This is a genomic window from Clostridium pasteurianum (assembly GCF_001705235.1).
Taxonomy (GTDB): Bacteria; Bacillota; Clostridia; order Clostridiales; family Clostridiaceae; genus Clostridium_S; species Clostridium_S pasteurianum_A.
This window is the reverse complement of sequence record NZ_MCGV01000001.1, coordinates 3,517,960-3,575,630: the sequence shown is the minus strand read 5'-3', so window position 1 is coordinate 3,575,630 and position 57,671 is coordinate 3,517,960. Positions and strand designations below refer to the sequence as shown.

The 57,671-nt window shown below is 29.1% G+C and carries 29 protein-coding genes and 3 tRNA genes (2 of these 32 only partly in view); 4 read left to right on the top strand and 28 right to left on the bottom strand.

Annotated features, from left to right (window positions below; translation table 11 throughout):
- The 9 genes from BEE63_RS16005 to pyrB form a co-directional block, all read right to left on the bottom strand.
- On the bottom strand, nucleotides 1-263 hold the 5' end (the start) of the coding sequence (locus BEE63_RS16005) for a DUF975 family protein (protein ID WP_066022327.1). 574 nt of this gene lie to the left of the window's left edge; only the first 263 of its 837 coding nucleotides appear in the window; it begins with the start codon at nucleotides 261-263; its stop codon lies beyond the left edge, outside the window.
- 89 nt (nucleotides 264-352) lie between these two features.
- On the bottom strand, nucleotides 353-1,126 hold the full coding sequence (locus BEE63_RS16000; RefSeq protein ID WP_066022326.1) for a DUF975 family protein: 774 nt from the start codon (nucleotides 1,124-1,126) through the stop codon (nucleotides 353-355).
- Between the two features lie 226 nt (nucleotides 1,127-1,352).
- Nucleotides 1,353-2,237: a DUF975 family protein gene (locus tag BEE63_RS15995; protein WP_066022325.1), complete on the bottom strand. Its 885-nt coding sequence runs from the start codon at nucleotides 2,235-2,237 to the stop codon at nucleotides 1,353-1,355.
- Between the two features lie 352 nt (nucleotides 2,238-2,589).
- On the bottom strand, nucleotides 2,590-3,303 hold the full coding sequence (locus tag BEE63_RS15990) for a DUF975 family protein (RefSeq protein ID WP_066022324.1): 714 nt from the start codon (nucleotides 3,301-3,303) through the stop codon (nucleotides 2,590-2,592).
- A 547-nt stretch (nucleotides 3,304-3,850) separates the two neighbouring features.
- Nucleotides 3,851-4,747: a dihydroorotate dehydrogenase gene (locus BEE63_RS15985; RefSeq protein ID WP_066022323.1), complete on the bottom strand. Its 897-nt coding sequence runs from the start codon at nucleotides 4,745-4,747 to the stop codon at nucleotides 3,851-3,853.
- Nucleotides 4,740-5,480, bottom strand: coding sequence for a dihydroorotate dehydrogenase electron transfer subunit (locus tag BEE63_RS15980; protein ID WP_066022322.1), 741 nt, complete (start codon nucleotides 5,478-5,480; stop codon nucleotides 4,740-4,742). The genes BEE63_RS15985 and BEE63_RS15980 overlap by 8 nt, the downstream gene beginning before the upstream one ends.
- Entirely contained in the window at nucleotides 5,480-6,340 is an 861-nt protein-coding gene (gene pyrF, locus BEE63_RS15975) for an orotidine-5'-phosphate decarboxylase (RefSeq protein ID WP_066022321.1), read from the bottom strand. Before pyrF ends, BEE63_RS15980 begins: the two co-directional genes overlap by 1 nt.
- A gap of 31 nt (nucleotides 6,341-6,371) precedes the next feature.
- Nucleotides 6,372-6,803 carry an aspartate carbamoyltransferase regulatory subunit gene (locus BEE63_RS15970; protein ID WP_066022320.1) on the bottom strand — a complete coding sequence of 144 codons (432 nt, stop codon included), beginning with the start codon at nucleotides 6,801-6,803 and terminating at the stop codon, nucleotides 6,372-6,374.
- A 1-nt stretch (nucleotide 6,804) separates the two neighbouring features.
- Nucleotides 6,805-7,728 carry an aspartate carbamoyltransferase gene (gene pyrB, locus BEE63_RS15965; protein ID WP_066022319.1) on the bottom strand — a complete coding sequence of 308 codons (924 nt, stop codon included), beginning with the start codon at nucleotides 7,726-7,728 and terminating at the stop codon, nucleotides 6,805-6,807.
- Between the two features lie 798 nt (nucleotides 7,729-8,526).
- Here pyrB and BEE63_RS15960 point away from each other — a divergent pair.
- Nucleotides 8,527-9,153 carry a DedA family protein gene (locus tag BEE63_RS15960; RefSeq protein WP_066022318.1) on the top strand — a complete coding sequence of 209 codons (627 nt, stop codon included), beginning with the start codon at nucleotides 8,527-8,529 and terminating at the stop codon, nucleotides 9,151-9,153.
- 95 nt (nucleotides 9,154-9,248) lie between these two features.
- Here BEE63_RS15960 and BEE63_RS15955 read toward each other — a convergent pair whose 3' ends face one another.
- From BEE63_RS15955 to BEE63_RS15910, 10 genes are all read right to left on the bottom strand, one after another.
- Nucleotides 9,249-9,914: a pyridoxamine 5'-phosphate oxidase family protein gene (locus tag BEE63_RS15955; RefSeq protein WP_242874810.1), complete on the bottom strand. Its 666-nt coding sequence runs from the start codon at nucleotides 9,912-9,914 to the stop codon at nucleotides 9,249-9,251.
- A 179-nt stretch (nucleotides 9,915-10,093) separates the two neighbouring features.
- Nucleotides 10,094-10,858: an EFR1 family ferrodoxin gene (locus BEE63_RS15950; protein ID WP_066022316.1), complete on the bottom strand. Its 765-nt coding sequence runs from the start codon at nucleotides 10,856-10,858 to the stop codon at nucleotides 10,094-10,096.
- A 152-nt stretch (nucleotides 10,859-11,010) separates the two neighbouring features.
- A complete protein-coding gene (locus BEE63_RS15945) occupies nucleotides 11,011-13,101 on the bottom strand; it encodes a glutamine synthetase III (protein ID WP_066022315.1) in 2,091 nt (696 codons plus the stop codon).
- Nucleotides 13,102-13,427: 326 nt separating this feature from the next.
- Nucleotides 13,428-14,981: an ammonium transporter gene (locus BEE63_RS15940; RefSeq protein WP_081312579.1), complete on the bottom strand. Its 1,554-nt coding sequence runs from the start codon at nucleotides 14,979-14,981 to the stop codon at nucleotides 13,428-13,430.
- 307 nt (nucleotides 14,982-15,288) lie between these two features.
- A complete protein-coding gene (locus BEE63_RS15935; protein ID WP_066022314.1) occupies nucleotides 15,289-15,480 on the bottom strand; it encodes a PspC domain-containing protein in 192 nt (63 codons plus the stop codon).
- A 161-nt stretch (nucleotides 15,481-15,641) separates the two neighbouring features.
- The gene (locus tag BEE63_RS15930) at nucleotides 15,642-19,073 is read right to left on the bottom strand and encodes a pyruvate carboxylase (RefSeq protein WP_175400895.1); all 3,432 of its coding nucleotides are present in this window, start codon (nucleotides 19,071-19,073) and stop codon (nucleotides 15,642-15,644) included.
- A gap of 337 nt (nucleotides 19,074-19,410) precedes the next feature.
- The gene (locus BEE63_RS15925; protein ID WP_066022312.1) at nucleotides 19,411-20,388 is read right to left on the bottom strand and encodes an ABC transporter permease; all 978 of its coding nucleotides are present in this window, start codon (nucleotides 20,386-20,388) and stop codon (nucleotides 19,411-19,413) included.
- 13 nt (nucleotides 20,389-20,401) lie between these two features.
- Complete coding sequence (locus BEE63_RS15920) at nucleotides 20,402-21,139, bottom strand: ABC transporter permease (protein WP_066022311.1); 738 nt, start codon at nucleotides 21,137-21,139, stop codon at nucleotides 20,402-20,404.
- A gap of 11 nt (nucleotides 21,140-21,150) precedes the next feature.
- A complete protein-coding gene (locus BEE63_RS15915) occupies nucleotides 21,151-22,083 on the bottom strand; it encodes an ABC transporter ATP-binding protein (protein ID WP_066022310.1) in 933 nt (310 codons plus the stop codon).
- 29 nt (nucleotides 22,084-22,112) lie between these two features.
- On the bottom strand, nucleotides 22,113-23,042 hold the full coding sequence (locus BEE63_RS15910) for an ACP S-malonyltransferase (protein WP_066022309.1): 930 nt from the start codon (nucleotides 23,040-23,042) through the stop codon (nucleotides 22,113-22,115).
- Between the two features lie 492 nt (nucleotides 23,043-23,534).
- Here BEE63_RS15910 and BEE63_RS15905 point away from each other — a divergent pair, with 492 nt between their 5' ends.
- On the top strand, nucleotides 23,535-24,242 hold the full coding sequence (locus BEE63_RS15905) for an ABC transporter ATP-binding protein (protein WP_066022308.1): 708 nt from the start codon (nucleotides 23,535-23,537) through the stop codon (nucleotides 24,240-24,242).
- Nucleotides 24,242-26,581 (top strand): ABC transporter permease, encoded by a 2,340-nt coding sequence (locus BEE63_RS15900; protein ID WP_066022307.1) that lies wholly within the window; start codon nucleotides 24,242-24,244, stop codon nucleotides 26,579-26,581. The genes BEE63_RS15905 and BEE63_RS15900 overlap by 1 nt, the downstream gene beginning before the upstream one ends.
- 1,068 nt (nucleotides 26,582-27,649) lie before the next feature.
- Here BEE63_RS15900 and BEE63_RS15895 read toward each other — a convergent pair.
- From BEE63_RS15895 to BEE63_RS15870, 6 genes are all read right to left on the bottom strand, one after another.
- Nucleotides 27,650-45,853, bottom strand: coding sequence for a hybrid non-ribosomal peptide synthetase/type I polyketide synthase (locus BEE63_RS15895; protein ID WP_066022306.1), 18,204 nt, complete (start codon nucleotides 45,851-45,853; stop codon nucleotides 27,650-27,652).
- 16 nt (nucleotides 45,854-45,869) lie between these two features.
- Nucleotides 45,870-51,680 carry a type I polyketide synthase gene (locus BEE63_RS15890; protein WP_066022305.1) on the bottom strand — a complete coding sequence of 1,937 codons (5,811 nt, stop codon included), beginning with the start codon at nucleotides 51,678-51,680 and terminating at the stop codon, nucleotides 45,870-45,872.
- Nucleotides 51,681-51,702: 22 nt separating this feature from the next.
- Nucleotides 51,703-52,743, bottom strand: a complete 1,041-nt coding sequence (locus tag BEE63_RS15885; protein ID WP_066022304.1) for an HAD-IIIC family phosphatase — start codon at nucleotides 52,741-52,743, stop codon at nucleotides 51,703-51,705.
- A 23-nt stretch (nucleotides 52,744-52,766) separates the two neighbouring features.
- Nucleotides 52,767-53,903, bottom strand: coding sequence for an acyl-CoA dehydrogenase family protein (locus BEE63_RS15880; RefSeq protein WP_242874808.1), 1,137 nt, complete (start codon nucleotides 53,901-53,903; stop codon nucleotides 52,767-52,769).
- Nucleotides 53,904-53,978: 75 nt separating this feature from the next.
- The gene (locus BEE63_RS15875) at nucleotides 53,979-54,224 is read right to left on the bottom strand and encodes an acyl carrier protein (protein ID WP_066022302.1); all 246 of its coding nucleotides are present in this window, start codon (nucleotides 54,222-54,224) and stop codon (nucleotides 53,979-53,981) included.
- A 70-nt stretch (nucleotides 54,225-54,294) separates the two neighbouring features.
- Nucleotides 54,295-55,152, bottom strand: a complete 858-nt coding sequence (locus BEE63_RS15870) for a 3-hydroxyacyl-CoA dehydrogenase family protein (RefSeq protein ID WP_066022301.1) — start codon at nucleotides 55,150-55,152, stop codon at nucleotides 54,295-54,297.
- A 459-nt stretch (nucleotides 55,153-55,611) separates the two neighbouring features.
- Between BEE63_RS15870 and BEE63_RS15865 the strand changes: the two genes are divergently transcribed.
- Entirely contained in the window at nucleotides 55,612-56,910 is a 1,299-nt protein-coding gene (locus BEE63_RS15865) for a phenylacetate--CoA ligase family protein (RefSeq protein WP_066022300.1), read from the top strand.
- A gap of 515 nt (nucleotides 56,911-57,425) precedes the next feature.
- Here the strand turns inward: BEE63_RS15865 and BEE63_RS15860 are convergent.
- The 3 genes from BEE63_RS15860 to BEE63_RS15850 form a co-directional block, all read right to left on the bottom strand.
- A tRNA-Arg gene (locus BEE63_RS15860) sits at nucleotides 57,426-57,502 on the bottom strand.
- A gap of 22 nt (nucleotides 57,503-57,524) precedes the next feature.
- Nucleotides 57,525-57,598, bottom strand: a tRNA-Gly gene (locus BEE63_RS15855).
- A 10-nt stretch (nucleotides 57,599-57,608) separates the two neighbouring features.
- Nucleotides 57,609-57,671 (bottom strand) — tRNA-Pro (locus BEE63_RS15850); it runs 13 nt beyond the window's last position.

Here is a 57,671-nt window from a genome sequence, read left to right as displayed (position 1 = left end):
AAATTTTTAAATCCACTAAAAATATTTTCAATCTTATTTTTTTCTCCCCTTGCTATTTTAAGAAAGCATGAATTGAATCCAAGTATTAATGCTCCTGATACTGCAAAATATATTATTAAACCTACACGCGGTATTGCACATGATGCTACAATAGCTTCATATACAAAAACAAGTAAAATTGCTAAGCCCCAGTTTCCCTTAAGCTGTTGTCTTGCCATTCTTCTAAGTTCAGCACTACTTTTAATCTGTTCTTTTTGTTCCATAAAATCCTCCTAAATAGTAATTATTATATATTATGTTATCACATAAAATTTCACAGTACTTTTGCCATTATAGCTTTAAGTTCCCACAATTATTGTAAAGCTTCTTTTGATGCCTGTATACTTTTTAAATTTTCATAAAAATTTGCTTTAGCAGTTTCAATATATGGAATTATCCATAAGAATCCAATTCCATATGTAATAATACTTAAAGCAATCCAACCTATAAAACTTAGATTCAAATAAAACAACTTCCATTTGTACCCCTTCATCATTTTCTTACTTTTCTTTATAGCCTCATAAGCCCCAATACTTTGGCAATCGCTTAATATATAATACGACATGGAATATCTATACAGAGCTATTATTGCTGATGTTAAAATAAGATAAAATTCAACAACAATACTAGCCATACTACCAAAAACAATAAAAACAGTATAAATAATAGAATAAAAGCCATCACCCTGTGGAATTTCATTAATATGTGTGCCTAATACTATTAATGATATCACCCCAAAAGGAATCATAGCTATAAAAGACCATAAAAGCGTAAATATTATAATAAGTAACTGAAGTAAAAATGCTGAGCGAAAATTTTTAAATCCGCTAAAAATATTTTCTATCTTAATTTTTTCTCCACGTGCTATTTTAAGAAAGCATGAATTGAGTCCAAGTGCTAATACTCCAACTATTACAAAATCTATTATTAATCCTATATATGATAATACCAATAATATTGCACTCAATGCTAAAATAACTCCACCTACTAAAATAAGTAAAATTGCTAAACCCCATTTTCCCTTAAGCTGCTGTCTTGCCATTTTTCTGATTTCTACACTACTTTTAATCTGTCCTATTTGTTCCATGAAGCCTCCCAATAGTAATTGTTATATATTGTGTTATTATCCATTTTTTATATGTTTTCATAATCTTTTTTGCATTTCTAATAAAATTCTTACAAAATACAATTACAGAGGGCACCAAACCCTCTGTAATTAGTTGCATTTCTAATAAAATAATTTAAATAAATGTACCGTGAAATCACATAAAGCTACACAATACTTTAAGTATTATAACTTTAAATTTTTCCTATTATTCTAAGCCTTTTTCTGATGCTAAGTCTTCTTCTGATATTGAGACTTCTTCTGATACTGAGCCTTCTTCTGATGGCTGCATACTTTTTAAATTCTCATAAAAATTTGCTTTAGCAGTTTCAATATATGGTGTAAGAAACAATGAACTTGCCAAAGCTATTATAACGAATATTCCTATAAGTACCATCATTAAAACTTGTTCAGTAATACTATCCCTATATATTGCAAAAAGTATTACGCCAACAAAAATAGGTAATCTCCTTAAAATCTCCCATCCTATAAATGTTAAACGCAGCCAAAATAATCTCCATTTATTTCCTTTCATCATTTTTTTGCTTCTAACTATAGCTTCATAAGAACCAACATCCGGATTATCATTTAATATATAATAAGCCATAGCATATCTGTATTGGGCTATTATTGAAGGTATTACACATACAAAAGTTAGAATTCCTAAAAAAACAAGTTTACCTTTTAAACCTGGATCATATGCGACTCCCTCAATACCTGTACGAGATACCATTACAATAATTATAACTACTGGTATTATAGCTAGTAACGACCATAAAAACACAAATATTCCATTTAATAATTGAAGTAATAGTGCTGAGCCAAAATTGTGAAACCCACTAAATAAAGTTTCAAGTTCAAATTTTGACCTTCTTGCAATTTTAATAAAGCAAGCTTTAAAGCCAAGTGTTAATGCACCACCTACTATAAAACGTATTATTCCGCCAATACCCTTAAATGGTATTGCAAATGTCATTGATACAATTCCAAATACAAAAATAATTAAAGCTGCTGAACCCCACTTCCCTTTAAGCTGCTCTCTAGCCATTTTTCTAAGTTCTTTACTGCTTTTAATCTGTTGTGTTTGTTCCATAAAATCCTCCTAAGTAATATAATAATATATTTCACAATGTTTAATGTAATATATTATTATATTATATAATATATCTTAATATAATTCCACATATTTCTTTAATTCCTTTTATTTCTTTTTTTCGACATCTTTTATACTGTTTATTTTATAAATGTAAACAGTATAAATATGCCTTTTAGAAATTTATAGTATCACAGAATCCTTTCCAACTTGTAATAAGTCATAAGTTGATGGCTTGATTAAAGCCTATAAGTGTATACCAACGGCAGTGTTACTGGCTCTCTAAAAAAACACCAATTAAAAAAAAGCTGTGAAATTATATGAAAATTTCACAGCTTTAAAATAAATATTACTATTCTAATTGCATATTAGATTCTTGTATATTTTTTAATTCTTCATAAAAGTTAGCATTAGCAGTTTGATAATAAGGTGCAATCCATAAAAAGCCAATACCAATACTTATAATGCCAAGAATAAACCATCCTATAAAGCTCAAATGCAAACAAAATAATTTCCACTTGTAACCCTTCATCATCTGTTTACTTTGTACTATAGACTCATAAGAGCCAACATCAGGGTGATCATTCAATATATAATATGCCATAGAGTATCTATACCCTGCTATTATTGCAGGTATGCTTAAAATTATACAAGCAATAGCAGTAACAGCTCCAACAGCAGTACCAATACCACCATCATTTTTAATTGATACTATTATAAGAACAACAAAAGGAATTATAGCTAAAAGTCCCCATAAAAAAATAAATATTCCGATAAGTAATTGAACTAATATTGATGAACCTAAATTCTTAAATCCACTAAACAAATTTTCAAGTTCAAATTCTTCTCCTCTTACAATTTTAACAAAACAAGATTTCAAGCCAAGTAATAATGCTCCACCTATTATTAAGTGTACAAATGCACCTACATAAGGTACTGCTGAAGTCATCGATATTATCCAGAATACAAAAACCAGTAACACTACTGCTCCCCATTTTCCGCTAAGCTGCTGCTTAGAAATTCTTTTTAATTCACTACTGCGTTTAAACGACTGTGTTTGTTCCATTAGAAACCTCCCAATAATTAATATAAAATGTATATCTTATATTATATACTATGCAAATATATTACTCCACATTTTTTAATTTTTAACCAAATACAAGGCTTGAACAAAGCAATATAATCCCTCCCAAACCTTTTAGTTAGTATTTTGGAAACAATTTAAATAAAACTCAATAAGCCTTGTTACAAATTATAAAAAGACTTATTAATTTTAATTTGTTTAAGCTTCTTTTCAGCGAGTTATTAAAATTTCTTAGTATTTTCATTATTTTGTAGTAGCCCTATTTTATATGAGTTTTTAATTCAGATTTTCTGCAGCGGAGCGGAAGAAAATCTTCCTTGCTTTTACCTCTATGCGAAGTAACAGTATTTTGGAAACTGTTTAAATAAAATTCAATAAGACTTTGCTTCAAATTATAAAAAGACTTAGATGTTTCAATTTGTCTGAGCTTCTTTTCAGCGAGTTATTGAAACTTCTTAGTCTTTTTATAATTTGAGGCTTAGTCTTATGAGTTTTATTTAATGTTTCAAAATACTGTTACTTCGCAATTTTATATAATGCCACGTATTTCGCTAATATCTTTTATGCCTTCTTTTTGAATAAATCCTTCTATACCATCAATTATGTCTACACAAATATCTGGTTTTATAAAATTAGCCGTACCAACCTGAATTGCTGATGCACCTGCCATAATAAATTCAATTGCATCCTCAGCAGTATATATGCCTCCCATTCCTACTACAGGAACATTAACAGCCCTGCAAGTTTCATACACCATTCTAAGTGCTATGGGCTTTATAGCCTTTCCCGAAAGTCCTGCTGTAACATTGTCAAAAACAGGCTTTCTCCTCTTTATATCAACTGCCATACCCTTAAAAGTATTTACAAGTGATATTGCATCTGCACCTGCTTCTTCACATTTTACAGCCATAGCTACAATATCCTCAGCATTAGGTGATAGTTTTACCATAAGAGGTTTTCTGCATACCTTTCTAACCTCAGAAACTACTCTATATGCTACATCAGATTTTATGCCGAATGCCATGCCACCATGTTTTACATTAGGACATGATATATTAAGTTCTATCATATCTGCATTTGTACTATTTAAAAGCTCCATACCTTCTACATAATCTTCCTCTGAGCCTCCACCTAAATTAACAATGCAAACAGTATCTATTTTTTTCATATTAGGAAGTTCATTTTTTATAAAGTTCTTAACGCCAGGATTCTGAAGTCCTACACTGTTCATCATTCCACCTGTAACTTCAAAAACTCTTTCACCGTCATTACCCTCTTTAGGATTTAATGTAAGTCCTTTAGAACATATTCCACCGAGCTTTGCAACATCAAAATACTGTGAAAACTCTTCACCGAAGCCAAAGGTTCCAGATGCAGCAATAACAGGATTTTTAAAATTTATTCCACATATATTAACATTAGTCATTTAATATCAACTCGCTCCCTAAAAATACTGGTCCTTCCTTACAAGTTCTCTTTCTCCCGCTCCTAGTTTTACATGTACATACAAGACATGCTCCTATTCCACAAGCCATTTTTTTCTCCATGGAAACATAAACCGGAACATTCTTTTCTTGACACATTTTGATAACCTTATACATCATTATTTCAGGTCCACAGCATAAAACAAGATCATATTTTTGAGGTTCAAGTATATCAGTTACATATCCTTTTGTGCCAATACTTCCATCTTCTGTGGATATCTTCAAATTATTAACATATTTTTCCACATTATCCACAGTTTTATTCACAGTTTTGAATCCAGCGTAAAAATCTATCGTACAATTCTTTAAGCTTTTAACCAAATATAACATAGGTGCTATACCTATTCCACCGCATACTACAGCTATTTTTCCCTTTACCTTTTCTGTATCGAATCCATTTCCAAGTGGTCCTGTTATTTTTATTTCATCACCATTTTTTAATTTAGATAAAATTTTAGTTCCCTTTCCAATAGCTGAATATAAAAATGATATCTTTTCATCATCTACATCATGTACACTTATAGGTCTTGAGAGTGTAGGTTCAATATCCCATGCCCTTAAAAGATAAAATTGTCCAGGTTTAACTTTAAAATTACCTTTTATAGTAAGTTTATATATTCCCTCTTCAACCTTTACATTTTCATATACCTTTTCTACAGTATATTTCTCTTTCATTAAATTCCTCTCCTTATTGCATCCCTCATACAAATGGCTGCCTCTCTGGCACACGCATCAAAAATTTTCTCACCATTTTCCTTTTTCTTATAAGCAAGAATTATACCTCTAGATGAATTTACAACTCCACCATTTCCATTTTTAAGATATAAATTAACTTCCTTTGCCGTTCCACCTTGAGCACCATAGCCAGGTATTAAGAAAAACATATTTTTGAACTTATCTCTTATTTCAATTCCTTCTTCAACATGAGTACATCCAACTACTGCTCCAATTGAAGAATATCCACTCCTACCAATAACCTTTTGTCCTAAATTAGCTATCTTTTCTCCAACTTCTTTGTACACTGTACTTCCATTTTCCGTTTTTATATACTGCACATCATGTGCACCTTTATTTGAAGTTCTAAGTAGAATGAATACTCCCTTTTCTTTATTTTCAATATACGGCATATAAGGTTCTATACCATCTAATCCCATGTACGGATTCAGTGTAACAAAATCCGCCTCAAAGTCTCCTTCAAAATGAGCTTTAGCATACATTTCAGCAGTCTTTGATATATCTCCTCTTTTTACATCTGCTATAGAAATAGCTCCTCTTTCCTTAATATAATTAAGAGTTCTTTTATATGCTAAAAGTCCTTTTAAGCCATAAGCCTCATAATATGCTATTTGAACCTTATAACATGCTATTACATCCAAAGTTGCATCTATAATTTTCTTATTAAAATTAAATAATGCATCTTCTAAGTTCTCATATTCATTCATAAAATATTCCGGTATATAAGCTGCATCTGTATCAAGTCCAAGGCAAACATGACCTTTTTTTTCTACACTTTCATAAAGTTTGTCTATAATCATTATTCCATTACTCCTCCGCATTAAATCAGTCTTATATATTTGCGCCCTTATATATTTCATCACAATATTCGCATTTGTATTCGCCGCTTTTTTCATCTACTAATTTGAACTTGTGTGCAACATACTTTTCAACAGAAGTAACACATCTAGGATTATTGCATTTAATCACATTCACTATTTCATCCGGAAGCTCAAGTTGTATCTTTTCTTTTATTTTTTCATCTTCAATTATATTAACAGTTATGTTAGGATCTAGGAATCCAAGTACTGTGAGATCAAGATCCATAACATTCTCTATTTTTATTATATCTTTAGTAACATTTTTTTTGCTTACAGCATTCATTATAAGTGCTGTTGGAAACTCTGCTTCATCTAGCTTAAGATAGTTATATATTTTTATGCCATAACCTGCTTTTATGTGGTCTATTACTATTCCATTTCTAATACTGTTAATTGTAAGCATATTAGCACACCCCCATTAATTTTGCCATAAGTGCCATTCTGACATACATTCCATTTTTAGCTTGTTTGAAATAATATGCTCTCTTATCATTATCTACTTCGTATGAAATTTCGTTAACCCTTGGAAGTGGATGAAGTATTATCATATCGTCTTTTGCATTTTTAAGTTTATTTTCATTTAATATATAACTATCCTTAAGCCTTATATATTCTTCCTCATTAAAAAATCTTTCTTTCTGTACACGTGTCATATAAAGAACGTCTAATTCTCCTATTACATCTTCAATTCTCTTAGCTTCTTTATATTCTATTTTATTTTTATCCAGCACTTCTTTTTTTATGTATCCTGGAACCTTAAGTTCATCTGGTGAAATTAATATTACTTTATTATTTTCATATCTTGACATTGCTTTTATTAGAGAGTGGACAGTTCTTCCAAATTTCAAATCACCACATATACCTATTGTTAAATTTGAAAGTCTCTTTTTTGTTCTTCTCATGGTTAAAAGATCTGCTAATGTTTGAGTTGGATGCTGATGTCCTCCATCTCCTGCATTTATCACGGGAATTGTTGAATACATGGATGCAACCTTAGGTGCTCCTTCTTTGGGATGTCTCATTGCTACAATATCTGCATAACAAGAAACTATTCTTATAGTATCTGCAATAGTCTCTCCTTTAGACACAGAGGTTGAATTTGGTTCTGAAAAACCAACTACCTGACCACCAAGTCTTAACATTGCTGTTTCAAAACTAAATCTTGTTCTAGTACTTGGTTCATAAAATAAAGTGGCAAGTATTTTCCCTTCTGCTGCATGCATATACTTTTCTGGACATGCTATAATATCATCTGCAAGCTTAAATATTTCTTCTAATTCATTTGTAGTAAAATCCATTGGATCAATTAAACTTCTACCTTTTAACATAGTTATCAAACCCCCTTCTTAGTTTCTCTGAACTAAATTTAAAGGTAATTTTTTATAAAATAAAAACCTTCCCTATTTGAGGAAGGTATACTACACCTATTAATAGCACCTTCCAGGCCTCACAGGACCAGTATTAAAGGTCAAATTTATTCTGAATTGATAGTAACACTTTAACTTTTATTTGTCAATGATTTATTCGTAAATATCGCGAACTAACATTGATTTGCAACATTAAAAAAATTATATAAATCTTATCATAACCAGGGTTTGGGCCGTAGACCCATTATCCTTCTTTATAGAATATAGTCAATCTTAATATTTACGGTTAATAAATTTTATTCTTTAATATTAATGATTATTTAAACAAGTACTCTCATAATATAGGGAGTGCTTTTATTAGGTTAAGAAGGATAATGGGCTAAAGCCCAAACCTAATATACGATAATATTGGAAACTCTAAGTATTTTATGATTTTTCAACCAAGATTTATTAGAATTTTTTAAATCGTTGCTTCACCAATGTTAATTCGCTTTTGGAGTAAAACAAGTGAAAAATTTCTCCGTACCTACGAAATTCTAGGCATAAATTGCATATATCAAATTAGTAAATCACTATTTAGCCAAGTAAATTTTCAATAATTCTACGAAGCTTGCAAAATACTATTACTTTGCAATATTTTCATGTTGAGAATTAAAATTATAGCCGCCTGCAATTTACAATAAATTAATTTTGTTATGCTATTAATATATGGTATAATTTCATTGTATTTTAATAAAACTAGCGAAAGTAGTGATAATATTGGTTGAACACATTATTGACTTTATAATATTCCTGCTAGGCAAACTGGGATATGCGGGAACATTTGGTGGAATGTTATTAGAAAGTGCTTGTATACCAATTCCAAGTGAGATAGTACTGCCCTTCGGCGGATATTTAAGTTCAAGTTCAGCTCCTTTAGGGCACAAATTAAACTTAATAATGGTAATTGTTTTTGCAACTTTAGGCGGACTTGTTGGGTCAATACTAGCTTATGCTATTGGTGCAAAAGGTGGGAGAGTACTTGTTTATAAGTATGCTTCAACACTTCATTTATCAAAGGAAAAAATAGAGAAGAGCGAATCTGTTTTTGCTAAGTACGGCGATAAAATAATTTTTATATCCAGACTTTTACCTATAATAAGAACTTTCATTTCACTTCCTGCTGGAATCGCAAAAATGAATTTTGCAAAATTTGCAATTTACACTTTTATTGGTTCTGCAATTTGGAGCACTGTTTTAGTTTATGCAGGTTTTGTAATGGGTAAAAACTGGCAGGTTATTCGTTCTTATTTCCATATAGCAGATTATTTTGTTGCAGGCGCTATAATTCTATTTATAGTATATAGCATTGTAGTATACATAAAAAAGAAAAAGAAAAACAAATAAAGATATAAGCAAAATAACTTAAACAAGGTTGCTGAACTGAAAAATCAGTACTGCAACCTTGTTTTTTCTATATTTTTAGTTTTTTAACAAATCTACTATTTAAAAAAATATTTTTGTTTAGCATCATACCCATTTTTCTTTATATCAGAGGAAATAATATCTGCCCTCTGGAGTTTTACTTTAAGTACATGAAGCATTACATTCATTGAAGCTACCATCTGAGCATTCAATTTTTTCATACTTAGAACACTTCTATATTCCTCTGAATCGTCTTTTATAATTGAAGCCTCTCCCAAAAATTGATATCCATTAAGCTTATCAAAACCTTTATAATCTTCATAAACTGAAACAACAACCTTATTGTTCCTTAAAATATTAAAAAATTTTCTCCCACCTTCAGTTATAAAATACATATATCCTTCTTTATACATATATTCTATAGGTGTTCCAATAGGCCTATTGCCACTGCAACTGCATAATGTACAAGTTGTATGTGAATTAAGAAAATCTTCAATTTGATTTATAAGAATTTCATCTGGACACTTTTTATAATCACTGTCAACTAAATCCTTAATTTCCATAGCAGTATTTAAATATTCTTCCCGTATATCCTCATTTATAATTAATTCCCTTTTTATTACATTACTAAACTTACCAAATACTTTTATAGCCCTTGACCTTACATTTTCATGATTAAAATATATTAATATGATTTTTTTACTTTTAATCCATTCATTATTCACAGTAATGAACTTCTCCATGCTTTCATCCAAATTTCCTATTATAAATGATACATAATCAAATTTCTTATATTTTTCCTTAAACTCTTGGGTAGTACAGTATCTTGAATTTCCCTCTATAATAGAAGAACAAAAAGCAATTTCTTTTCCCTTTTCAGAATCATCATATATAAATATAATATTTTTAATAATACCATCCCCTAATCTTCTTTAATCCTCACTTGATTAAAATGTTCACCCTTGTACAAGAATGCATTTACAGGACATTTCTGTAAGCATCTTTGACATGATATACACTTATTTTTAAATACTATTTTATTCTGAAACACTATATTATGCGTAGGACAATCTTTTTCACACTTTTTACACTTTACACATTTATCATAGTCAATTGATAGATTTTTTCTAGCCCAGCTGTGAAAATAAGGTATACAGATATCATAAGTAATTTTCCCTACAATAGCCATCACTGCTGATTCTTTTTCAATGTATCCATCATCTTTTAAAAACTTATCTACTATATTTTTAGCTTCTAGACTAACTTCTTTTTTCATCTCTTCTTGTCTTTCTTTAGTAGTCGCTTTAAAATGTTTTCCCAGGTAATAATTATTAGGCATAGGTATTGATTTTACACAAACAACATCATACCCTTTGCTATCTAATATTCTTCCTATTTGTCTTCCCCCGTAGGCAATATATGATGCCTCTGTTGATATAACAATACATCTTTTACTATCCACCTTAGGAAGATTATTTTTAATCCAATCTACAAATATCTTTGGAAAAACTTCAACATGGATAGGTGAAGCTACTACATAAAAATCAAACTCTGCTGATACCGTGTTTTCCTTAGTTATATCAACTGTTTTACAGTCTATATTTTTTTCCTGAAATTCTTTAATTAATTGTTCTATCACGTATTCAGTATTTCCGGTACCCGAAAAATAAACAAATGCACCTTTCATAATAACCTCCAGTAAAATACTTTTTACTTTATATTATATCAATCTGTAATTTTTTTCAATAACATTATTGATGCAAAAAAATTAAATTTATCATTATAAAAACCACCTCAAAATTGAATTGAGGTGGTTTAATGAATTTACAAGTATAAAATTTATACGTTAAATAACAAATCTGAATAAGTTGGGAAAGGCCATGCTTTCTTATCAACTAATACTTCAAGAGCATCTGCAGTTTCTCTTAAAGCTGACATTTTTTCAAACACATCAAATTTATAAGCATATGCTTGGTCATAAGCATCAGTAGTAGCTGCTGCTTTATCAGTAGCTGCTTTAAGATCAGCAAGTTCTTTATTAAGTTTTGCTGTAAGTGCTGAAATTTTAGTAATAAGCTCAGTTTCAACAGAAACGTCTGCTGATGGTACTGCTGCTTTAATAGCATTTAATGAATTAGCTAACTTAGCTGTATATTTAATAACTGCTGGTAATATCTTCTTTGCAGTCATATCTACCATTGTTAAAGCTTCTATATTTATTGTTTTTGCATAGTTTTCAAGAGTAACTTCATAACGCGATTCTAATTCTGTCTTAGTTAAAACTCCAAATTTTTCAAATGCAGCAACATTCTTATCAGTTATTAATGCTTTAGTTGCTTCTACAGTTGTCTTAACATTTGGAAGTCCTCTCTTTTGGGCTTCTGCAACCCATTCATCAGAATATCCATTTCCATTGAATACAACTTTCTTGTGATCTTTTACTGTTTCTGTAAGAACCTTAGCAACTTCTGCATCTACATCACTAGCTTTTTCAAGCCTGTCTGCGATTTCAGATAAAACATTCGCTAAAATTACATTTAATATAGTATTAGGCTCTGCTACAGATTTTGAAGAAGGTGGCATTCTGAATTCAAATTTATTTCCAGTAAATGCAAATGGTGATGTTCTATTTCTATCAGTTGCATCTTTTATTACTGTAGGTATTGTAGAAATAGCTAAATCTAATTTTGATTTTCCTTTAGAGCTTGTTGCTGCTCCCTTTTCTAATTGTTCAAGAACATCTTCAAGCTGATCTCCAACGAATATTGATATTATAGCCGGTGGTGCTTCATTTGCACCTAAACGATGATCATTTCCTGCATTTGAAGCAGAAAATCTAAGTAAATCAGCATACTCATCAACAGCCTTTATAGCTGCTGTAAAGAACAATAAAAATTGCTTATTATCATGAGGAGTATCACCTGGATCAAAAAGATTCAATCCATCATCTGTACAAACTGACCAGTTATTGTGTTTTCCTGAACCATTAATTCCTGCAAATGGTTTTTCATGAAGTAAACATACAAGTCCATGTCTTAATGCAGTCTTCTTTAAAATTTCCATTACAAGTTGATTATTATCTGTTGCTATATTTGCACTTGTAAATATAGTAGCAAGTTCGTGCTGTGATGGAGCAACTTCGTTATGTTTTGTCTTAGCAGTTATTCCAAGACTCCATAACTGTCTATCAACATCTTTCATAAAATCCGAAATTCTTTCTTTAAGTACACCAAAATAATGGTCATCTAATTCTTGTCCCTTTGGAGCTGGTGCACCAAATAAAGTTCTACCTGTAAATATAAGATCTTCTCTCTCTTCATAAGTCTTTTTATCAACTATAAAATATTCTTGTTCAGGTCCAACATTAGGAAAAACCTTTTTAGTAGTAGTATTACCAATACATCTTAAAACACGTATAGCTTCTTTTGATAATGCATCAACCGAACGAAGAAGAGGTCCTTTTGTATCTAATATTTCTCCTGTGTAAGAACAGAAAACTGTAGGAATGCAAAGTGTACCATCTTTTACAAATGCAGGTGAAGTACAATCCCATATAGTATATCCTCTAGCTGCACAAGTAGCTCTAAGACCGCCTGAAGGGAATGATGATGCATCAGGCTCTCCTTTAATCAATTCTTTTCCAGAAAATTTAAGAATTACTTTTCCTGGAGCATCTGGAGATATAAAAGAATCGTGTTTTTCTGCAGTTATACCTGTTAAAGGTTGAAACCAGTGGGTAAAGTGTGTTGCGCCCTTCTCTACAGCCCAATCCTTCATAACCTTAGCTACTTCATCAGCAATAGAAACATCAAGAGGAGCCCCCTTCTCTATAGTCTTCTTTAATGCCTTGTATGTTGGTTTAGTAAGACGATCTTTCATGACACTATCGTCAAATACATTTTCGCCAAACGTTTTATCTAATCTTTCCATTTTGAATCCCCTTTCAAAAATTATGTAATATACACTTCGTATTTACTAACAATAATATAATAATAATGCAATTATCAAAAATATGCAATATAAAATAGAATTTTTTTAATTTTTATCGTTCATCTTTTACTATTTATTTCTTGAAAACGTTTACTGTTTTTTACTTTAAATATGGTTTTACTATATTTAAAAATGTTGCTTCGGTTTTAATATCATTTTTACGCTATTTTTGATAATATGATAAAAAAGTTACATCAATTTTATTAAATTAAATGTAACTTTTTTACAGTATGCTTTTAGGACTAATTAATTCTTATTTACATCCATTATATGTCAGCCTCATTCTTTAAAGATGTTTCATGCAAATTATTTAAAGTAAAATCAGGATATGCAAGCATGCCCATTTCTGGAATATCAAGTCCCTTTATCTCATCTTCTGGTTTAACCCTTATTCCAACTAACTTATTAGTTATCTTCCAGAATATGAAAGATGAACCGAAGCCCCATATTATTAATGTTACTACAGCTACAAGTTGTGCTCCCAATTGACTTGGATCACCATAGAATAGTCCTTTTACAGTCCCAGCAACTCCATTTAATCCATCGCCATAAGTTCCATCAGCAAATAATCCAAGCGCAATCATACCCCAAATTCCATTTACAGCATGAACTGATACAGCACCAACAGGATCATCAATTTTAAGTTTATCCTCAACTACTTTAACTGCTACACACACAAGAACTCCTGATACTGCACCTATAAAAAATGCGGCAACACTATTTACAAATGCACACGGAGCGGTTATTGCAACAAGTCCAGCTAAAGCTCCATTACATGTCATGGCTGGATCTGGTTTTCCATATCTAATCCACATATACATCATAGCAACAAATCCGCCAACAGCTCCTGCTATCATAGTATTAACTGCAACTACTGCAAGTCTAAAGTCATCACCATTAGTGGTACTTCCTGCATTAAATACAAACCATCCAAAGAAAAGTATTATAGTTCCAATTACAGCCATAGGAATATGGTGTCCTGGAATAACATTAGCTTTTCCATCTTTTCTAAATTTACCAATACGAGGACCTATAACAATAGCACCACTTAAAGCTATAAGACCACCCATAGCATGAACAACCGAAGATCCTGCAAAATCCAAAGCACCATGTCCGAGTCCCAATGTTCTTCCTATTTGTGAAAGCCATCCACCGCCCCACATCCAGTTACCATAGAGTGGATAATATATCATTGAAATAAAAAATGAGCTTATTACAACTGCAGAATATTTAACTCTTTCGGCCATTGCTCCTGTAGGAATTGTGCATGTCGTATCCATAAACACCATTTGGAAAAAAAACAATGCAAAAATACCGACATCATAGGTAGAACCGCTAAGGAAAAATCCCTTAAGTCCAATGATATTACCAATCTCATGATTAAGAGCGGAAGTTCCACTTCCAAGACTGCTCCAGCTGCCTACGCCCCCAAACATAAATGCAAAACCACAAATATAAAAACCTATAGTCCCAACTAAAAACACCATTAAATTCATCGCCATGGTATGCATTGCATTTTTAGCTCTTACAAAACCCGTTTCCACCATTGCAAAACCAGCCTGGAAAAAAAATATTAAGCATCCTGTTAATATAACCCATGTAAAATTTATTCCAAGCTTATTTTTTCCTACCTGGTCAGCAATTTCCTTCGTTGTTGGCTTTCCTGCCTTTGCTGCTGTAATATCTGCTGATGTACCAATTTTTGTTCCTGATGGATCATTTACAGAAGCTGTACTGTCTGCAAATACCGTCACGCTAAGCATTACAGTTAATAAAGTTACCATTATAATTGCAATAGACAATTTAGATAATTTTTTCATGATTTTATCCCCCCATAAAATAATTGAAATATTCTTAAAATTGTAGATATTACATTAATAATATTACTTGCTTATTCAGAACATATACTTATACATTTTCATTATTAATATGATAGTATCCAAGTTTTACTGTAACGAAATTATCAATATACTATATATAATATCATTAATTCATTAAAAATCAATATGTTTTTTTAATAAATCAATTTGAAAATTTTGTATATCCTGTTTTAGTGCAAAATCATAAAAAAATTAGCCTTTGAAAATTCATTAAAACTTTCAAAGACTAATTTCAATTAGCAAAACGTTAAATTTCAGGATTATTAGGAATAATTAGTGCACATATTATATAGGCTAATATACCAGTTCCAAAAGCAAATACAAGAACTATCCAAATCAATCTAATTATGGTTGGATCAATATCAAAATATTCTCCTAATCCACCACATACACCGCATATTTTTTTATTGTAACTAGATAAATATAATTTCTTGTCCATAAATTCCACCATCTCCCAAATTAAAATATTGCAAATAATACAACTATTTATATGCTATATTTTATTATATCATAATAAAATCATGTAAAAAAGGAGCAATAAAACAGCTTTACTGCCCAATGCTCCTCCATTTTATATAATAATCATTATTTATAAATTAACTAATCCAACTTAACTAATAACTGTCCAGTCTGTACTTGATCGCCTTCTTTTACAAATACCCCACTTACAATTCCATCCTGGCTGGCTGTTACATTTGTCTCCATTTTCATAGCTTCTATTACCATTAAGCTTTGGCCTTCTTTAACTTTATCATCTGGCTTTACTAAAATTTTCATTACATTTCCAGGTATACTTGCTCCAACTTCCTTTTTATCATCTTCATTTGCCATAACAATCTCTTCAACGGCTTCGGCTTTATTCACACTTGATTTATCCTTAATTTTAACTTCTCTTCTATTACCGTTTACCTCAAATGCAAGGGTTCTATTACCATACTTATCTAATTCACCTATATGAAGAAGCTGAACAACCAAAGTTTTTCCCTCAGCTATCTCAAGTTCAGAAGTTTCACCCTCAGCTAAACCATGGAAAAATACATCACTGCCTATTCTGCTTAAATCACCATAGTCCTTTTTGTATTTCAAATAACTTTCAAATACTTCAGGATATAAAGCATAACTTATAACATCTTTACCATTAGGATTAATTTTACACTCTTCTTTAAGATGAGTTTTTATGCCTTCAAAATCTTCATCTGGCAAAAGTTCTCCAGGTCTGCATGTAATAGGCTCTTCACCTTTAAGAACAATTTTTTGAAGTCCTTTTGGAAATCCTCCTTTAGGTTGACCCATCATACCCTTGAAGTATGAAACAACAGAATCAGGGAAAGACATATTTTTGCCTTTTTCCACAATATTTTCAGGTGTTAAATCATTTTGAACCATAAATATAGCTAAATCTCCTACCATCTTTGAGGATGGAGTAACCTTTACTATGTCTCCAAGCATAAGATTTACTTTTCTATACATTTCCTTTACCTGTTCAAACTTATGACCTAATCCAAAGCTTTCAACCTGTGGCTTTAAATTTGAATATTGTCCCCCTGGTATCTCATATTTATATATTTCAGCAGAAACGGCCTTTAATCCAGATTCAAATTTATTATATACAGGTCTTACCGCACTCCAGTAGTCAGATATCTTTTGAAGATCACCTATACTCATCTTAGTATCTCTTTCAGTATTCTTAAGTGCTGCTACCACTGAATTAAGTGCTGGCTGGCTTGTAAGTCCTGACATACTATTGAATGCAGTATCTGCTATATCAACACCAGCATGTGCAGCCATAAGAACTGTTGCAACACCATTTCCAGTTGTATCATGCGTATGCAAATGAATAGGAATAGATATTTCATTTTTAAGTGCTCTTATAAGTTTAAGTGCTGCATAAGGTTTAAGTAATGCTGACATATCTTTTATACCGAGAATATGCGCACCTGATTTTTCTATTTTTTTAGCAAGATTTACATAATAATTTAAAGTATACTTATCTCTATTTGTATCAAGAATGTCGCCAGTATAGCACATGCAAGCCTCTGCAACTTTACCTTGATTTAATACTTCATCTATAGCAACTTCCATACCTTTAGGCCAGTTTAATGAATCAAATATTCTAAATACATCTATTCCAGATTGTGCTGATTGCTTTATAAATTCCCTTATAACATTATCAGGATAATTTTTATACCCAACTGCATTAGCCCCTCTTAGAAGCATCTGAAATAATATATTTGGTACTCTTTTTCTGAGTCTTTCAAGTCTTTCCCATGGTGATTCTTTCAAAAATCTATATGCTGTATCAAAAGTTGCTCCTCCCCACATTTCCATTGAGAACAAGTCTTTTGCAAGAGCAGATTCAGCCCTAGCTATTTTAACCATATCAACTGTTCTAAGTCTTGTTGCCATTAATGATTGATGTGCATCTCTCATAGTAGTATCTGTAAGAAGTAATTTATCCTGATCCTTTATCCAGTCTACAAGACCTTTAGGACCCTGCTCATCTAATATTTGTTTTGTTCCCCTTAAAGGTTCTTTCACTTCATATTTAGGAACTACTGGAACATCAAACTCAACCTTGTTTCCATGAGTCTCATTTACAACTTTTTCGCCTAAAAATTTAAGTACTCTTGCTTCAGTATCAATTCTAGGTGTTATCTCAAATAATTCTGGATTATTAGCTATAAAATTAGTATCACATAATCCTTTTCTAAATGTTTCATGATTTAAAACATTTATAAGAAAATCAATATTAGTTTTTACGCCTGATATGTATGTTTCTTTTATTGCACGAATAGCTTTTCTTATTGCATCCTCAAAAGTTCTAGACCACGCAGTAGATTTTACAAGTAAGCTGTCATAGTATGGACTTATTACTGCCCCTGTGAATCCATTTCCACCATCAAGTCTTATACCAAAACCAGAACCTGTTCTGTAAACATCTATTCTTCCATTGTCTGGTGCAAAACTGTTTGAAGGATCTTCTGTTGTTATCCTACATTGTATAGCATATCCGTTTAAATGTATGTCTTTTTGACTCTTAATGCCTACTTCATGCGAATCAAGTTTATAGCCCTCTGCTATTAAAATCTGGCTTTGAACTATATCTATACCAGTAACCATTTCAGTTATAGTGTGCTCAACCTGTATTCTAGGATTCATTTCAATAAAATAGTGATTTCCATGCTTATCTAGCAAAAATTCTAATGTTCCTGCACTTCTGTACCCTATTGATCTTGCTATTTTAAGAGCATCCTCACAAATTTCAAGCCTTTTTTCTTCAGAAACCGCAACTGCTGGTGTCATTTCTATTACCTTTTGATGTCTTCTCTGTACAGAGCAATCTCTTTCATATAAATGAACTATATTACCATACTTATCTCCAAGCACCTGAACTTCTATATGTTTTGGTCCTTCAATGTATTTTTCAATAAATATGTCTTCTATTCCAAAAGCCTTTTTAGCTTCACTTTTAGCACTTCTACATGCGGCTATAAGATCTTCTTCTTTTGAAACTATTCTCATGCCTCTTCCACCGCCGCCTGCTGCCGCTTTAACCATAACAGGATATCCACACTGTTTTGCAAATTCAATTGCCTGTTCATCTGTTTCTATTGGTTTTTCAACTCCAGGTATAGTTGCAACATTTGCAGCATGAGCAGCTAATTTCGAATTTATTTTATCGCCAAGTTTATCCATCATATCCCCAGTTGGCCCTATAAATTCTATACCTGCCTCAGCACATCTTCTTGAAAACTCTGCATTTTCAGATAAAAAACCATATCCAGGATGTATAGCATCTACACCTTTTTTTAGAGCTAAATCAATTATTTCATCAATATTTAAATATGCATCTATAGGTCCCCTATTTTTTCCTATTAAATAAGATTCATCTGCCTTAGTTCTAAACAAAGCTAGCTTATCTTCCTCAGAATATATGGCAACCGTCCTTATTCCAAGTTCATGACAAGCTCTAAAAACTCTTATTGCTATTTCGCCTCTGTTTGCCACTAAAACTCTCTTAAATTTTTTAATCACTTTTTTGCCCCCTTCATTAAAAATGAGATTTATTTTCACTGTTAATTATTATACAATAACAATATTATATATAAGCATAAAAATTATTTCAAATGAACTTTCATTGAAAATTATAGAAATAAAAAAAAGCCTACATATATATTATTACTTTAATACTATTATACCATTATTCTTATCAATTGAAATATGTAAGTCATTTGTTAATTCAATTGATTTTTTATCTTTTGAATTAAAATAAAAAAATAACTTCCTATGATGCTCATTTTATCATAGAAAGCCATCCTTTGCATATATTTTTGCCAAAATTGATTAAGAAATCATAATTGTTTAATTCTTATGCAAAATCTCCATTTTCATATTGTCTTTTCCCTACAAATATACTAATTGAAACAAATAATAATATTATTACAATTAAAAATATTAAGTCCCCATTATTATATTTATTAGCTAAATCAATCAATCTTTTTTGTGGCAAACACTCCCTTATTGCCCCAATTATTTTATTACTATCAACTATATTTATGATGCATCCCCCTAAAAGGCATGTAATCATAGTTACTATAGATCCCATCATTGATGCTGATGCTTTATTTTTACAAAGAGTACATATTAAAATTGAAAAACTACTACTTAATAGACCTACTAAAAATATTAATAATAAGAATAGCCCGGTACTTATTCTTAACTGTATAGATAAAATTTTTATAATTACTAATGACATTATTATACTTGGTACTGTTAAAACACATAAGCAATATACCATCTGCCCTATAATATATTCATAATAAGATATCTTCGCTATTAATACTCTTGAATAAACACTGTTTTCTCTATCCGTTAAAAAAAAGTCCATAATCATTATAGATCCAAAAAATAGGAACATAGTTAAGAAGCCTATTATTTTCCCCTGTACAGTTATATTGTCTTTATTATCTACATAAGTCTTACCTTTAATAGCCGCTTCTATTCCCTTTTTAACATCTTCCTTCCCATAACTAATTACATCGGGTTTGCTTTTCTTAAACTTTATCTCTGCTAAATAAATTCCTTTTATAAGATCTGTTTTAGTTGGTTCCTTAGATAAAAACTTTAAAGTTACTTTTTCCTTGCCTTTTACAGATTTTTTAACTCTCTCTTCCTGCTTATTATTAGCTTTTACAATGGCTATTTTACCCGTAATACTATCTGTTTGACTAAAATATATGCCAAAATAAATTACAATAGGCAATACTATAATTAACATAAATATAATAATTTTCTCTTTACTAAGTCTATATAAATTATTTTTTATTATTAACAATATATTTCTCATAAATATCTCCTTCCTATAAGTATTTTTCAGTCTTAAATGTACATTTGCAAAATGCTATAAGTATTACACCTAAAACTATATTTATTGCAATTGTTATATACAATAGGAAATTATTGTTATCATATATACTGTTTAACATTCCATCCATCACCCATTTAACAGGTGATATCTTTGCTATAGCTGCTGGTATTTTTCCTAATGACTCTAGCGAAAAGAACGCGCCTCCTAGCACACAAAAAACAGTTTGTATTGTATTAAAAATCATATTAATGGTTACATCATTATCAATAATTATACACAAAAGTACTCCCAATGCATTTGACATGAATATTAAGGTGACAAACGAGCTGAAAATTATAAATTCATTTCCGTTATAATTTATTCCAAACAAAACATTAAAAGCTGCCATAGTAAATGCTGCTCCTGCTGCACAAAATATCGTTCCACATATTATTTGTGATAAATATATACTTGTAGTTTTAATTGGAGTAAAGATCACTCTTAAATTGCCTTGTTTTATAGGCTTACCAATAAAATTATATACGCTTGCAAGTCCCGCACCTGAATATATGAAAATCATCATTCCGATTGAATAGTAGTCATATGAAGATATTCCGCTTCCAAAATTATTATAAGTTAAATAACCTATTATTAATGTTAGTACTACTGGATAAGCAAAAAATGAGAGTACCATAACTGAAGTTTTAGACATTAGTTTAAATTCAAACTTTACCATATTTAACAAACTCATGATTTCTCCCCCTAATCCCTCAAGCTTCTTCCTGTTAAATTTAAAAATACAGTTTCTAAATTTTGTTCTTCAGTAACTATATTTTTTATTTTCACTTTATGTTCCATAAGCTTTAATATTATGCTATCTAAGTTATTAGCATTTTTTAAAGTACTTACCCTTAATCCATCTTTAGCTTCTACCTTACTAACTCCTTCAATAGAATATAATATATCTGTATTTATTTCTTCTATACCCTCGCCATAAATATTATAAACAGTATTTTTTTGAATACCTTCCTTTAACTCTTCCAGAGTTCCTTCTGCTATAATTTCTCCTTTGTCAATAATAATTGCTCTATCACTTATAGCCTCTACTTCTTCCATGTAGTGAGTTGTATAAATAATAGATGTACCACCATCCCTTAATTTTTTAATAGACTCTAAAATATGATTTCTTGATTGAGGGTCTATTCCCACAGTAGGTTCATCTAAAATTAAAATTTTAGGATTATGAGCTAAAGCACATGCTATATTTAACCTTCTTTTCATACCTCCAGAATAAGTTTTAGGTAAATCCTTAGCCCTATCTAAAAGTCCAACAATTTTTAAGGCCTCTTCAGATTTTCTTTTTAAATCCTCACCCTTTAATCCATAAAAACTAGCAAAGAATTTTACATTTTCTATAGCCGATAAATTTTCAAATATAGCTAATTTTTGAGGAACTATTCCTATACTTGACTTATATTCCTTCTTATTTTTCAACACATCCTTGTCCATAAATTTTATCTGTCCTTCTGTTGCTTTAAGTGCTGTAGAAAGTATATTTATTGTAGTACTTTTTCCTGCACCATTAGGTCCTAAAAATCCTAAAATTTCTCCTTTTTTCAAAACAAACGAAATCCCTTTAACAACCTCACAATCCCCATATTTTTTTTTAAGATTGTTAACTTCTAATATATTCATTAGTTTTTTTCCCTCCTTTTTATAATCTTTTAAATATTAAATTCAACGATTTCCTGATATGTACTAAATTCATATTCTAAATTTATAACTCTAGAAATTTTAGTTAAAGCATCATTTAAACTTACTTCAACAAATTTATTTTTCCCAATTTCCCCCAACTTTAATATGGTATCCTTCCATTTCATAGAACTAGAAACATTAATCAGTAATTCCCTTTTTAAGTCCTTTTTTTCTATAATAAGTTTCTGTGTAAAAATCGACATTATTGGAATCTTAGCTTGATTGATTTCCATACCTTTTATGAAATTATACATTGATTCTATTCCTCCCAATGCATAGCTTGAATGAAATGCATAGGTTGAATTTAATTTAATAGTCTTTATTGCCCCTTGTTCTTCTGCTATCTCCATAATTTTGCATACTGCATTTTTTATTCCAGATATTACAATACAATAATCACTATTTTCACTTGCTATTTCAACATACTCTTCTAAGTTTACTTCTTCGATAATTTTACGTACATCATTATAATCAAGTCCAATAATGGTTGCCATTGCCTCTTCTTTTCTTTTAGCTTTTGTTGGATATAGGTATATATTATTTAATAAATTCAACCCTGCTTCAAATGATAATGCTTCTGCACATACCATCGCTGTAATTACTCCCATACTATATCCTACAAATACATCTGGTTTTATACCTTTCTTTATATAAGTTCTATAAACAATACAATCACAAGCATAAATTAAAATCCATTCTAAAAATTCATTATTTGTTTCACTATCTAATTCACTGTTTGCATATGACCATAAGTCTATATTTAACTCTGAATTTATAATTTCAGTATATCTCTTTAACTTTTTCAATTGTTCTTCGTTAAATAGTCTTAAAAATTTTTTATATTTCACTCCTACACCCGGAAATAAAAACACTTTTCTATCTTGTAAAAATCTATCCATCTTTTCCCCCTTCTGATTTTTTATAATTTAAATATTAGTATTGAATTTATGTGCATATATTTATATATTTTACATTTATCTTCTTTAAATAACCTTTTTTCCCATAACTGCTTTAAAATAATATTACCACTTATAGTTATTATTGTAAATGTTTAAAACTTATATATTTTGTTATTTCAATTATTTACTAAAAAAAATTAAAAGCTACTATTATGCTTTTAGTATCTTGCAATAAACTATAGCTTGTGTTATAATTCAATAAAATGCTAATTATATTATTATTATCAATACATGGTATATTTATATATATAGTGTTAATATATGGTATCTATATTTAATACCTATTTTGCTAACATAATAAATCTAATTTCTTAACTTAAAAATATCTACACAAAAGGGGGAAAAACAAAAGTCTTTATCGCTGCAAAATTAAAATTTTTTGATAGAATTTCTAATCTTAAATAAAACTTATATATGAAGGGGAGAAAATAAATGAAAAGGAACTTAATAGAGTTTAAAAATGTTGTAAAACAATACAAAGTAGGAGATGTAATTATAAATGCTGTTAATGGTGCTAATTTTTCAATACAGGAAGGTGAATTTGTAGTTATTTTAGGTGCAAGCGGTGCTGGCAAAAGTACTATTTTGAATATTCTCGGTGGAATGGATACTGCTACCTCCGGACAAGTATTAGTTAATGGCCATGATATTACAAAATTTAATGAAAAAAAATTAACAACATATCGTGGTGAAAAAGTAGGCTTTGTATTTCAGTTTTATAATTTAATTTCTAACTTAACTGCCTTAGAAAATGTTGAATTTGCCTCTGAAGTATGCAAACATCCTCTAAATGCCAAAGATATACTTAATAGTGTTGGATTAAAAGAGCGATTTAATAATTTCCCTTCGCAACTTTCCGGTGGAGAACAGCAAAGAGTTGCTATAGCTAGAGCTGCTGCAAAAAATCCTCTACTGCTACTTTGTGATGAACCAACTGGTGCTTTAGATTATGTTACAGGTAAATCAGTTTTAAAACTTCTCCAGGATTTAAATAATGAAACAAAAAAGTGTGTAGTTTTAATAACACATAACTCGGCTATTGCCCCTATGGCTGATAAAGTTATAAAAGTTAAAAGTGGCCTTATCGAAAGCATAACTGAAAATGATACAAAAAAACCTATTGAGGAGATTGAGTGGTAATGAAAGAATTATTTTTTAAATTATTAAGAGATATTAGACAATCTAAAGGGCAATTTATAGCTATTATTTTAGTCCTAGCAGTTGGAGCTTTTTTCTCTACAGGACTATCTACTGTATCTAAAAGTCTAAGAGACTATACAAATAATTATTTTAAAACTAATAATTTAAGTGACTTAAATGTATATTATAGTCAAATTTCACAAGACAAAATTAATACTTTAAAAAAAATAAAAGGTATAAATAGAATTGAAGGTCGTTATACCTTTGATGCTACCCAAATGTTTGGCACTTTAAAAACTTCTTTAACGGTGCACTCGATTCCTACAAACAATGAAATAGATAAATTAACTATTATTAAAGGAAGCACACCATCTAACAAGGACGAAATACTATTAGATTCACATTATGCTAAAGAACATAATTATCATATTGGTGATAATATTAAGCTAAATGCTAATAAGAAAAATTTTAAATTTAAAATTAGTGGTTTTTGTGAAGATGTCGAACACGCATACAATATTAAAGATCCTTCACTTGTAATTCCTGATCATAAAACTTATGGAGTAGCCTATATTTCATCAAAAAGGATACCTGAAATTTCTGGCAGCTCTTATTATAATGAATTAATAGTAGATGCTAAAGATGGTTATGATATTGATAAAATAGGTAACTCAATTGAATCAAAATCTAAAGATCTACCTTATTTATATCAGTTAAGCAAAGAAAGAACTGTCAGCTATACTGCCTTATATGGCAGTGTAAAAAGTAATGGAGTCATGGGGAAAGTTATACCATTAATTTTCTTCATAGTTGCAGCTATAACAACATTTCTTACTATATCAAGAATTGTTGATTCTCAAAGAAATCAGATAGGAATTATGAAGGCACTTGGTATAAAAAATAGCACCATCATATTACACTACATTGAATATTCTATTTTAGTTGGCATATTAGGATCTATTATAGGATCAATACTTGGCATTATAATAGTACCTCAGATTGGAAGCACTAACAATCAGTATTCTTTACCTAACTATAAAACATCTATTGATTTTATTAGTATAATTCCTACTGTACTTCTATCTATCTTTTTTGGAGTTATAGCTTCTTATTTATCTTGTATAAAAATATTAAAAGAATGTGCAGCACAGGCTATGCGTCCTAAGCCACCAAAGAAAAGCAAAAGAATATTTATAGAAAGGTTTGCATTCATTTGGAAAAGACTTTCTTATGGTAATAAAATAATTTTAAGAAATATATTTTTAACTAAGAAAAGAGCATTATGCAGTTCTATAAGCATTATTATATGTGTCATTCTTTTAATTATATCTTTTGGTTATGAAACTTCAATGAGATATGTAACTAAGCAGCTTAATGAAGTTTATAAATATGATTTAAGAATTGATTATAAATATCCAATAACTACTAACACATTAAAATTGCCTTCTAATGTAAAACGTTATTATACATTATCAGAACTTCCTGTAGAATTTATTAGCTCTGGTAATAAAAAAGATATGTCTGTAACTGTCACTAAGAAAGGCAATAATCTTATTAATATTTATAATGAAAAAAATAATAAAATTTCATTGGACAATACAGGTATAATAATACCTAAATCTTACGCTGATAAATATAAACTTTCTAAAGGTGATTCAATAAAATTGAAATTTATATCACCTGAACTTAAAGGAAAATCTGTGAACATGAAAATTTCAAAAATATCTTTACAGTATATTGGAGGGCAATCAATTTATTGTACTCCAAAATATTTGAAAAGTGTTGGCATAAAGTACAATCCAACTTCACTTTTAGTTAAAGTAAATAATTCTAGTAAGTTTTCTAAGACACATAATTTCTTCAAAAAAGAAGATTCTGTAGATAAAGTTACTGATAAAGGCGATTTAAAAAAATCAGTTGATAATAGTGTTAAAGGAAATAATCCAGCATGCATAACATTAATACTTTGTGCAATTATACTTTCAGCTGCTTCAATATTCACTATGTCATCAATAAATATTTTTGAGAGAACACGTGAACTAGCAACCTTAAAAGTACTAGGATATCAAAAAAATAAAATAAATAGACTTGTATTTATTGAAAATATAATAATAACTGTATTTTCAGTAATTATAGTTCTACCATTAAGTATTTATATTTTTAAATTGTTTACAAAAGCAATGTCAAGTGTTGATCAACTTGTTCCTGATAAACTAGACATTAGTGCAGTAGCCTTGTCAATTTTAATTACCTTCTTAGTTACAATCATATCAAATTTATTATTAAGGAAAAAAACAGCCAAAATAGACATGATAGAATCACTAAAAGGTGTAGAATAGACTTTCCCTAATCATAAAAGGAAAATAGTATTACATTAGAATTATCCAAAAACTATTTCAATGTAGGAATGTATGAAGAAAAATTTGTAAATAAAAAATAATAAGGCTTTCTGTGATAAAATTAAAATCATGGAAGGCCTTTTATTATGACAAGAAAAGATATTTATATGGTTAACTAGAATATTGACTTGACGTTTCATACATCATCATTGCCTATATGTAAGATAGCGGCATAAGATAGCAATACATTATTCATTATATCAGGAACAAAACTGTGCACATCTTTCTGCTTATTTTAAATATCGTGTTCATGAAAACACTTTTTCTTAAAACACATTCTAATCCTTCGTCTTAGCCACTTATCAAGTATTTTTACACTTATTCTCATATATATAATATATTAATAATTCGTCCATCCTACTATTGCCTGACCTATCAGCCTACCCGGGTAAGAGTGCTTACTTTCTCTACATATATCTTCTACATTTACACTGCCTGCTTCGGATAGTTTATGGCTTTGTTTAGCAAACTTATCCTACAGGCATATGCCTTATATGTAGTTTCTGTACGTCAAATCAGAGTTTTGCCCCTGACTTCCTTTAGATTCCATCTCACGATAGACACCCTTGTCTTGGGCTAACGGTTGCTACTATCAATCCACGTATCGGACTTTCACCGACAAGTAAGCGCCCATGCTGGGATCACTAAAAATAAGGATAAAAATGTGTTTTTCATTCTTATCCTTATTAAAATTTTAGGAATTTAGATTAGTGAAGCTGTAATAGATTCATAGTATAAAAATTCGGATAAATTATCTACTTATTTTTCTTATGCAAAAGAAACACGAAAGGTAATTTATACTACAAATACTTTATTTAGTTTGTACAAATTATAAAGTCAGTATATAAACCATTTTTGCACAAAATAAAAATACATGATATTGAGTTTTAGCATTTCTAGAAGTATTAAAAATATAACTGGAAAACTAAACTTCCAGTTATATTAATACTCAAATATTTAATTTGCACAAATCTTTTGATGTTCTCACATCTACTTAACATTATTGAATCAATCTTTGTTTAAATTATAAATATACCTTTGAAGTCCTTTTGTAATATCTGTTATTCTATTATTTTCGCAGAATAATCTTATGATTAGTTTATTTTCTTTTTGCATGATACTTATTTCAGTAGATAATTCTTTTGTTTTATATAACCAGCTCTTTTCGTAAAATTCTTTGATTCCAGATTTAAAATCATATAAACCTATATAATTAAAAATCGGAATATTTATCTGTCCTGTATAAACATCTTCTAATGCTTTACTGACATTTTTATATTTGCTTTTTAACTTTTTGTTTCGTAGTAATGTTGTAAAATTAATATTTTTCTCATATATAGCGTTAATTAAACTTTTCACATGATCTGCGCTTAAACATTTACCTCTTTCTGCATGTAAAGGTATTATATCAATGAATTCTCCAATTGTATTATAATAATTATTACCTTTATATCTTCTTCCAGGATATATCATTGTAAATGGTATATCCTCAATTTCAAAATTCAATTCTAAAATTTTTAAAAATATTTTCAATGACGAATCCCACTGTGTTTCATTTATATAATCCTGAATATCCTTAGTTAATCTTATTGATATAGTTGTATTTATTAATTTGCTAGCCTTAAATTTCAATAAATACTTTTTTAAACTTTCTCTGAAGTTATTCAAATCAAACTTTTCCATTAATTCTTCATCTGTTATTTGCTGTGGTCCTTCACTCAATTGCTTAACATATTCATCATACCTTAATAATCTACCCTCTTCTAATTTAGCATTGTTAGAATATGCTTTTAGTATATTTGCCTTAATTATCTCCATACTCATTCCATCAAAGAACAAATGATTAAACGGAATATATACCTTATAGTTAGTATCTGACAATCTAACTATAATTACTTTATATAATATCTTATTGAATACTTCATCTTTATTTTCAAAATTTTCTTTATAAAATTTATTTATTATATACTCTTTAACATTTTCCCTTTCATCTTCACTTACTTTTTCTAAATTTAAATATGGTATATTAATATCTTTTACCACATCATACTCTTGTATCTCTATTTTGTAGCCTACCTTAATAATAGTGCTTCTTAATAAACTTTGTGTATTTATAACTTTTATTATACTTTTTTTAAGCAATTCCACATTAATATTATAATCAAGGTTTATTACACATCCACTACAAGTCTTATTTGCTTCTCTTGTTATTTGTTGCATTGCTGACATTGGGTACGTTCTAACTTTATTTTGTTCTAAAATAGCACTATTAAACTCGCTTATTTGATTATTTAAGTTTTGTTTTATTTCATTTATATTTAGATTAGTAATTTCATTATTGTCATCTATTTTATCATCTGAAGAAATTTTTTCACCAATACAATTATTATAAATATCTCTTATATTCTCATAGTAAAACATATCATTTATTGAAATATTTACATTAACTTTTTTTAATTTTCCGCAAATATTTGCAATTCGTATTGAATCTGCTCCTACCTCAAATAAATTATCTTTTACACTAAGTCGTTCTAATCCCAATACTTCCTCACAAATATCTACAATCCTACCTTCAAGTTCATTTTGAGGTCCTTCATATTGTACTCCTGTTTTTATTTGTCTTCCAACCTCAGGTAGTAATTTTCTATCAACTTTACCATTTGTATTTAACGGTAATTTATCTATTCTAATAAAATAAGACGGTATCATATATTTAGGTAAGCTCTTCATTAATGCCTTCCTTAATAAATTAATTGTCATATCATCTTTAGATGCATAATATGCACATATATATTTCATTCCATCTTTTTCTTTATCTATTACCGCTGTTTCTGAAATACCAGGGATTTTCAATATGCCTTCTTCAATTTCACTCATCTCTATTCTAAATCCCCTTATTTTCACTTGGTTATCTATTCTTCCCAAATATTCAATGTTTCCATCAGGTAACCACCTTGCAACATCTCCTGTTTTATATAATCTTTCATCTTTAACATATGGATTTTCTATAAACTTTTTCTTAGTTAATTCTTCATTGTTTAAATATCCTCTTGCTAATCCCACACCCGATATACACAATTCTCCTTTTAATCCTACAGGCACTAATTTATTACTGTTATCTAATATTAATACTCTATGATTTTTTATAGGTTTTCCTATAGGTATTCTACTATGGATTTTCTTTGTGAGCTTATAATACGTAGTACATACCGTATCTTCTGTTGGCCCATATGCATTCAAAATATCTACTTTTTTTAGTAAGTGTGAAATTTGTTCAAATCTCAATTCACTTCCCTCTGTAATAACTCTTTTCAATCCATTATCTTCCTCTAAATTGGCAGCCATAAAAGGTGGCAAGGATATTGTTGTTATATTGTTATCCCTAATGTACTTATTTAACAAATCTGGATTCATTATTATATCTTTACATGGTATACAAAGTGTATTCCCTAGCAATAATGACATATATAATTCCCATGAAAACGCATCAAATGCTATACTTGCAAATTGTAATATGTTTTCATTTTGTCCTATACCTAATTCATTTTCAAACCAATACTTAAGATTAATTACACCTCTATGTTCTACCATTACACCTTTAGGCTTCCCCGTAGTTCCTGATGTATATATTACATATGCTAAGTCATTTTCATTGTTGATATTATCAATCTTTTCAATCTCATTAGTATAAAGTTCCTTATTATCTATTTCTATAAATTTTTTTATTTCTAATGATTTTTGTTTTCTTATTCCCTTAGTGGTAAGTATAATTTGTGCCTTACTATCTTTTAATATATAATTTATTCTATCCTCTGGATAATCTGGATCTATTGGTAAATATGCCGCTCCGGCTTTTAATACTGCAAGTATTCCAATTACCATTTCAAAGGACCTATCCATTAGAATAGGTACAATGTGTTTTAATCCAATACCTTTTTCTCTTAATAAACTAGCTAAAGAATTAGCCCTCATATTTAATTCACTATAACTCATTTTCTTATCTTCAAATAATACTGCTGCCTTTTGTGGATTTTTACATGCCTGATATTCAAATAATTCCTGTATAGTAGTATCCTTTTTATAATCCATATATGTGTCATTAAAATCGACTAATAATTCTCTTCTCTCATCTTCACCTAGCATCTCTATTTCATCAATTGACACATTTGGATTTTTTATTACTTCATTTAATATATTCTCGAAATGGCTTTTTATTTTATTAACTGCCTCTTCACTATATACTCCATCATTATAAATAAATTCTACAACTATTTCTTCTCCTGGCGTCACTTTCAAATTAAGGTTATCGTTTATTTCTTCATAGCATTTAGGATTTGTAATTTTTATATTAGCTTTTTCCAGTATATTTTTATTTATAATATTCTTATCAATAGGAGTATTTTCAAATACCATTAGTGTATTGGTCAAACCGGATTTAAGTTGTGTAATATTTTGTATTTCTGCTATAGAACAATATCTATATTTCTCATTTTCAATAAAATCCAAATTTATTTTCTTTATTACTTCACTATACTTTTTCTCAAGTGTTGTATTCACCCTTAATGGAATTGTATTTATGAATAATCCAACCATTTTATCAATTCCATTTATTTCTGTAGCCCTTCCTGATACTATAAAACCAAATGTCACATCATCTACATTATTGTATTTTTGAAGCTGAATAGCCCATATACTTTGCAATATAGTATTCATAGTAACATTATTATCCTTTGCTAACAATTCGATTAACTTAGTTTGATTTTTATCTATTTTTAATACACATTTTTGTGGTTTTCCCTCACTAACTTTCTCTTTTTTAAATGGAATTTCAATATTGTTATCATATCCACTTAAATAATCCGACCAATAATTTAATGCCTTACCTTTATCTTGTGACTTTATCCATCTAACATAATCTTCATATGGAACTTCTTTTTTTACTTCCTCATGAATATTTGACATAATACTGTTGTAGATATTAAATAGTTCACCACTTATTATTCCAAAAGACCATCCATCAAGAATTATATGATGATTACTTAATATTAAGCTATATTCCTTTTCAGCAATTCTTACCACAAACAATCTTATTAATAAATCTTTTGATAGATCAAATCCTCTCTTTCTATCTTCTTTAATAAGGTTTGTTATATACTCCTCTTTATCAACATCTATGTTCCTTATATCTCTGTACTCTAAATTTGCTTTTCTAGTCTTATATACTATTTGCATATTTTCTTTAAAACTTATACTATCAAAATTAGTTCTAAATATATCATGTCTAGTTACTAATTCCTTAAAGCTTTCATTTAATATGTCTATATTTAGTTTCCCTATAACCCTAATTTCCATACTTATATGATAAGTTTCTCCGCCTCTTACTATAGATTCATAGAGTAATCCTTCCTGCATTGGTGTTAATGCGTATATGCTTTTGATATTTTCTAATTCCATTGAATAATTCTTCAACTCTTCTAAAGATATATTTTCCTTAGTTATGTCTGAAACAGTTATTTCTACATTGTTTTTTGACATACAGTGGTCTATTATTAACTTAATATTTTCTTTATAACTTTTTAATAGACTTTCTATAGATTCATCTTTATATTCCTCACTGCTATAGGATAAAGTTATCTCTAATTTTTTATCAACTACAATTCCCACTATATCTAATGGATATAATCTTTCACTATCCCTACTTATAGATTCTCCTGATTGAACTTTAGATAATCTAAAATTTTCTCCTGATATATTTTCATCAATTTGTCCTAAATAGTTAAAGCTTATTTCTGGTTTGTTTAAATCCTTTATTTCATAATCTGATAAATATTTTAATATTCCATATCCTATTCCTTTATTTGGCATTCTCCTTAATGTATCTTTTGTATTTTTAATTAGTTCTGATAAATCATTACTTTTTTTCAAAACAACTGGGCATTGGCTAGTAAACCAACCTACTGTTCTTTTAATATCCACACCTTCTATTATTTCTTCTCTTCCATGTGATTCTAAATTAAATAATATTTCATCTGATTTATTAAAATTTCCTATAGTTAAGGCTAATGCCGATAAGAGTATATCATTGATTTCTGTTGAATATGCTATATTTACTTTAGTTAATAGTTTTTTAGTATCCTCCATATTTAAGGTCATTGTCTTATGGCGTACTGTATTTAAGCTCAAATTTTTAGGTTCATAATCCTTAAATAACTTCTTAACCTTTAATTGTGATAATTTATTCCAGTAACTGATTTCATTTTTTAATTTATAGCTAGAAGCATACTCTTTTTGTTTTGCTGCCCACTCCTTAAAAGATGTTGTTTTAGGTTGTAACTTTACATTTTCTCCATTCTTTAATCCATTATAAATACTATTAAAATCTTCAAGTATTATTCTCCAGGATACATCATCTACAACCATGTGATGTATTGCTACTAATAAATGATCCCCTTCGTCAGTTTTAAATAATCCTAACTTTACAAGCGGTCCTTTCTCCAAATTCATACTTGCTTGAATGTTTGTACATAAATTTGTTATATAATTATTTTCTACATTTTTTCCTCTTAAATCATATATACTTATGTCATATAGCTTATCATCTATTTTTCTATTTATAAATTTACCATTCACATATACTGCTCTCAATACATCATGATGTTTTATGATCCTATTAAAAGCTTGTTCAATAAATTCCTTTTTAAAACCATCTTTACTAAACAACATTAGCTCTTGATTAAAATGATTTTTCAACGAATTATCTTGCACTAAAAACCATTTTTGTATAGGAGTTAGCTCTATCTCACCTTTAACTTCACTTTGATCTATAGTTACACTCCTTTGTTTTATATGCCCTATTAATTCTCTTATTGTTGGATTATTAAATAAATCTTTAAATCCAAAAGAATATCCTTTAGCATTCATTTTAGCAATAACCTGTATTGCTTTTATTGAATCTCCACCTAATTCAAAGAAATTATCATTTATTCCAATCCTTTTTACTTCCAATACACTTTGCCAAACTAAAGCCACTACCTTTTCCACTTCATTTCTTGGAGCTATATACTTATTACCAGTTTCAATGTCATCTCCTATTTCAGGTAATGCCTTTTTATCAATTTTACCATTTTTAGTTAATGGCATTTTTCCCATACTAACAAAATACGCCGGTATCATATATTGTGGCAATATAGTTTTTAGCTCTTCCCTTAACTCTGATATAGTATATTTCCTTTCTGATACGTAGTATGCACACAAAGCCTTACCATTTCCATTTTCCACTGCTATCACTGTATTTTCTTTTATTCCACTTATTTTTGCAATGGCTTTTTCAACTTCACCCAGTTCAATCCTAAATCCTCTGATTTTAACTTGTTGATCAATTCTATCAATAAATTCAATATCACCACTTGGAAGGCACTTTACTAAATCACCAGTTCTATATATTTTTTCTCCTGCACAATATGGATTGTCTATAAACTTTTCCTTTGTCAATCTTTCATTATTTAGGTATCCTGCAGCAAGACCATCTCCACCAATACACAATTCTCCTGGTACACCTATAGGCTTTATATCATTATCCTTTCCTAGTACATACAACTTAGTATTAGAAATAGCTTTTCCAATTGGCACCGTTGTATCATCTTTATTTATTTCATTTAATGGATAATAAGTTGCATATACTGTACTTTCCGTAGGTCCATATACATGTATTATTTTATCTTTCCCCAAAACTTTTAATGCTTTTTGGGCATGGCTTAAAGATACACGTTCTCCGCCAAACAATACTTTTCTAACACTTTTTAAACAATCAACATTTACATCTACTAATGAATTAAACAATGCTGTTGTTACAAAAAATATGCTGACTTCTTTTTTTATTAAATTACCTAATTTTTTCAAATCTAAAATATCATCTTTATTTGGTATAACAAGTCTTGCACCATTAAGCAGTGCGCCATATATATCAAAAACAGATCCATCAAATACATAACTTGACAATTGTAAAATTGAATCTTTGCTATTTATTTGTATATAGTTTGTATCTTTAACAACCCTTATTACACTATACTGTCTTATCAAAATTCCCTTAGGTGTTCCCGTTGATCCAGATGTGTATATTATATACGCTAAATTATCACTGTTAAAATCAATGTTCAAATTAGTTTTTTTATTTCTATATATTTTCTTATCATTTATATTTATTGTATTCCTGTTTACATCAACCTTTTCCAAAAGATTATCTTCACCTAAAACTACATTAACTTTTGCATCAGTTAACATAAAATTCATTCTATCTGAAGTATATTTATAATCTATCGGCATATATGCTGCCCCTGTTTTTAATATTGCTATAATTCCCACTATCATTTTTATTGATTTATTTGCAATTAATCCTACTACATCATTAGGCTTTACTTTGTTTTTAACCAGTTCTCTTGCTAATGAATTAGCCTTTTCATTTAATTTTTCATAAGTTATACTTTCATTTTCATATATTGCTGCTATATTATTAGGTGTTTTTTCAACTTGTTCTTCAAATAATTCAGTTATTGTTTTTTCCTTTTCATAATTAGATCTTGTATTATTAAACTCATATACTAATTTGTTTTTTTCTTCGGTGCTTACTATTTCTATGTTTTGTATTTTTATATTCTCATTTTCTATAATTTGCTTTATTACATTCTCAAAATGAGCTTTTATCTTTGAAACATCCTGAGTTGAATACGTTTCTTCATTATATTTAAATTCTATTGTTATTTTTTTATCTTTAGATACTACTATATTAAAATTATAATTAGTTTCTTCTACAGTATTACAATTAAGTACTTTTAAATTATTTTTTGTTAATATTTCTTTACTTAGTTCATTATAATCTATTGGATAATTTTCAAATATCAATATATTGTTTATTAATTTATTTTTAACTTCACATAAGTTTTGTATTTCAGCCAAACCTAAATAATCATACTTACTATTTTCTAAAGTTGTATTACTTATGCTTCTTAATAAGTCTTCATAAACCATATCTTTTGTGAATTTTATTCTTAATGGAATAGTGTTTATAAATAATCCAACCATATCTTCTATTCCTTTGATCTCTGGACTTCTTCCTGACACAACATATCCATATACTATATCATCAATATTATTGTATTTTTGAAGAAGTATTGCCCATATACTTTGTATTACTGTATTCACAGTAACTTTATTTCCCTCAGCAATATCGTTTATCAATTCAGTCTTTTCCTCGTCTAAAATCAAGGATATTTCCTTATTATTTACTTTATTGTTTCTATTTTCTTTTTCAAATGGTACCTTAGCTACTTCGTTATATCCCTTTAAATAATTTATCCAATAATTTTTTGTTGCTTTTACATCTTTATTTTTTAGCCACTCTATATATTTTGAATACGGTATTACATTATTAAGATTAGCTTTGTATCCATATTTTATCTCATTATAAATTTTAAATAATTCGCTTATTACTAATCCAATACACCATCCATCCATTAAAATATGGTGATTATTTAAAATTAAATTGTATTTATTATCCTCCATTTTAATTAGTATTAATTTTATTAATATATCATTACTTAAATCAAAACCATTTTTTCTATACTTATCAATTAATACTTCTACATACTTTTCCTTATCACAGCATTTATTAGATATATCAATATACTCTACTTTAGTTTTTCTATTCTTATAGACAACTTGCATATTTCCTTTAAAAGAAGAATAATCAAACTTAGTTCTTAAAATATCATGTCTTTCTATTACCTTATTAAATGCCTTATCTAAAATTTCTTTATCTATATATCCCTCTATCTCTAAACTCATAACTATATCGTATGCATCTTTTTCAGCAGATAAAGCATTATATAACATACCTTCTTGCATTGGTGAAAGTTGATATATATCTTTGATATTGTCTAATTCATCTTTATATTTTTCTAATTCATCAAATTTTATTTCTTCTTTTGTTATCTCTGATACTGTTATCTCTGAAACTTTCTTTTTCATGCAATGATTAATTATATTAATCAAATTTACTTTGTAATCTTTTATTAATTTTTCTATTGTACTATAATCAAATTCATCCTTAAGATACGTTATTGAAATATTTAATTTATCTTCTAATACTATCCCTTCAAAATCCAATGAGTATAAACTTTTATTACTTTTTGAAGCACAATCTCCACAATCTATACTTGACAGCTTAAATATATTATCCCTTATGTCACTATCTGCTTGTCCTAAATAATTAAAACAAATTTCTGGCTTTAACTTACAATCTATATTCTGCTTTGATAAATACTTAATTATTCCATATGACATTCCTTTATTCGGTATTCTTCTTAACATGTCTTTAGTATTTTTTAGGGTATCACTTATATCTTTATACGCTTTTAATATTACTGGATATTGTGATGTAAACCAACCTACAGTTCTACTTATATCAACATCCTTTATTATATCTTCTCTTCCATGAGCTTCTAGATTTATTAATGTCTCTTCATTACCGGTCCAATTGCTTATTGTTAAAGCTAATGCTGCTAATAAAACATCATTGATTTCAGTATTATATATTTTATTTACTTTTTTAAGCAAATCCTCTGTATATTGATTCCCTAATTCAAAGCTTTGGCTCATTACCTCTTTACTTCTTGTAATTTTATCTTTTGGAAGTTTTTTAACTTTTTTAGCTTCAATACTATTCCAATATTCAATCTGCTTTCTTATATTATAAGAATTCGAATACTCATTTTGCTTTTCCGACCATTCCTTAAAGGATGTGGTCTTTTCCGCAAATGTTACTTTTTCACCTTTTTCTATTTGAGTATATACTCTTCCTAAATCTTCAAATAAAATTCTCCATGATACTGCATCTATAACCAAATGATGTATTGCTATTAGTAGATGATCCCCTAGTTTTGTTTTAAATAATCCTAATTTAACTAACGGCCCTTTTTCTAAATTAATACTACTTTGAATTTCATTACATTTTTCTGTTATTTCTTTTTCTTCTAAGTTTTCATATATAGTTAAATCATATAACTTTTCTTCTATTCCCCTATTAATTTGAATAACTTCTCCATTTTCTTTTTTAAATATCATCCTCAAGGCATCATGATGAATAATTATTTTATTAAATGCTTCATTTAATATGTCTATGTTAAACCCATTTTTTTTATATAGCATAATTGCTTGATTCCAATGATTTTCTTCTTGAAATTTTTCTTCAAAAAACCACTTTTGTATAGGAGTTAATTTCACTTTTCCTTTTACAACTTGTTGATTGATTTCCATTTCATTCTTTTTAACATATTTACTTAAATCTTTTATTGTTGAATTCTCATATAATTTTTCTATCTCAAAACTATATCCTTTTGCTTTAGTTCTTGATGCTAATTGAATTGCTTTTATAGAATCTCCACCTAGACTAAAGAAATCATCAGTTATTCCTATTTTCTTTGAATTTAATATATCCTTCCACACCTTTACTAATATCTTTTCTATTTCATTTCGTGGTGCTTCATATACTACTCCTGTATCTATGTGTTCATCAGGAATTGGTAATTTCTTTCTATCCACTTTTCCATTCTTAGTAATTGGTAACTGCTTAAGGCATATAAAATATGATGGTATCATATAATCAGGAATATTCTTTTTAAGTTCTCTCCTTATTTCTTTAATACTATATTCCTTTTCTGAAACATAATAAGCGCATAAACATTTATTTTCTTGTTGTTCCCTACTAATTACTACTGCTTCCTTTATTCCCTCAAGTTTTAATAAACTATTTTCTATTTCACCAAGCTCTATTCTAAATCCTCTTATCTTTACTTGATTATCTATTCTTCCTATAAATTCTATATTTCCATCTGGCAGCCATCTTGCTAAGTCTCCTGTTTTATACATCTTTTGTCCTGGTTCATATGGGTTTTCTACAAATTTCTCTGCTGTTAACTTCTCATTGTTTAAATACCCTCTTGCTAGTCCATCTCCGCTTATACATAATTCTCCTGCTACTCCTATGGGCACTAATTTCAAATTTTTATTTACAACATAAGCATTTAAATTATTAATTGGTCTGCCAATTGGAACTGTGTCTAATTCTTTTGCATTATCACTATAATGCCATATAGTTGAACATATTGTAGTCTCAGTTGGTCCATACGCATTTATATATTTTACTTTATTGCTCCATTTATTTAGTAATTCTTTTTTTATGGCTGATCCTCCAGTTATCAATATTCTCAGCGTTTTTATTTCATTATTGTCCATGCTATTTAAATACGTTGGTGGTAGTATAGCTATTGTTATTTTATTATTATTCAAATAATCTTCAAATTTTAAATAATTGTTAATTACTTCTTTTGATACTATATTAAGCTGTGCACCATTTAACAGACTCATTGTAATTTCCAATACAGAAGCATCAAATGCAAAACTTGCAAACTGCAATACTCTATCATTTTCCTGCACTTTTATATCATTTTTAAACATTACTTTTAAGTTACTTATTCCTGAATGTTTAATCATTACCCCTTTAGGTTTTCCTGTTGTACCTGAAGTATATATTATATATGCTAAATTATCTGCTCCACTTACTTTGCTTAAATTACTCTTTTCTCTCCCATACAATGAACTGTCTTCTAAATCTATATTCTCTCCATCATACAATATTTTACTTACTAACTTCCTTTGGGTTAATATTATCCCTATCTTACTATCCTTAACCATGTATTTTATTCTATCTTCTGGATATTCTGGATCTATTGGCATGTATGCTCCTCCAGCTTTCAATATTCCTAATATTCCTACTATCATTTCTAAAGAACGTTCTACCATTATTCCTACTATAACATCTGATCCTACTCCTTTTTCTCTTAACACTCTAGCTAAAGAGTTAGACTTTTCATTAAGCTCTCTGTATGTTAGCTCTTTATCTTCAAATACCACTGCTGTATTATCCGGCGTCTTTTCTACCTGCTGTTCAAATAATTCATTTATTGTCTTATCTTTAGGATATTCTGCCTTTGTATCATTAAACTCATATAATAATTTGTTCTTTTCATCTTCTCCAATTATATCTATATCTTTAATCTTAAAATCTTCGTTATTTTTATTCAAAATAAAATCAAAGATATTTTTATAATATTCACCCCATCTTTTAACAGTATCCTCTTTAAACAAATCCGTTTTATAAGTTAAATTAATATTAAATATTCCGTTTTCTTCAAGAATTTCTATTATAAAATCGAATTCTGATACCTTAGCTTTATACTCATATGGGCTTACTTCTAAATCGTTTATTTTAAATATTCTTTGATTTACATTCTCATACACAAACATAACATTAATTAATGAATTTTCACCATTTTTGCTTTTATTAGCATTGCTATTCAAAAAATTAAATGGATAATACATATGTGAATAAGCTTCTAAACAGTTTTGTTTCACTTCACTTAAAAAAGATTCAAACTTTTTTTCATCTGATGGATTGTTTCTAAGTACAATTGTATTAGTAAACATTCCAATACTTTCATCAAATAATCCATCTGCTCTATTTGTTACAGGAGTTCCTACTAATATATCATCATTTCCTGATAACTTTTTAAGTAAAACATTAAATGTAGATACTAATATCATATACAGAGAACATTTATTACGTCTTGCTATCACTTTTAAACCACTTACTACATTATTATAAATCTTCATTTTAACTGTATTTGCTGCAAAGCTCACTTCTGATTTAATTGGATAGTCTGCTGGAAGATTTACTATATTAATATCTCCTGACAACTTATTTAACCAATATTTTTCACTGATTTTAATATCATCTGAATCTACATACTGCTTCTCCCAATCCACAAAATCTCTATATTGTTTATTTACAATTGGAAGACTTTCATTAGCATACAATTTAATAAATTCCTGTACAAACACATTCATAGACATTCCATCTGCTATTGTATGATGAAAATCAAAAATCAAAATGTTATCATTATCTTCTATATTTATTAAAGTTGCTTTAAATAGAGGTGCTTCCGATAAGTTGAACTTTGTAATTGATTCTTCTATTAAATCATTTAAATTCTTTCCATTTTCCTTTTTTACCTTAGTCACTTTAAAGTTAATACTTTTTAAAATTTCTTGTTTGAATTTTCCTTCTTCAACATACAATCTTGTTCTTAAACTTTCATGACGTCTTACTATTTTATTAAGCACAGATTCTAATCTATCTATATCTAATTTTCCTTTAACCTTAAATACAGATATAATATTATATGGATCTTGGTCCTTAATTAAACTTTGTGTATATAATCGCTGCTGTACCATTGACATTGGAACTACCGATTGTTGTACTTGTTTATTTAATGTAGTTTCTTTTTTTTTTACGGATCGCATTGACATTCCATCAAAGTATCCTGCTTCCCTCATCTCATCTATAGTTAATTTTATTGCTGAGATAAACTTTTCTATATCTTCATTAGAGTGCTCAGTTGAGAAAAAGCAATTTCTACCTTCCCATATATATATACCTTTTTCAAGCAATCCATAGAAGAAAATTTCAAAATCTCCCTTTAACACAAACCTAAATAATGATCCGAAATTCACTACCCTTATAGGTACATCTTCTTCTTCAAAATATTTATTTATCCTAACTACAAAATTATTAGTTTTTTCATTCAATTTTTTATACATAGTGTCTTTATTTTCTTTTATATATTTCAATGTTGCATGCGCTGCTGCCATTGCCAGTGGATGATGACAAAAAGTTCCGGCTACAAAAGTTCTTTTTTCGTTACAAGTTGGGACAGAGTCATCACCATAACTCCACATTCCACCATCTATACTGTCCAAATACTTTGATTTCCCTGCGACGATACCTATAGGCATTCCGCCTCCAGCGACCTTGCCATATGTAACGATATCTGCCTTCACTCCAAAATACTCCTGTGCTCCTCCAGCTGATATTCTAAAACCAGTAATTACTTCATCGAAGATTAATGCAATATCTTCTTCTTCAGTTATATGCCTCAATTTCTTTAGAAACTCTTTTGGCTGGACATCTGGTCTTCTACTCTGCACTGTTTCTACTAATACACCTGCAATATCTTCAGGATTATTTTTAATAAATTCTAATGATTCCTCACTATTATAATCTAATATTATTAAATCCTTAACCATACTCTCCATAACGCCAGGTGCTAATGGAATTGAAACATTACTACCATCTTTTGATTTAACAGATAATCCTAGCAAACCATCAAACGTTCCATGATATGAACCTGCAAAAGCAACAATTTTTTTCCTACCTGTAATAGCTCTAGCTATTCTAACTGCTACCATGTTAGCTTCTGTTCCTGTATTGTAAAATGCTACTCTTTCAACTCCTGTTAATTCACTTATTTGTTTTGCAACTGTTCCTGCTAATCTCCCCATAGGTCCTAAAGGCATTCCATTTCCTATTTCCTCTTTTAATGCTTTCTCTACAAAACTTGGATTGTGTCCAAATAAATTTACTCCAAATCCCATAGTTAAATCAATCAATTCATTTCCGTCAATATCCCAAATCTTAGAACCCTTTCCTTTTTGGACTATAATTTGATAAATCATTTCTTTTAGCAAAGGTCTAAAGCCAGCTACATTTCTATTATTGGCATACACTTTTCTATATTTCTGTGTATTTTCTTTTGAATTCTTAGTGAAACTTGTATATTTCTTTTCTATACTTTTGACGTATTTTAACTTTAAATCATTTAATCTTTCTTTCTCTGTCAAATTTAATTTTTTATATGGAACATAATAATCTCTAGTATTTTTGCTAATTTTATTTTCATTTAAATGATTTTTATTAATTTCCTTATTTTTCACTGGTACTAGACTCTTATGAGCACTTACTGCCTGTCTACTATCACCATTAGTTATTTTTTTAATAATTTGAAGCTGTTCTGACATAACTTGTATCTGATTATTAAATATCTGCTGTACTGAGCCAATACCCTCCAAAGAATATTCTCTATCCCTCTTATTAACTTTAACCTGATTAGCTGAATCAATAGTATTCACACTAGTACTATTTTCTTGTAAAGATGTTAAATCTTTTACGGTATCAACATTTTCATCTTCCATATCAGGTTCATCCGTATTTTCATAAATATATTCAGCGATTTTCTCTATAGTATCTAACTTAGTAAAAAACTCATTTAAGGATATATTTATTTTGTATTTATTTGCTATTTTCTTATTAAATGTTACTAATACTAAAGAATCAAATCCTAGTGTAAATAAATTAATATCTTTTTCAATTTCATCTATTTCCATTAAAGTTATTGACTTTATCATTTCCTGTAATTCTAATTCTATTTTCTCTTTGTTTTTTAATGATTTTTTATTTACACTTTTCTGTTGAATTTCTTCAATTTCTTTTGGCTTTATCGTATTTTTTTCATATTCTTGAACTTTAATATCTTTATTCATAATATCCCTCCAAAACCTTTTTCTTTGAAATCGATAATTAGGAAGTTTTACTTTGCTTGTTTTATACGTTTTATAAAATGAATTCCAATCTAGTTCCATACCACTTAAAAATAATGTAGAAACTGAATTAAACCATTGTTTATAATTGTTTATTCCTTTCCTTAAAGAAGGTAAAAACTTTATTTTTTCATCTTCTATACATTGATTGGCCAAACCTGCTAAGGTTGCATCTCCTCCAATTTCAATAAAAATATTGATTCCTAGTTTTCTAGCTTCTTCAATAGCAGATTCATATTTTACTGTATTTGATAAATGCTCTACCCAATACTTTTTTTTGCCTAAAACTTCTTCATTTTCTAATTTACCAGTTATACTAGATATCATGTTAACTTTTAGCTTTGAAAATTTAATGTCTCCTATATTTTTGTCATAATCATTAGCATACTTTTTCATCATAGATGAATGATATGGATGTGATATATTTAATTTATTAATAAATACTCTTTCCTTTTGTTGTAAATTTGCAACAACTTTATCTACCTCATTACTTAAGCCAGATATAGTTACATTTTCAGGTGCATTTATAGCTGCTATTGAAACATTTTTCACACCACTTTCTTCAATTGCTGCCTTTACCTTATCTATGTTTGTAAGAACTCCAACCATTTTGCCATCTATATTTATTGAGTCCATCATTCTTCCACGCTGCGCAATCATTGCTACAGCATCGTCTAAACTTATAAGTCCGGCATAACAAGCAGCCGCATATTCGCCTATACTATGTCCAATAACCACTTTAGGTTTAATTCCAATCACATTCCATAGCCTTGTTAATGCATATTCTATTGAAAATATTATAGGTTGTGAATATATAGGACTATTTATCAATTTATCATCATCACCATAAATTGCATCTATTACTGATATGTTAAGTATATCTTTGAATTTTTTATTACATAAATCAAGAATTTCTCTAAAAGGTTTCGATGTTCTATAAAAATTTTTTGCAATATCTTTATATATTGAACCCTGCCCTGTAAATAAGAAAGCAATTTTATTACCATTAACTTTATCCTTTTTAAATATGTAATCATTATTATTTGTTTTATTTAACATCTGTTCAATTTTTTGAGCAAACTCTTCTTTATTTTTTCCTATAATAGCAACCCTGTACCTTAAATATGATCTACTAATATTAGTAGTATAAGCAATATCACCTATTGATTTTTTTTCTTTTAATACATACTCCTTCATAGTGCCTATATAATCTTTTAACGCTTTTTCACTCTTAGCTGAAAATGTCATTATATAATATGGCAATGTATCTAGATTCTCATTAGTGACTTCAGTTGGCGACTCCTCGATTATTGCATGAGCCAATGTTCCACTAAACCCAAATGAATTTATTCCCGCTCTTCTAATTCCTTTAGAATTATCCCAATCAATCAATCTGTCTACCACCTTAATCTTATCCCAATTAATGTTATGATTAGGAGTTTCAAAATTAATACTAGGTGGAATTTTTTTCCTTTCAATACATAACAATACTTTGATCAAGCTTGCCATCCCGGATGCCGCCTCTAAATGTCCAATATTTGACTTTACAGACCCTATAAGTATTCTTTTTTTTCTCGATTTAAAAACTTCTGATATTGAATGTGCCTCAATAGAATCACCTAATGCAGTTCCCGTTCCATGTGCTTCTACATAATCTAAATCATCTACAGTTAAGTTAGCATCATTAAGCGCCTGCTTAATTACATTTTGTTGGGATATTCCATTTGGAGCTGTAAAACCATTCGATCTTCCATCTTGTCCAACAAAAACACTTTTTACCAAGGCTACAATATCATTTCCATCAGCTTTTGCATCCTTAAATCTTTTTAGTATTACTACACCGCAGCCTTCCCCTCTTCCAAATCCATCAGCCGAATCATCAAATGCCTTACATTTTCCGTCTTTTGACAAACCATTAAATTTTGAAAGTCCTATAAAGCTTTCTGGAGATAGCAGTAAATTGCTTCCCCCAACAATTGCCATATCACACTGATTATTTCTCAAACTATCCACAGCTAGATTTAGAGCTACAATAGATGAAGAGCAGGCTGTATCACAAGTTATAGCCGGTCCTTTAAAATCATAAAAATAAGATAATCTACCACTAGCGGAATTGAGAGAAGCTCCCGTAGTTGAATATGGTGTTATATCAGAAACATTACCAGAAAATATTTCCGCCTTAGAATACTCATAAGAATTTACTCCAACAAATACACCTGTTCTGCTACCTTTGAGCTTTTCTATATTTAAAGCTGAATTTTCCATAGCCTCCCAACTTACTTCTAATAATAACCTATGTTGAGGATCTATAGAGCTGGCTTCCAATGCAGATATTCCAAAATGCGCATTATCAAATTTTTGAATATCTTCTTTTAAGAAGGATGCATACTTGGTATTCATTTTTCCTACTTCATCTGCATTCTCACTATAATATTTGTGATAATCAAATCTGCTGTCTTTAATTTCTGTTACAGTATCAATGCCCTTTGATAATATATCCCAAAATTTTTCCGGATCACTAGCTCCTCCTGGAAACCTACAAGAATATCCTATTATTGCAATATCATCTTTACTTTTTTGCTCATTAATTTTATTAGATAATTCCTCAATTTTATTAGCAGCCTTTTTTAAGGCCGCCTTATATTTATTCACATCTTGTTCCATGAAATCACCCCCATTTTTATTCTATTAAAGAATTTATTTCTGATAAAATATCATCTACTGTTTCAATCGTCTTACTTTCAATAGTATCCTCTACCTTATCATCTAACTTAATAACATCCGTTAATAAATATTCATTTAATTTTCTTAAGGATGGATAATTAAAAAATACCGAAATATCTATTTCTATATTTAATAGACTCTTAATTTCATTTCTTATAGAAAATATCATTAAAGAATCTACCCCTTGTTCTGTAAATGTACTATCTACAGACAAATTATTTATATCCTTAAATCCCATTACTTTAGCTACTATTTTTTTTAAGTAGTTTAGTAAATACTCACTTCTCTCGCTAGACTCTAAGGCTTTCAATTTTGCTAGAAATTCCTTATTATCAACTGCTTTCACGCCATTATCTGGTGATATGACGTCCTCTGTTATAAAATCTGATAAGAATTCAGTCACTTCATTCACACCAGTTTTTTCACTAAATAATTCCCAATTTGCATCAGCAACTATAATTGAAGAAATGTCCTTACTAAATATTTTATCAATCATTTTCTTTCCAAGGTCTTTTGAAATACTATATATTCCTTTCATGGCAATATTTTTTATAGTATCATTACTTCTTGTTGCCATTCCTGATCCTGACCATGGTCCCCAACATATTGACATCGCTGGCATTCCTAAACTTCTCCTATATTCTGCAAAAACATTCATAAAATAATTTGCTGCTGCATAATTTGCCTGCCCAATATTTCCTACTATAGAAGTAATTGATGACATCATAATAAAGAAATCTAACTTTTCATTTTTTAATGCATCATGTAAGTTATATGTTCCCCATACTTTTGTTTTAAACAGCTTTTTAAAGCTATCCCATGTTTGATCTTTTATCATCATATCTTCTATTGTTCCTGCAGTGTGAACCACACCTTTTATCTTCATTCCTTTTTCTTTAAGCTTTCCTACAACTTCTATAACATCATCTTTATTGCTTACATCCGCTCTTTCTACTATTACATTTATACCTTTTTCTTTCCATAAATTAATATTTTTAAGTACCTTATCTTTAGCTTCACTTCTGCATAATAATATTATATTTTTAGCGCCCTTTTCTATAAGATATTCCGCATATATTTGACCTATAGTTCCAGTTCCACCCGTAATAATATAAGAAGCTTGATCTTCAATTGATATATTTAAATCTTTTTTGTCATTAAAATTCTTTGCACCTTTAACTAACTTAGGCACATATCTTTTATTATTATCTCTAAGTACTACCTGTTTATCTTCTCCATTTCTGATTTCCTTTATTATTTCATCTATGTTATGACCTAACATATTATAATCTGTATCAATTATTCCACCCCATAATTGAGGATGTTCAAGTCGTATTACCTCAGAAAATCCCCATAATGTAGATTGATATATTGATATATCTGAATTTTCTAAAGCATGTACATTATTTGTTATCACATGTAAACTCATCTTAGATATATAATTTAATTCTATTATTGATTGTACAAGATATAGTAGTCCACTACATTCTTCTTGCTCTTTTATCATTAATTCTTCCAATGTCATATTATGCATACTTTGTTGAGATGAAGTATTTATATAGATAAGCTTAATATTTTCCTTTTTATACTTATTTACAATATTTTCTAAAAGTTTACAAAAATCTTTTTTATTTGTATACGAAATAGAGTACATATCATTCTCTTGCTCTGTGTATTCATTACCCTCTATTACTTGAATTGGCTTTATGCCATAACTATTTAATTTTTCATTAAAATTATTTATTATACTTTCATCATTTCCGAATAATATAATTTTCTCATTTGACTTAGGCTTAATCTTTCTATCTCTTCTGTTCTTTTCTATCCAATCCACATTATATAACATATGATTTCCACTATTATTGAGCCCTTTTAGTAGGCTATCTCTATCAGTTAACTTAGCCATTATTCTTTCGATTTCAAATACTATTTCTCCCTTTTCATTGTAAACATCAATATCTCCAACTACTCCAGATTTTTGAAAATTATCTACTTTGACATGGCACCAGTAGCTTTCCGCTTTCCTATAGTAATACTTCAAACTTTTTAAGGATATTGGGATTATTGTTTTTAATGCATACTCTTCACTTTGCGAATCCATTTTTCTGCTTAATTCTGAAACTGATAAAACTGATTGAAAAATAGAATCTATTAAACCAGCATATACAACATAATCGCTAATGCCAGGAATATCTTTCTTAGGTTCAATATAACAAACTCCTCCATCGTTACCTTTCCAAGTTTTCATAATTCTTGTAAAGCCATCACCTAATTTAAATCCAAACTTTCTCATAACATTACATACATTAAAACCCGACGTTACTTCCTGATACATGTTTTTTAATTTTTCAATTGAAATATTTTTCTCGGATTTTTTTTCTTGTGACATTATAATATTTCCCTTACAATGCTTAATCCAATTCTCATTTTGTGATTTCTTTTCCTTGCTTACGATTTCAAATTTCATTTCATCTAAGTTTGTATCTTTTATAATAAACTGTACTAACCTATTATCATCCCGTGTAGCAATTAGTGGTGCATGAAATTCTATATCCTTTATTGTGCAACTTGATGGATGTCCATAATCTTTAGCAATAGATATAAGCATTGACATATGAGCAGCAGCTGGTGCTATTGCTGAATCAAATATTACATGTTCTTTCATGAAATATGGAGTTTCATCCGTAAAAGTTCTTTGATATATTACACTATTCTTTAAATAAGGAGTACTTATTCTTTCACCTATTAAAGGATGGTAATCTATATCTTTATGAGCATCATCATTCTGATGTGAACATACTGGTTCCATCCAATACAACTTTCTGTCAAATGAATATACTGGCAAAGGAACTCTTTTATACGTATTATCTGTACTTAAATATAATTTTTTCCATGCTATGTTGAAATTATTACAGTACAATTGACCTATTGAATTAATTATTGAGTCTAAAGCATTTTCTTTAAAAGACAGTGAGTTTATCAATACTTTACTGTTATCTAATACTAATTTTGCAAGTGTACATAAAGTTTTATTAGCTCCTACTTCCAAAAACACTACATTATTCATATTGGATAATTTCAACAATGCATTATAATAATCTACTTTTCCTGTTATATGATTCGTCCAATAGTCTGCTCCTAAAATTTCATCTTTTTCAATAAATCTTGCTAAGGTAGATGATATATATTTTGTATTAGATGTATGATATTTTGCCTCTGATGCTATACTCTTGAAGTCCTCTAATATTGGAACCATCATTTGTGAATGAAATGCATGTGATACATGTAGTTTCTTTACTTTTATTTTCTTTTCTTCTGCCGTATTAATAATTTCTTCTATAGAATCTTTTTCACCTGATACGACTATATTACTTTCAGCATTATAAACTGCAATAGATACTTTATTTTTATAATTAGCTAATAATGAATTAACAGTATCAATATTACTATATATAGCTAACATGGCTCCTTCTCCTGGTGCAGAATCCATTAATCTGCCTCTAGCTGCCACTAATTTCACTCCATCATTTAAACTTATCATTCCAGATATAACAGCTGCTGCATATTCTCCTATGCTGTGTCCTAATACTATATCAGGCTTTATTCCTATACTTTCCCAAAACTTTGATAAAGCATATTCAATAGCAAATATCAATGGTTGTGCGTATAAAGTTCTTTGTACATATTCATTGTTATATTTTTTACTATATACCAATTCAACTAATGATTTTAAAAGATATGGCTTAAACAATCTATCACATTCATCAAATGCATTTTTAAAAACTGTATTATTATAGTATAAGGCTTCTCCCATACCAACATACTGAGAACCTTGACCTGTAAATAAAAATACTAATTTATTTTCTTTATGAGAATCTGTTTCTTTATCAATATTGGTAAAAATATTATCTTTAGTTCCATCTTCTAAATATCTCTCCATTTTGCTTACTATGTTTTCTCTATCATTTCCCGATACAATAAATCTATAATTGAAATCTGATTTATTTATATTATTAGTATAAACAATGTCTCTAAAACTAAATTGTTCATTGTCTACAATATACTCAATATTATTTCTTATATTATTAAATAAAGCTGCCTTACTTTTAGCTGATATTTTAAATAAATACGAAAAATCTTTAACGTTATGCTCTTCTATGTCCTTATTATTAGGTTCCTCTATTATTACATGGGCATTTGAACCTCCAAACCCAAAGCCATTTATACCAACTCTCCTAAGTCTTCTTTTCTTTTTCCATTCAGTATTTTTTGCTACAACTTCAACTGGAATTTCCTGCCATGGTATAAATGAATTTGGTTCTATAAAATTCAAATTAGCTGGAATCACATTATTTTTAAATATTAATAATGCCTTGATTATACTTGCTATTCCCGATGCAGCTTCCAAATGACCTATATTAGACTTTACCGAACCTATTTTTAGTGGATTTTCTTTGATTCTATTCTTGCAATAAGCATTAGCAACTGCATTTACTTCAATTGGATCTCCTAATTTAGTTCCTGTTCCGTGCATTTCAATATAATCGATATCATTTGGGTTTAAATTAGCACTATTTAATGCCTTTTTTATAACTTTTTCTTGTGATAATCCATTAGGTGCTGTTAATCCATTACTTCTCCCATCTTGATTTATAGCTGTTCCTCGAATTATCCCTAAAATATTATCTTTCTCTTTTTCAGCGTCTTTTACTCTCTTTAATATTAGTACTCCTGCACCTTCTCCTCTACCATATCCATCAGCCGATGCATCAAAGCTCTTACTTTGTCCATCAGGAGATATTGCACCTAGCTTTGAAAAACATATATGAATTGATGGAGTTATCATTAAATTTACACCTGCAACTACAGCTGTATCTATCTCACCTGATTCAATAGCTTTACAAGCAACATGCAAAGCAGTTAGTGCTGATGAACATGCTGTGTCCACAGACATACATGGTCCTTCAAACCCAAATACATATGATATTCTCCCGCATGCAGTACTAAATGTAGTTCCTGTAAGGGAATACGGATTCACCTTACTTAAATCACCTGATTTATAATGTGCAAAGGAATATTCATCACCCGCAATTCCTACATATACGCCTGTATTGGTTCCAAAATATTCTCTTATATCCATCCCTGAACTTTCAAATGCTTCCCATGTTAATTCCAATAAAATTCTCTGTTGGGGATCTAATGATTCTGCTTCTTTGGGTGATATGTTAAAAAACTGTGCATCAAACTTATTAATTGGTACGTTTAGAAATCCACCTTTCTTAGTATACATTTTTCCAGGCTCATTTTTATCTTCACTATAATATTTATCAATATCCCATCTATCTCTAGGCATATTTGAAATTCCGTTTTTCCCACTAATTAAAACATCCCAGTATTCCTCTGGACTATTTCCTCCATTGGGAAAACGGCAACTCATTCCTACAATTGCTGCATTATAATCTTCAGTACTTTCATGATTTTTCGTATTACTATTTTTATTAGGTTCCTTATCTTCATTGTTTAATTTATTGAATAAATATTTTGAAAATTCATTTATAGTTGGGCATTTAAATATTGATGAAATTTCAATTTTAATATTAAATTTTGTTGAAGCCTTTTTAATAAATAGTGGAATATTTACTGATTGTAATCCCAACTCGATAAATGGCTTATTACATTCTGTAATTTTTTTATCTAATATTTCTTCAACCAAATTTACTATATATTCTGAAATCTCTTCTTGAGAAACATTGTTATTTAAATTCATATCCCTATTCATCCCTTTCCATTTAGTATTCTATCTCTATATAACTTGGAAATTCCTGAATGTTATCTAAATTATTTTCTAAATATGTAATATTACCTATTTTATCTATCTGCTTAAAACCAGCAAACTTATAAGTAATATACATCATTCTATTTCTGTCTGTAGGTACAAATTCAGCTCTTAATTTCACATTATTGTGTTTTGACAACTTCATTAGGTAATTAAGTAATACACTCCCTACCCCTCTAGACACAACCCTACATGACATTATAAATAATTTAATTGTCCAACATTTCTCATTACACTCCAACAACGTTAATCCTATTTTCCCGTATCCTCCAAATTTATCTTCTAATTCCGCCACTAATAACTTATATTTATTTGAAACTCTAAATTCATTTAATTCATCATACGAATACGTATATCCAGTAGTATTTAATTGATGAGTTCTTACCGTAAGTTCTTCTACTCTCTTTAAATCTTCTTCTTTAGCTTCAGATATTTTAAATTTCATATTAAGTGAAGATAAAAATTCTTCTTTGGTACCACTAAATTTCTCTTCAATTTTATTTCTTTTTATATCATTGATATACATACTTCTACGAAGCTTAGAATCTTTTGTTATAAATTTAGGATTCATTTCATCCATTTCTAACATTTTTCCTATCTCAGAAGAATCTATGCACATAACTTCGGGATGCGTAAATTTTACTTCCTCTAACTCAAAACTCTGATCATCAACAAAAGCTATTGTATCAATTCCTATATTTATAGACTTAGCTATAACAGCAATTGATTCTGATTTTGGTCCCCAATTAATTTGCGGATATATAAAATAATCCGCTAATCCAAATTTTTCTAACTTTTTTATAGCAACATCACTATCATTCTTACTGGCTATAGATTGTAAAATCCCCCTATTATCCAATTCTTTAATTACCTCTAAAGCCTTATCATTAATCGTTATATTTTTGTCTTCACTCAAAATTCCATGCCATATAGTGTTGTCCAAATCCCATACTACACATTTTATTTTTTCCCTTTTTGATTTAACATTTCCCATTTGAATCACCTGAATTTCCATTTTTATAAGTTTTCATATCTAAATGCATTTTTAGCTATTAAACTCTCATGTATTTGGCTGCTTCCTTCTATAATCTCATTTACTCTTGCGTCTCTAAAATATCTCTCGATTGGATAATCTTTAGATAAACCTTTTGCTCCAAATATTTGCACAGCATAGCTAGCTACAGAATTAGCCATTTTTGAAGCAAAATACTTAGCATTCCAAGTTTCCATTATTGAATCGGGATCCTTTAAATCTCTTAATTGTCCTGCATTATAGCAAAGGAGCCTAGCAGCCTGTATATTTACAATCATTTCGGTTATCATCTTTTGTATTAATTGGTGCTCCCGTAATGCAACCTTAAACTGTACTCTTTTTCTACAATAGGCTAAACTTTCATTTAAACATGCTTGTGCTAATCCTACACATCCACATGCAATGGTATATCTACCATAATCTAAAGAATAAAGTCCTACATGGGATAAACCCATTCCCTCTCTTCCAATTAAGTTTTCTTTTGGAATAATACAATTTTCAAATTTTAATTTAGCTATCATTGATGCTCTAGCACCCAATAGACCTTTCATTGGCTCTATAGAAAATCCTTTTGCTCTTTTGTTAACTAAAAGTGCAGTAGTTTTTCCATTTATTTTTGCAAATACTAAAAAAACATCCGCAATTTGTCCCATAGTAATCCACTTTTTATTGCCATTTAAAATATAATTTTCTCCATCCAAAACAGCTGTTGTTTCTATACTATTTGCATCACTTCCCACATTTGGTTCTGTAAGTGCAAATGCGCCTATTAATTCTCCTTTTGCTAGCTTAGGAAGCCAATATTTTTTCTGTTCTTTCGTTCCCCATCTATTAATAGCAATTGCTACCATTCCATGTACAGTTAAGAGTGATCTTGTAGATGAACATCCTTTTCCTACTTCTTCGTTTAATATGCCTATTGTAACAGAATCAAAGCCAAGACCTCCAAAATTGCTTGGAATCATTGAACCCAAGTAACCTTTCTTTTTAATATTGTTAATGATATTTTCTTGTAGAATTTCTTCTACATCATTTTTAGCCGCGTAAGGCGTTATATACTTATCTACAAATATTTTAAATTCTGACTGTAGCTTTAATTGTTCTGGTGTTAACGACATCATTATTTTCCCCCTTGTACAATCAAGCTATAACACTTGATAAAAATCTATTTATATTTCTATCGAACATTACACTTCTTATTTGTTACTTTGCCTTTTACTATCAATAAGCTTTATCATAGAATTTATTGACTTAAAATTACTTAGATCCAAGTCTTCATTTTCAATTGTTATTGAAAATTCCTTTTCAATAAACATTACTAATTGCATTGCAAACAAAGAATTTACAAACCCTAATGAAAATATATCCTCGTCATCCTTCAATTCATAATTAGTAAAATACCGTGATAAGAAATTCTTAATTTTAATTTTTGACTCTTCCATCAAATCTTCCCCTTTTTACATATTGTATTTTTTTAATAATAGAAAACCATATTCTTTTATTATTTTTATATTAATACTTATAAAATCCTTTACCCGTTTTTCTTCCGCAGGCTCCACCATAAACCATTTTTCTAATTAATGGACAGCATCTAAACTTAGGATCCTGATAACTTTCAAAAAGTATATCCAATGAATTCATTACTGTATCAAGTCCTATAAGATCTGCTGTTTCAAGCGGTCCCATTTTATGACCAAAGCAGTTCTTAAATATTTTATCTACTTTTTCTGGTGTCGCAACCCCGTCCTGTACTACAAAAGCAGCTTCATTCATAAAAACATGCGAGATTCTATTTGAAACAAATCCTGGATAATCATTTACTAAAATGCATTTCTTATTAATATCTGAGAATAATTCTTCTACCTTTTTTATGGTTTCATCAGAAGTATTAAGTCCCCTTATAGTTTCCACTGTATCTTTCATTGGTACTGGATTCATAAAATGAGCACCAATTATTTTAGATTGTCTCTTTGTTAATGCTGCAATTTTAGTTATAGATATACAGGATGTATTAACCATAAATATGCAATTGCTTGGACATATTTTATCTATTTTCTCATAAACTGCTTTCTTAATATTCCATTTTTCTGTGACGTTTTCTACAACAAAATCCGAATTTTTTATGGAATTGTAATCAGTAGTAAAATTTATTCGTGATAATACATCTTCATAATTATTTTCCATTTTGTTTTTGCAAAATAAATTTTGTAATCTAACATTATTCTGTATAGTTTCTTTTGCTTGTGACAAAATTTCATCTGAAACATCAATCAAATTTACATAAAATCCTTTTTGTGAAAATGTTTGCGCTACACCTTTTCCTATAACTCCCGCACCAATTACTCCAATATTTTTCATATTACTCACCATCTACATCTCTCCTTTTTAATTTTGCATATAAGTTTTAATATAAATGCTTATCATACTTATATAAAAAAATTTTGCTGAAATTAACATTTAATATCTTGATTTCAAATGTTTTATGTAGAATATTTTATTTTTGTATTAGTTTTAAATATTTGCATAATATTGTATATAATGTTATAATTCATTATATAATTTGGTCTACCTATTACCTATTATAATATTTATTGCCGTATTTGTAAATATTTAAATGTTTTTTATTGTAATTTTATATATAAAGTTACATTATAAAAAATTTTATACAAATAATTCATTTATTTTTTATGCTCCTATAGCATTCGACAGTATATTTTTAGCATTTTAGAAAGATGCAAATTTTTTAATATTTTATTTGAAATTCTAGTAAAAAATAAAATTACACTAGGATTGTTGAAAACATTTTTGTTGTGAATTGGGGGAATATTAATGATTTGGGATAAAAAAAACGAATGCATGAGTCGTGAAGAAATGAGAGCAATTCAAGGAAAAAGACTTGTACATACCGTTGAATATGTTTATCATAACGTACCATTTTATAGAAAAAAAATGCATGAATTAGGGCTGGAGCCTGGAGATATTAAAGGAATTGATGATTTATCAAAGCTTCCTTTTACTACAAAACAGGATATAAAGAATAATTATCCTTATGGTCTATTTGCAGTTCCAACAAATGAGATAGTAAGGCTTAATTCATCCTCAGGAACAACCGGTCACCCTATTGTAGTAGGATATACAAAAAAAGATTTAGTAACCTGGTCTGAGGTAGTAGCAAGATGTCTTTCTGCTTATGGAATAAATAGCCATGATTTTGTTCAAGTGGCATACGGCTATGGACTCTTTACAGGAGGAATTGGGCTACATTATGGAGTGGAGAAAATCGGTGCTACAGTAATACCAATTTCATCCGGAAACACAAAAAAACAAATACAAATAATGAAAGATTTTGGTACTACTGTACTTGCTTGCACACCTTCTTATGCCCTCCATTTAGCTGAAACAATGCATGAAATGGGAATTAAAAATGAAGACCTTAATCTAAAACTTGGTATTTTTGGTGCTGAACCTTGGACAGAAAATATGAGAAAGAGGCTTGAACAAAATCTAAATATTAAGGCAATGGACATTTATGGCCTTAGTGAAATAATAGGACCCGGTGTCGCTTTTGATTGTGAAATGCAAAATGGACTTCATATAAATGAAGATCACTTTATTCCTGAAATTATAAATCCTAGTACTTTTGAGGTTCTTCCTTATGGATCACAGGGTGAAATAGTTTTTACAGCTGTTACAAAAGAGGCATTACCTCTTATAAGGTACAGGACTAGAGATTTAACTACGCTTCATAATGAAAAATGTGAATGTGGTAGGAGTCTTATCAAAATGGAAAAATGTTTAAAAAGAAGCGATGATATGCTCATTATTAGAGGCGTTAATGTTTTTCCTACTCAAATTGAAAGTGTATTACTCGAAAACAAAGAAACTAAACCTCACTATATGTTACTTGTTGATAGAGTAAACGACTTGGATACTTTAGAAATTTTGGCTGAAGTCAATGAAGAATTTTTCTCAAATGATATTAAAAAACTCAAAATAATTACTAAAAAAATTAAACATAACATTGAATCTGTCTTAGGCATAAGCATAAAACTAAAGTTAGTTAAACCAAATACTATTGAAAGAAATGAAGGAAAAGCTAAAAGAACAATTGATAGAAGAATACTATAAAATAACTCAAGAAGTAAAAATTTAAAAAACAATATTCTACTAAAAAATAATGAATCACCTTATTATAGAAACTACCTTTTAGATATAAACATTAATTGTAGTGAATTTCATAATTTAACTCTAACAAATAGGCAGTTATCTTGAAATTCTCTACACTATTTTAAAGCAATTATATAATTAATATCGAAAATAGTGTGCTTTTAACACTATTTATTTTTTAATTTTATTGTAAACATATGTTCGTGAAAAGTGTTTTCATGGCAAATAAATAAATAGAAGTTTTTACAAATGAACAAATAGACACCCTTAAAGTAGCTTTAAAAGGTAATAGATTACAAGCATTAAGTATTACTAGCATTAAGACAAGGTGAGCTTATATGGCTAAAATGAGATAATATAGACAGCTTTAATAATAAACTTAATGTAATCGAAAGCGTATCACAAATAAGTATAATATATAAAAAAAGGCTGATATAAATTATCAACCTCACGTAATGCCTCTATTTATTTATATATGGTGCGCCCAGAGGGAATCGAACCCCCGACCTTCAGATTCGAAGTCTGCAACTCTATCCAACTGAGCTATGAGCGCCTAAAAACGCCTTTAATAAAATTGGAGCGGGTAGAGGGAATCGAACCCTCGTAACTAGCTTGGAAGGCTAGCACTCTACCATTGAGTTACACCCGCATATTATTATTGGTCGGGGTGACAGGGATTGAACCTGCGACCTCATGGTCCCAAACCACGCGCGCTCCCATCT

Excerpts from the sequence above, each read along its gene's own strand:
- BEE63_RS15865 (WP_066022300.1), top strand. The coding sequence starts at position 55,612 with ATGATTTGGGATAAAAAAAACGAATGCATGAGTCGTGAAGAAATGAGA.
- BEE63_RS15950 (WP_066022316.1), bottom strand. The coding sequence starts at position 10,858 with ATGAAAGGTGCATTTGTTTATTTTTCGGGTACCGGAAATACTGAATAC.
- BEE63_RS15915 (WP_066022310.1), bottom strand. The coding sequence starts at position 22,083 with ATGAATATATTAGAAGTTAACAATCTTAAAAAAAAATATGGGGATTGT.
- BEE63_RS15990 (WP_066022324.1), bottom strand. The coding sequence starts at position 3,303 with ATGGAACAAACACAGTCGTTTAAACGCAGTAGTGAATTAAAAAGAATT.
- BEE63_RS15885 (WP_066022304.1), bottom strand. The coding sequence starts at position 52,743 with ATGGGAAATGTTAAATCAAAAAGGGAAAAAATAAAATGTGTAGTATGG.
- BEE63_RS15995 (WP_066022325.1), bottom strand. The coding sequence starts at position 2,237 with ATGGAACAAACACAACAGATTAAAAGCAGTAAAGAACTTAGAAAAATG.
- BEE63_RS15935 (WP_066022314.1), bottom strand. The coding sequence starts at position 15,480 with ATGGACAAGAAATTATATTTATCTAGTTACAATAAAAAAATATGCGGT.
- BEE63_RS15880 (WP_242874808.1), bottom strand. The coding sequence starts at position 53,903 with ATGATGTCGTTAACACCAGAACAATTAAAGCTACAGTCAGAATTTAAA.
- BEE63_RS15940 (WP_081312579.1), bottom strand. The coding sequence starts at position 14,981 with ATGAAAAAATTATCTAAATTGTCTATTGCAATTATAATGGTAACTTTA.
- BEE63_RS15985 (WP_066022323.1), bottom strand. The coding sequence starts at position 4,747 with ATGACTAATGTTAATATATGTGGAATAAATTTTAAAAATCCTGTTATT.
- BEE63_RS16000 (WP_066022326.1), bottom strand. The coding sequence starts at position 1,126 with ATGGAACAAATAGGACAGATTAAAAGTAGTGTAGAAATCAGAAAAATG.
- BEE63_RS15955 (WP_242874810.1), bottom strand. The coding sequence starts at position 9,914 with ATGGAGAAGTTCATTACTGTGAATAATGAATGGATTAAAAGTAAAAAA.
- pyrB (WP_066022319.1), bottom strand. The coding sequence starts at position 7,728 with ATGTTAAAAGGTAGAAGTTTAATTGATCCAATGGATTTTACTACAAAT.
- BEE63_RS15890 (WP_066022305.1), bottom strand. The coding sequence starts at position 51,680 with ATGAATTTAAATAACAATGTTTCTCAAGAAGAGATTTCAGAATATATA.
- BEE63_RS15870 (WP_066022301.1), bottom strand. The coding sequence starts at position 55,152 with ATGGTGAGTAATATGAAAAATATTGGAGTAATTGGTGCGGGAGTTATA.
- BEE63_RS15905 (WP_066022308.1), top strand. The coding sequence starts at position 23,535 with ATGAAAAGGAACTTAATAGAGTTTAAAAATGTTGTAAAACAATACAAA.
- BEE63_RS15920 (WP_066022311.1), bottom strand. The coding sequence starts at position 21,139 with ATGAGTTTGTTAAATATGGTAAAGTTTGAATTTAAACTAATGTCTAAA.
- BEE63_RS15875 (WP_066022302.1), bottom strand. The coding sequence starts at position 54,224 with ATGGAAGAGTCAAAAATTAAAATTAAGAATTTCTTATCACGGTATTTT.
- BEE63_RS15925 (WP_066022312.1), bottom strand. The coding sequence starts at position 20,388 with ATGAGAAATATATTGTTAATAATAAAAAATAATTTATATAGACTTAGT.
- BEE63_RS15980 (WP_066022322.1), bottom strand. The coding sequence starts at position 5,480 with ATGAAAGAGAAATATACTGTAGAAAAGGTATATGAAAATGTAAAGGTT.
- BEE63_RS15945 (WP_066022315.1), bottom strand. The coding sequence starts at position 13,101 with ATGGAAAGATTAGATAAAACGTTTGGCGAAAATGTATTTGACGATAGT.
- BEE63_RS15970 (WP_066022320.1), bottom strand. The coding sequence starts at position 6,803 with ATGCTTACAATTAACAGTATTAGAAATGGAATAGTAATAGACCACATA.
- BEE63_RS15910 (WP_066022309.1), bottom strand. The coding sequence starts at position 23,042 with ATGGATAGATTTTTACAAGATAGAAAAGTGTTTTTATTTCCGGGTGTA.
- BEE63_RS15895 (WP_066022306.1), bottom strand. The coding sequence starts at position 45,853 with ATGGAACAAGATGTGAATAAATATAAGGCGGCCTTAAAAAAGGCTGCT.
- pyrF (WP_066022321.1), bottom strand. The coding sequence starts at position 6,340 with ATGATTATAGACAAACTTTATGAAAGTGTAGAAAAAAAAGGTCATGTT.
- BEE63_RS15900 (WP_066022307.1), top strand. The coding sequence starts at position 24,242 with ATGAAAGAATTATTTTTTAAATTATTAAGAGATATTAGACAATCTAAA.